Source organism: Roseiconus lacunae (assembly GCF_008312935.1).
Lineage (GTDB): Bacteria > Planctomycetota > Planctomycetia > Pirellulales > Pirellulaceae > Stieleria > Stieleria lacunae.
The window spans coordinates 403,701-461,371 of the sequence record NZ_VSZO01000001.1 but is presented as its reverse complement, the minus strand read 5'-3'; the positions used below and the strand labels follow the sequence as shown (position 1 = coordinate 461,371).

The window sequence follows — 57,671 nt, the reverse complement described above, 5'->3', positions numbered from 1 at the left end:
AATCGAACAGCGGCTCGGTGCCGACGAAGAAACGTTTGTCGCCATGCTAACCAACGGCACCAGTGGCGACGTCAACAACATCGACTTCCGAAATTCTCAACCGAAACGTTACCAGCCTTATGAAAAGATGCGTGAGGTGGCCGGCAAAGTCGCCGATCGGGTTCACGAATCGTACGATGCGGTTGAGTTCAAGGATTCAATCGAAGTCGCGGTCGCCGCATCTGACCTAACGCTCGACGTCCGCCAGCCAAGCGAAGCAATGCTTGCCCACTTCGCGAAGTTCAACGCCGACCCCGACGCGGAAACAACGCATCGCCGCGAAGCCATCTATGCGAAACGCGTCGCCGCGATTGCTGCCGGACCGAAAACGGTGACCGTCCCCCTGCAAGCGATCCGCCTGGGTGATCTGGGGATCGCCGCGATCCCCTTTGAAACGTTCGCCGAAACGGGGCTGGAAATCAAAGAACGTGCGCCGACCAAGCATGCCTTCACGATCGAACTCGCCGGAGGATCCTACGGATACCTTCCGACACCGCGGCAGCATCGCTTCGGCGGTTATGAAACATGGCTCGGCACGAACAACGTGCAGAAGGACGCATCGGTGTTGATCGTTGACGAACTGATGCGGCTTTTCGAATCGATCCAGCCTACATCCGATCGGCCAACCGACGGCTCTTGAGCGACTATAATTCGCCCCCAAACAACTGCGTCACATCGATCGCGATTCCATCGAGAATCACTCATCCAAGTACGAAGCCGGATTCGCCCATGTCTAGTCATGTCCCACGCCGATCAGCACTGAAGACCCTCGGAGCGAGCGGGGCCTTGATGGGACTCGCCGAGAACGCCGCGTCAACGGCGTCGGCAGCGACCGTACCGTCGGAGACTGATGCTCCGGTTGTCAACTGGGCGGACACTCATGACCGTGTTTGGTTGGGCGAGAACTGTTGGGCGAATCCGATGGAGGACTGGGTGATCCGCGATGGGGCGGCCGAATGCCTTTCCACCGGCGGTGATCGCAACGTTCATCTAATCACTCACCAATTGACCGACGCCGGCCAACCATTTCGAACCAGCGTGATCGTTTCACAAGTCGAAGTCGCCGGGGCGGATGATGGTGTCGGATTTCGCTTGGGCGTCAAAAGCGACCTGAACGAGCACCGCAGTAACGTGTTCGCCAAGAACGGGATCAAAGCCGGGCTTCGTGACGGAACGCTGTTTATCAACAAGAAACAAGTCAGTGTCGAAGCAGCCAAAACGCCAAAAAATTTGCGTCTGGTTCTCGAAGGCCAACCGAACGGTGACCAAGTCCGACTGACATTAACAGCTATCGACGAACGCGGTATCGACCTGGGGACCGTTTCGACATCGGTCGCCAAGCAAGGCGTGCTCGGAAACATCGCGATCGCCAACAGCTTCGATCCCAAATTCCGCAACCAAGATGGCGCCCGTTATCGGTTTCGAGACTGGTCGGTCAGCGGGGATGCCTTCACCGTCGATCTTGATCGCTCGTTCGGACCGATCCTGTGGACGATGTACTCGCTTAGCGATTCGCGTTCCGATGACGGATTCGTGCTTAAACTATCCGCGCTGACCGGTCCACTCGGCGACGCCGATAACAAAGACATCGATTTGCAAATCAAGCAAGACGATCAATGGAAAACGATCGGCACCGAAACGCTGGACACAGACGCTTGGACGGCGACGTTTCGAATCGCCAACTGGGACGCCTCACAAACGGCTTCCTACCGCGTTGTCTATCGCCAAACGCATCGGAGTGGTAAGGAGACTGAATCGATCTGGTCGGGGACGATTCGTGAAAATCCCAGTGGTCGACCGCTACGGATGGGGGCACTGACTTGCCAAAACGACTATGCGTTTCCTTATCAACCGGTCGCAGAGAACGTGGTCAAGTTGGATCCGGACTTGCTGTACTTCTCCGGCGATCAACTTTATGAAAGTCACGGTGGCTATGGAATCATCCGTCGACCGGCCGATCGTGCGATTTTGAATTACCTTCGCAAGTACTATCAGTTTGGTTGGTCGTTCCGCCATGCGATGAAGGATCGTCCGACGCTTTGTTTGCCCGATGATCATGATGTCTTCCAAGGCAACATCTGGGGCGAAGGCGGCGCGCCGATGGATGTTGACACCGGTGGCGCGTCATCCAACGGTGGCTACATCGAACCGGCACGCATGGTCAACGTGGTCCATCGCACCAATTGTGCCCATCACCCGGACGCCTATGATCCGGAACCCTGCAAGCAAGACATCAGTGTTTACTATGGCGACATGGTTTATGGCGGCGTTGGCTTTGCGGTGGTCGCCGATCGCCAATGGAAAAGCGGGCCCCAGCGAGTCGATACCGGGTCGGGACGCGCCGATCACCTACGCGATCCCGACATCGATCCACTGAAACTCGACAAGCCAGGCCTGGAACTGTTGGGCGACCGACAGCATGAATTCTTGAAACATTGGTCGGCCGACTGGCGAAAGCACTCGATCAAGGTCCTTCTTAGCCAGACCGTGTTTGCCGGGGTAGCGACGCATCACGGCGGCTACAACGGATACTTGGTCGCGGATCTCGACTGCGGTGGTTGGCCGCAATCACAGCGTGACGAAGCGATTCGATTAGCCGCCCCCGCCAAGCCGCTACACATCAATGGTGACCAGCACCTTACGTCGCTGGTGCAGTATGGGGTCGAAAAGCAGCGGGACGGGTTCTGGTCGTTCTGCACACCGGCAATCGCTGCGGGTTACCCGCGCTGGTGGCGCGCCGACGACGTTGGAATGAAGCACGAAAATCGTCCCGTACACGGGCTGGAGCACACCGGTGAATACCTCGACGGGTTAGGCAACAAGGTCTACGTCTACACGATTGGCAATCCGATCGTCCCGACGGCAAAGAACCGGTACGAGAAAGCGCACCAAAAAGCGAGCGGCTTTGGGTTTGTCGAAATCGATCCGGAGAAGCGGACTTATACCGTTCACTCGTACCGCTTCTTGATCGACGTCAACGACGGCAACCCAGAAAACGAATTCCCAAACTGGCCCGTCACGATCCATCAAGACGAAAACGGCGGCGCGAACCGATTGTCCTAAGCCTTTGTGAGATAGCAAGGTTCAGTCTTGGCGAAATCCATGAGCCGAACGCGCTAGCGTCGGGCCTCTGTTGTAAAAAAATCACGACAAGCGGGGCTCGCGGCAAGCCCCGTCGGCTCACAAGTTGACGCCCATTAGTTACGGCGTTTCGCCAGCATCTGAAATCAGGATTAGCCGACTGGCGTTAGCCACGGTTGTGGCCTGGCAGAACTGCGTTGGCCACAGTCGCATTGCAATCACCGTGACGACCTCCCGGTGGCTGATGGATCGCACCTGAAGCCAAATTGAAACGAAGGGACCGCAGTTCACTTCCTTACTTCGAGAGGATGGTTCCCAACGTCTCTGTCATTTTTGCTTCGACATTCATCTCACCCGTCGACGCCTTGACCAAGACTCGCCGCGTCTGCTTGCCACGTTCGTACGGGGTCGAGATATCGAGTTGGTAATTGCCTTCAGGGACGGCGCGAAGATGAAACCGCCCCTTCGAATCCGTGACCGACTGGCTTTTCGATTGATGCCCAACCCACCACGACGGTTTGATCTGACCTTCGCGTTTGACGCGAACGTTCAGCCCCGAGATCGGATTCCCCTTTGCGTCGACGACTTGCCCTGCGATTTCACCATCGCCGGAAATCAAGTTGATGGGACTTGCTTGCAGGAAGCCGTCTTCGGATTCGGAAACCCTTGCTCCGACGGTCGGGCTGACATCAAGGTCGCTACTAATGAACGACACGGAGGCGCGACTTCCACGAGGCACCACCGCTCGGTAGTCTCCCATCCGATCCGTCTTCACCTTCGTCGCGTGCGTGGTCAGAAAATACGTCGCGATGGCGCCGCCGCGTTGCATCCTCGGTTGTTCAAGTTGACTGACCTGGATCGCTGCGTTTTCTACCGGCGCTCCGTCAAATAGCACGGTGCCTTGCACAATCACACCTGGTTCTAAAACGACCTCCATTTCATCCGCCGAATTCCCTGGCAAACTTAAACGCCCGGTGTAGCCGCGATTGTTTTGGATCAAACGCAACTCGGCGTGTCGCTCGCTGGCAATTTCAGTCGGAACGGGTATCTCAATTCGCCCCTGACCATCGGCGATCACGGGACCGGCCAATACACTTTTCATCGGCCGCGGAAGGTTGGAAGGCCGTTCCCCATAAACGACAAGCGAAGCGCCGTCAGCCGGCGAACCATCCGGCATGCGGATTTGAAAACGCCACTTCGGTCGTGGCGGAATCACAATGTCTCCCAGCGATACCGACTCAGAGACAAACAACTCACGATGCAACGACTTTCGCGCCTCCTCGATTGACACATCATGGAATCCCAATAAACCGGGGATCGCGAAACCGGGTTTGCGTGTCGTAAAGACGATCAGTTGGTCGCCTTCGTGGCAAACGAATTCAAATTTACCCTGTTGATCAGAAACGGCACTGCATCGAAATCTTCGATCAATCGTGCTGACCACAATGCCTTCGATCGGAGCACCCGACTCGTCGATGGTTCGGCCACGGATTATTTGCCCGGACTGCAGCCGAATTGTGATCGGTTGTTCGATCGTTTCCACATCGACCGGATGGATGTAGGTTTCTGGGATCAAGCCAGAATTCTTTTCAGGTTGAATTTCGAGGTGTAAACCGCCACGGCGCGAGCGTTGTCGACGTTCGCGATAGCTCTTACTGATTCGAAATTGAAATCGACCATCGGCATCCGTCTGGCGGTGATAGCGAGGAATCACGACCGAAGGAATCGGTTCCCCTTTGGGATCGACAACTCGTCCGGAAATCAGAAAGCCTCGATCGGCGACGGCTTCGCCGTGGTTCTTGAGTACCACGGCATCACTGATTGGCAGATGCCGAAAACGGTTCGGCCCGACCGGGACGTCTTTACCACAAGCAACCGTGTATGACTCGGGAGCGTAGTCTGGATGGGCAACATACACCGTGACGTGAGTTCCGGTTGGGATTCCTTCGAAATGAATGATGCCATCGTCATCTGATTTCGTTCGCACTCCAAACCTGTTCGCGTTAAAACGAAGCACGTCAAACAGTCGTTCCGGACCCGCACCGTCTGCCAAACCAACTGAAGTGACCAATGCGGAAGCGTTCTTGATGGGCTTTCCGTCGGCAACCAATCGCAACGAAACAGAACTCGTCGGAACAACGGAGATTTCCAGCTCCGATTTCACTGGCTCTGACGGCTTCCAATCGACGGTTTGCCATCCCACTTGCTCATTCGTTGTGATCACGACGACCGATAGCCGCACCACGTTAGGGGGCGATTCTGTGAGTGGGATTGCCGCATTCTCAAAGTGAAAGTGACCATTGGCATCTGTCTTCATCTTGGCGATGACTGCGTTGACGGTTTGTTCGTGCCATGCCCTTCGGCTATCGAGAGAACGCTGCGTCCGAGCCGAATTCTGTTCGCGCAGAATGACCATGGCTTCTTGCACGGGGGCACCCGTAGCATTGACCGCGCGTCCTTTGATACTGATCGGGACCTTGCGTTCTGCGTCACCACGATAAGGAACCGACTGGTGGGCTGATTCAATCAAGTTGTGAGTCGGAGTGTAGATCGCCGAGTCACTTTGATCGGAAGTCTTGGCTCCCTGATCGACAGGCGGTTCCGCGACAGAGAACTTAACCTCGACTGTCGTGATCAATGCAATCACGACCAGACATGCAAGAACACTATAGGAGCGACAGGATCGATGCATCAATGGCTGCGGATTCGGATCGGTGATCAGGCGAAGCCGTCGCTCAAGATTCCCATGACGAGACATTGCGATGGCGCATGTCGGAGGTCGGTGGGCGCGCCCAAGGCGACTGACGATGGTCAGCAGGCACTCGGCATATCGATCCGGTGAAATCCATCGGTTCTGACAACTGAGCCACCGACCGGCCTGCTGGTCGGTCGAGCACTCGCGTGATTCCACTAACTTGCGATACACAATTCTCTGTACCGGGTGAAACCAATAAATCGCTTTGGTCAACTCGGCGATGAATTGGATCAACGGATCAGATCGACGAATATGAAACAGTTCGTGCAACAATGTCGTGACTTGCTCGTCATGTTGCCAATGATCGAAACCGTCGGGTAGCAAGATCGTTGGACGCCCCATTCCAAAGACCAGAGGAACCTCGACATGCCGTGAGACTTTGATGCGTGGCTGCTTGCGGAGCCCAACCGCTTCTGCGAGTTGTTGCGCCAACAACAACGTCGACTTCGACGGTGTGACGCCGCTTCTCGCCGATCGAGACAGTGCAGAATAACTTCCGACCATTCGAATCAAGCTGACCGACAAACCTACCAACAACGCTATCGCTAACGGACACCATCCATTGATTGACGTCGCGAATCGTCGAATGGTGAACCGGGAATCGCTTTGATTGAATCGTTCGTTCGCAGGTTGAGAGATCGGTTGGGGAGGAGGCGTTCGCGAAACGGAGTTACGGACAGGGGCAAGCGTCAATGCTTGATCCACGTCATCGTCGCCGGCGAATGAATTGGTACGCGACGGTAGATCAGCCCCAAGCGTGTCGCTGCTCGCCAGTCGATCGATCGAACTTCTCGGTATCGCTATCTCGGATCGGTATCCGCCGAAATGGATTGGGATGATCGCCAGTGATGCGATGATGACGACCAGCCAAATTCGATGAATCGAAACGGAATCAACCAGAGCAATTCTCTTTGCGAACAGTCTTGCACAAAGCCCTAGGATCATGACCTGGACCGACGCGACGACCGTCACCATAACCAACTGGGTGCACCAATCCATTTCTATCATTCCCGTTCGGAGCGATGTTTCTTGAGCAATCGTTGCAATCGAGTGACTTCTTCGTCAGAGAGTTTGGTTTTCGGATCGGCAAGGTGGGTTGCTAGGGCATCTTCGATCGAGCCGCCAAAAAAGATGTCGAGTACTTTGCGAAACGCACGAAGGGCAGCGTTCTTACGTGGGCCGGCAGGTTTGAAGATAAACCGGCGTCCCTCTTGGCGGTGTTTGACGGCACCTTTGGACTCAAGCCCACGAAGTTGTGTCCTCACGGTCGCATTCGCTGGCTGATCCGGCAACGCATCGATGATCTCATTTGCGGTTGCTTCACCAAGCCGATAGAGAACCTCCATGATCTGACGTTCGCGTCGCGATAGGTCGGACTGCAACTTCTCACCCATTTGTTTTATGCCCACAAGCCGAACCAATTGTTAGATTATTAACAATTGCGGACGGCATCTGCTACTTAAAAATGTTATTTTTGTAACACTTTGGGGGATGCTGTCTTGCGAGTCGTCTTCGTCGACAGGCTTTTCAGGAAGGCGATCGCCTTTGACAGAGAGGGGCCGCGAGCAGAAAGCGGCGACAGGCGATGTCATCAGCCTTGTTTTTGGGCCTTGCTTTTGGGGCTTGTCCACCAGCGAGGACCGCTTTCTGTGAAGCGGTTGCGATGTCTGGCGATCGCTACCGCGGCGCGAGGTCAGCCGCCGGTGAGAACCTGAGCGGCGAAGAGTTGGCCGCCGGTGAAAGCCCGTACAGCGGCGGGAAGAAACAACGGCTCGTGTCGCCGTTGTTCTTCGATCATCGATTCTAACTCTGTAACTGCAGAGTTAAGACGCAAGCCGCAGTTGGTTTAGCGCTGGACGCGGGCGTTACCCTTCCAGATACTCCAGACTTGGTCTTCGTCGGCGGGCTGCCCATAATCGGTCCACATCGTGGCAGCGAGGGCGCCGGTCGCCCAGCCGAACTGGGTGCTTTTTTCGGCATCCCATCCATTAAGGACGCCGTAAAGCAATCCGCCAACAAAACCGTCTCCGCCACCGATGCGATCGTAGACACCGATTTCGCGAGGTTCGACGACAACGAAATCGTCGCCGTGTGAAACGATCGCGCCCCAGCGGTGGAGGTTCGCCGTTTCGACTTCTCGCAACGTGGTCGCGAACAGCGTGGCCCCGGAATATTCTTTTTTCACGCGGCCGATCATTTCTTTGAAACCATCGATCTTGGCGGTGATGTCTTTACCGCCGGCCTCGGGACCTTCGATGTCCAGGCACAGCTGGAAGTCCTCTTCGTTGCCGATCAAGATATCCGACAGGCTCGCGATTTCTTTGAATGCTGCCGACAACTCGTCTTCGCGACCGACCCAGAACGAAGCGCGGTGATTGAGGTCGAAAGAGATACGGGCGTTATGTTTTTTTGCCGCCCGTGCGATTTCCAAGCAGAACTGACTAGTCTCTTCCGATAACGCCGCGATCAGACCGCTCATGTGAACGATTTTGGCGCCTTCGTCGCCAAAGATGCGCTCGAGGTCAAAATCTTTAACGTTCAACTTTCGGCCGACTTCGCCCGCGCGGTCATTTTGGACTCGGGGGCCACGCGATCCCCAGCCGCTATCGGCCATGTTTATTTGGTGCCGTACACCCCAGGGGTTGTCTTGCACGAATTCGGGGCCCTCGTAGTCCATGTGCCGTCGCGCCAAATCGTCTTTGATGAATCGAGCGACGGGGCTGGCTTCGACAAACGCCGTCAGGATCTTGACAGGCAGGCCGAGAAACGACGACACGCTACCGACGTTTGATTCAGCGCTGGTCGCTTGCATCTTAAACGTGTCGCTGCAGTGAAACGGTTGATGTTCGGCCGGCGTTAGGCGGATGCCCATGCTGGTCGGGATGATCAACGAGTACTTGGCGTCGGAGCGTAATTCGATCATTGGAGTTTCGTCTGAATTGACAGAGTTGTAACGGGAATGGGGAGGGAGAGTTCGAGGCGGGGCGGGACGCTAGATCGTGACCGAAGCAAACCCGCCATCGATGGCAATATTTTGTCCGGTGACAAACGAAGACGCGTTGCGACTGGCCAACCACACGGTCGCGCCGGCGAGCTCCTCGGGCTTTCCGAAGCGTCCCATCGGCGTATGTCCGATGATCTGACCGCCTCGTTCGGTGTAACTGCCGTCATCGTTAAACAGCAGCTTGCGGTTTTGTTCGGCGGGGAAGAAACCGGGGCTGATCGCGTTGACTCGAACCCCCGTTGTCGCCCATTCGCGAGACAGCCACATCGTCAAATTAATGACCGCGCTCTTGGCTGCCGAATAGGCGACGACGCGCGACAGCGGAATCATCCCACTCATCGAAGCGATGTTGATGATGCTACCGACGCCGGCATCGATCATGTCTTGGCCGAAGACTTGGCATGGCAATAACGCACCACCGACCAAGTTCAAGTCGAACACATCACGCCAGGCCTCCAAAGGCAACTTACAGAAATCGCCCCCGGGCGGAATCGTCGCATCCGGGCGGTTACCGCCGGCGGCGTTGACCAACACGCTGGTCGGCGCACCGGCCCAGTCGCTGATCGCCTTGCGGGCGTCGTCAAGTGATTCTGATTTCAGTCCGTCAGCGGCGAAGAACTTCGCTTGTCCGCCGGCGTCGATTATTTTCTTGGCCCGGCCCTCGCCACGCTCGGCATTTCGGCCCAGGACGGCAACTTTGGCACCATTTGCGCCCAATGCCTCGGCCATCAGGCCGCCAAGTTCACCCGTGCCACCGATGACGGTGGCGACATCGTCGTTGAGATTAAATAGATCGTTCATGGCGGCTAATCTACTCGTTCGGATGAGTTGCTAACAGTGGCGGACGACAACCCTCCGTCGGAATGCACCGACCATCAACCGCCGATGGAATACATCGGGCGTTGGGGCTGCGAAAAGCCAGCCTCGCCGATCGCATGACTGGCGGCTTTGGCCGCAATCGCATTAGTAAACTGCTCAAGAATTGCCTCGTCGTCGGCGCCGCCGCGAAGCAACTCGCGGAGATGAAATTCCTGTTGCGAAAACAAGCAATTGCGAATCGATCCGTCCGCGGTTAAACGAATCCTGTCACACGCATCACAAAATGGCTTGGAGACCGATTCGATTAAACCGACCGAGACCTCTTGATTGAGCAGGTAGTCAGTCGCCGGCTGGGAATCGCGGTCGCCACATTCGGTGAGCGTTCCAAAGTGGGATTCGATGATCTGGCGAATTTCATCGCCACGCAGCACCCCGCCGTGGGTCCAGTTGCGATCGGCGTCCAGAGGCATGAATTCTATAAAACGGATTTGCACCCCTTTTTCGATCGCGAAATTCACCAAGCGAACGACTTCTTTCTCGGTGACTCCACGGATCGCCGTCGTGTTCAGCTTGATTCGCTCAAAACCGGCCGCGATCGCTGCGTCGATGCCGCGAAGCACGCTATGAAATCCTTTGCGGCGAGTGAGTGTTTCGAACGTTACTTCGTCCAGCGTGTCGATGCTGATGTTCAATCGCGTCAGGCCGGCACTGCGGAGCGGAACCGCCATCGATTCAAGCAGCATCGCGTTAGTCGTCAGCGAAAGGTCCTTCACCGACGGGATTTCGGCCAGCATCTTGACCAGCTTGGGAAGCTCTCGTCGCACCAATGGCTCACCACCGGTCAAACGCACGTCATGAATGCCGTAGCGACAAGAGACAAGCGTGACCACACGGGTGATCTCTTCGAACGTCAGCAACGTCGAACGCGGCACAAACTCTGCCCCTTCGGCAGGCATGCAGTAGGAACAGCGCAGGTTGCATCGATCCGTCACGCTCAGCCTCAAGCTGCGGTGCCGTCGTCCGAATCGATCTACTAACGCAGTTTCGCCAGCCATAGGGGTCTGTCTGATTTCCTTGCTTGTGTGGCAGTTTTGCTTCCCACGAGGAAGGTTTCGGGAAGCGGTGCGCGGTCGTCACTGAGCCAACGGTGCCAATGCTGTTGTCCAAACTAAATCTTAGGGATTGGCGGAGCATTCGACGGGCGTTAACCCCGATTGGCTTCTCCTGGTTCGAGATCTTGGCGGCGCGTGAACCGCACGTCTGGCATCCTACTGGCTGATTCTATCGCGATCGACGGTCGACGCACCTGCTAATGACATGGTGATTGCGTGTGCCGATACGACCCATCCCGTCGGGTTTTCGCCGCTTTTCAGTGTACATAACCGCTGGCCCTCAGTCCCGAAGGGGGGACGACTGTCGATTATTTCGAATCTATGGGCTTTGACGGCGACATTAAGATTTGCAACTTGATGATTCTCTCGCTACCCTCGGAACTTGGTTGATCAACGGCCGGGGACAAGTCCGCCTGAAATGGTGGGTGAGCGGAAGGCACTTTTCTGGATCAGCCCACGCTCTTTCTTTGCATCATTCAGGTGTTGATCATGCGACAGAATCGTGATCGCCAGAACTTTGGCTGTTTCAGTTCGAGCGGCCGCGTTTGGCAGTTGGGCCGGCGGGCACACGCCCAATCAGTGTTCCCCAAAGCAGTATTCACTAACGCCGTGAGCCAGCCGCTGCCATGGATGTCACCCCCGGCTTGGCGGTGCGTGTTTCTCGCGCTCGTAACGCTGATTGTTTTGCCAGCGTCGCTGGCCCGTGCCGGCGAGTTCCCGATCACCAATTCGCGTGATGCAAAACTGACACGAGCAAAGATCCAAGCGGCACAGTTTTTGTCGAAGGCGACTTTCGGGCCAACGGAGGATGACATTGACGCGCTGGCGACACGAATGACGCAAATTGGAACGCGTCCGGCGCTAGACGAATGGATTGATGAACAGTTCGCGATGCCGACGACGTCTCATCAAGACGTGACGTACGACCTGCTGCACATTGACGGGACCGATGACGAGGAAGAAGGAATCGGAATCTCGCTCTATCGGTATCAAGTCTGGTGGCACATCGCACTGACCGCGCCCGACCAATTGAAACAGCGTGTCGGCTGGGCACTCTCGCAGATCTTTGTGATCGGCGATTCCGGTGCCGGTTTCAACAATCAAACCGGGCGTGACATCGGCGAAGGAGAGCGATCACTGCCGGACTGGCTGGGCATGTCGCATTTCTACGACACGCTACTCGATGGCAGTGAATCGACCTACCGAGAACTACTCGAAGATGTCACGTACCATCCCTGCATGGGCGTTTGGCTCAGTTCGATTCGCAATCGTAAGGCGAACTTAAATCAAGGCCGCTACCCGGACGAAAACTATGCTCGTGAGATCATGCAACTTTTTTCCGTGGGGCTGTATGAACTACACCAAGACGGCCGTTTGAAAGTCAACGAAAACGGTGAGCTAATCCCGACCTACGACAACTATCAGATCAAAGAACTGGCCAGGTTGTTCACCGGATTTCGTTACGCCCACAATACCAGTGCGAGCTTTTACACCGGGCGGAACTTAGGCCAGCCGATGACGATCTATCCGCCCGAACACGACACCAATTACAACTATACCGATGAGTCAGCCGCACCGAATACAAAGACGGTTTTTGGGACCGTCCTTCCCCCTTTGCCGACTCCGTTGACCGAGCAAGCGGTACGTGATGAAATCGGTGCGGGCTTAGATGCGGTCGCGAATCACCCGAATGTGGCTCCCTTTATTTGCACTCGGTTAATCCAGCGTTTGGTCAAATCCAATCCTTCGCGAGCTTACCTTCGTCGCGTGACTCGCGTGTTCAATAACAACGGCGACGGCGTTCGCGGTGACATGAAAGCGGTCGTCAAAGCGATTCTGACAGACCCGGAAGTGTTCCGCGGTCAGCGTGTGATGCGGAAGCGAAATCCGTCACGAATCGATGTCGTCACACGAGGCACCGAGTATTCGCGATTGCGTGAACCGTTGCTACGCGTCACCGCTTTGATCCGAGCCATGAGACCTTCGAGCGACTATCCCGGCGGCTATATGATGATCAATCGCTACATCGAAAGTGATCTGGGGCAGATGGCGTATCGGTCACCGACCGTGTTCAACTTTTACCTGCCTGATTATCAACCACCCGGTGACCTGATCGGTTACAACCCCTCTCGCCGGATCCCCAGTGATGCGTTGTATGCACCAGAGTTCCAGATCCTCAATGGCGTGACAGCCAACAAGACCATGAACCGGTTGCGTAGCTTTTGCCTGAACCGTTACTCACAGTATTCAATGCGAAAGGGAACGTGTCGCATTTCATTCAACTTGGATGAAGAGATCGAATTGGCTCGCGATTTGGACAACCTTGACGAAATCCTTCGTCGCTTCGATCTATTGCTATGCAACGGGTCGCTCAGTGAAACGACGAAGACACATATCAAGGATGCCGTGATCGCCGAGACGACAGGACGCGACTACAACAACGTGCAACGCGTCGAATCAATCTTGCATGCTTTGGTCGTGTCGCCCGATTGTGCGATCGAAGAATAAGCCTCGTTTTTCGATCCGGTTTTTAAGGCCCCCATCGCCTCTTCGCTTTTCTGGACTGACAATCATGAATCGAACCCCTCAGGACTTCATGCGCACGTCTCGCCGAAATCTCTTGAAAGCAGCCGGGGGTGCTTGCGGGATGATGACCAACACGTCGCTGTTGGCCACGTTACTGAACTTGCAAGCGACAAAGTCGTTGGTCGCCGCTACCGATACGTCGGGTTATAAAGCGTTGGTCTGTTTGTTCCTCAATGGTGGGAACGACTCCTACAACATGCTGATCCCTAACGAGGGAAACGCGACGACCGGCGAATACGGCGATTACTATTCGATTCGCGGTGGTTTCGATGACGGGGTCAGCAACGAAGGCGGACTAGCGATCGAACAAAGTGCGTTGGTCCCGATCGTCGGCCCCCAATCACGCTCCTTCGGCTTGCATCCGGGGATGGCTGCCGAACAAGGTGTCGATCCGATCGAAACAAATGCCGGCGTTGCGAAGCTTTACAACGACGGGAATCTAGCGTTTGTTTGCAACATCGGCGCGATGTCTCAACCGACGACGCGGGCAGACTATGATGCTCGGGTGAATCTGCCCTTGGGCCTATTCTCTCATGCCGATTTGCAGCGTCACTGGCAAACCAGCTTTCCGCAATCACGCAATCAGGTCAATGGCTGGGGCGGACGACTTGCCGATCTACTGTCGAGCACCAATGGCAACCCATCGGTGTCGATGAATATCTCCGTCAGCGGGATGAATCTGTTCCAAACAGGCGTCGACGTGGTTCCCTATGCGATCGGTACCGGGGGAGCAACCCAGGTTTATGGTTACGTCCCCGGATTGTCGGGAGGTGGGATCCAGGATCGGATGTTTACACGAGCGTTTGATAACTACCTCAACGAAACGTACAGTGATCTTCTCGCTAAGTCTTTTAGCGACGCACAGCGAGATTCGACCGACGCGGCTTTGGCATTCAACAACGCGACGAATTCCGTTTCGATCAATACCGACTTCGCTGACGAGAGTCCTAGCAATCATTTGAAAATGATCGCGCGAGTTATCGGGGCACGGCAGCAACTCGGCCAGGGGCGGCAGATCTTTTTCGTCAATCTCGGTGGCTGGGACAACCACACCAATCTACTTGACGCCCATATGACGAATCTGCCCCGTGTCAGTCGGGCGATCAAATCGTTTTATGATGCCATGGTTGACTTAGAAATCGAGAACGACGTAACCCTGTTTACCGCATCCGATTTCGCTCGCACCCTGTCCACCAACGGTCAAGGAAGTGACCACGCCTGGGGAGGCCATCAGATCGTATGCGGAGGTGCAGTCAACGGTGGTACGTTCTACGGAGACTATCCCGAGCTGACCACGTCGAACAACCTGAACATCGGCCGGGGGCGTTTGATCCCGACGATGTCGGTCGATCAATTGGCCGCAGAAATCGCGATGTGGTTCGGCGTCGGCAACGACCAGGACTTGGAAACGATCTTGCCCAACATTCGCGAATTCTATGCTTCCAGTGAAACTCAAGGGCCGCTGGGGTTATTCAGCTAACGTGAGCGAGAAAATCAACGCCTTTCCCCAACCTGATTGGCACCTCTCTAGTAAACATCACGAACATAGCGTTGCTGCTGGGTCATCGTCTTGACGTACTGTTCAGCGGCAGACTCGTCCATGTTTCCATACTGATGGACGATCTGCTTCAGTGCCCGATCGACATCGGCAGCCATTCGACTCGCATCACCACACACATAAAGGTGTGCACCTTCCTCAAGCCACTGCCAAAGCGTCTGGCCGTGTTCTCGCATCCGATCTTGGACGTACACTTTCTGATCGCCGTCTCGACTGAAGGCCGTGTCCAATCGGGTCAGTAATCCCGTGTCACAGTAGTGGCGTAGTTCGCCTTCGTATAAAAAGTCAGTCGACGCGTGCTGATCGCCGAAGAACAACCAATTCTTTCCTTTCGCCGCGGTTGCTTCGCGCTCTTGCAAGAATGCCATGAAGGGCGCGATCCCCGTCCCCGGGCCGATCATGATCATCGGCGTGTCAGAGTTTTGGGGAACGGTGAAACCTCCATGATTCGGTTGGACGAACACCCGCAACGTTTGCCCCGACTGCAACCGTTCGGACAACATGGTGCTGGCAACACCTTTGCGAAGCCGACCTTCGCGTTCATAGATCACTTTACCGACCGTAAGATGAACTTGGTTACCGACGTGCTTCTGACTGCTCGCGATCGAATACAACCGCGGGTTTAGAGGCGAAAGCGTTTCCAGGAACTCTGTCGCACTGATGGGGACGTCTTTCGCGATCTCGATCACGTCCAATACGTCGAACCCTTCTGGGACTCCTTCATCAAGCATCCTTTCCAAAGTCGCCTTGGTCTGGGAATCATCAATGCGGCCGAGTACCAATTCGAGCAACTCATCGCTCGGGTCTCTCAGGCAGTAGTCGTCGCGGATCGAATCGGCGAGTGTTTTCGAGACACCGTTGGGTGTCGTCACCATCATGCCACCATTGCCGCCGATCGAACGAATGATCTGGTCGACAAGATCTTCGCAATTGGTCGCATAGACTCCGAGTGCGTCACCGACGTCATAGGTCACGCCGGATTCACCGAGATCAATTGCGACATGGCGTGTGTCCTTTGCCGAACCTTCCAAATTCAGTTCTCGCGATTCGATCAGCTTCGCCGCATAGGGATTTTTACGTGAGTAGCCATTGGCGGCCACGCCGTTGCTGCCGTTCGTTGCCGCTGACTTGGCGGGCGCGGCTCCGTTACTTGTACCGTCCGATTCCTTCAAGATTTTCTTGATCATCTTCGACGTTTCTTTGCCGCCGGGACTACACAAGGTCAGATTCGTTTCTTCTCCCGTCGCGATCGCTTCACTGTAACTTTGGCACAGATAACCACACGACCCGCAGTCAAGCTGCGCCATCGCCGCCATCAGGCGACGTTCGACCGGGCGTCCTTCGGCCATTTCCATTCGATCAACAATCGGCAGTGACGCATCATGCCAGGGAAAATCTTCTTCTTCTGGTTCGGCAGCCGGAAGCGTGTCAACCGAAACCCCCGCAGCTTCCATGATTTCTTGAGGATTGCCATTGGGATTGATTCCCATCATGCCTGAAAAGAAACCGTTCAGCCATGCGCGTTGCTCTTCATTGAACGGAGCGGATTCGGGAATAAAGCTTGTCGTCATGGTTCAGTAAAAGACGTCGAGTGACAGTGAGGAATAATCGTGACGTTGGTAGAGTTCGTTAAGCAGTCACGGCAACGAGGGATTTCAGTTCGTCGTCCGTTTTTCGGGTCGCAAACTCGATAAACGATTCACCCTGATCGCGGTTGTCGAGGTAACCCCGAATGATCCCGGCAAGGAGATCGGGAACTTCATCGAAAGCGACCGATTCAAAAAGCAGCCGGGCAATTCCTTGACGTTGCCCCCATCCGCCCCCGACATGAACATGGTATCCATCAACCATGTCATCACCCTTTTCGACCTTGCATCCGAGCAATCCGAGGTCGCCGATGTAATGCTGTGCGCAGCTGTGGTGACAGCCGGTCAGGTGAATGTTAATTGGCGATTCCAAATCGAATTGTGACTGCAAGTGGTCTGCAATCTGCATCGCGTGTGTCTTGGTTTCTGCGGCCGCGAACTTGCATCCGCCACTGCCGGTGCACGCCACCAGCCCCGCTCGAAATCGACTGGCGCGATAGTCGAGCCCCAATTCAAGCAGCCTTTCTTGAACGCGTTCCACATCCGCGTCATCGATGAACGGAATCAGCAAGTTTTGCCAAACCGTAAGACGGATTTCGCCATTCCCGTAATCGTTCGCGATGGCGGCCAATCCGCGAGCCTGGTCGCTGGTGATACGACCGACCGGCAAGACAACACCGACGTATTGCTTTCCAGGTTGAGCTTGTCGGTGGAATCCGATGTGAGCCAGACGGTCTTCGACATTCGATTGTTCAACTAAGCTGTCGTCGAATCGTGGCAACTCCATCCCGAGTTGCTCTTCGACCGCGGCGATAAATTTGTCGAAGCCCCAATCGTCAAGGACATACTTTAAACGGGCTTTCTTTCGATCGGTCCGATCACCATGACGAACAAAGACACGCACGATCGCGCCGGCGACGGACAAACACTGATCCGGTCGCAACAGCACGCCTGTCGGTCGGGCAAAATCTTTGTGACCGGTGATGCCACCGAGCGTCAGTTGAAAGTAAACACCTTCGGGGAACTTCTCGGTGGCCCGATCGGCGTTCACGCGAACGGCATGAAAGCCGATGTCATTGGTGTCGTCGAGTGCACTAATTGTTCCGCCGCCGTCAAACGCGATGTTGAACTTACGAGGCAGTCCGTACATTTCCCGCGAATTGAGGATGTAATGGTGCATCCGTTTTGCGAACGGAATTGTCTCGATCAACTCTTGCGAATCGATGCCACTAAGCGGGCTAGCGGTGCAATTTCGAATGTTGTCGCCACCGGATCCGAGACTTACGACGTCGAGCTCCCTCAATCCATAGAGGATATTCATCGCTTGGTCGGCGGGGATCTCACGATATTGGAGGTTGGCCCTCGTCGTGACGTCCAGGTATCCGCCTGCCGAACGATCCGACAGATCGGCGAGTCCGGCAAGTTGCCAAGCATGTAACAATCCACCCGGTAACCGCATGCGGCACATGAAACTGTCCTGGGCCGGCGCCACATAAAACAAGCCATGAAATTTTTGCAGGAACACATCGGTTCCTTTTGGAAACTCGCCTCGGTCACTGCGAGCTTGCATTTCGTCCCACATGTCAAGCGGATTCTTCTCGAGCTTTGCTTGCTCTTCTTTACACAGTTTTTTTCCTGACTTTGTCGTTTCACGCTGAGCGATCAAGGCGATCTTTTCTGGACCAACCGGAAGCGTATCCTCCGCTTTTCCGCCCACCGTGATCGAGGTGCCGTTGTCGCCGCTGCCTCCGCTGTTGCTCAGGACCGGTAACCGACTGACTGCCCGAGCGACATCGGTGCCAAACGCAAAACCAGAAAGGAATTGCTTTTGTTCATCGGAAAAGCCTTTGTCGTTACTCATCGTTGTCTCTGTCAGTGAAGGTGCGGGTGTGTGGTTGTTGGGATTGATCGATCGTTCATGTCGTAGAAGATCGTTGAACCGATCTGCAATTGCCTCTGCCCGGTAGGAGCAGCCATGGCTGATCGGATACGTCCGACGTGAATCTCAAGTCCATCAGGATGTTTCCCTACTTATCTGGACGGCGCAGTCCTTGTAGCTCGGTTGGTGCGAGTGCGGATCAAAGTGCGCGAGAGTCAGTTCGTTGACGATGCGATAGTGCATCGGGATAAAGACTTGCCCCCGTTGGACTGTCGGCGTGACCATGCTGGTAACGTTGATCGACCCACGTCGAGACCTGACGTTGACGACATCACCGTTGACGACACCGATCGATTGAGCGTCCCGAGGGTGTATCTCGACGTACGGCTGTTGCGGATACAGCTTGCGAAGAACTTTGCTGTTTTCTGTGCGAGTTTGCGTATGCCACTGGCTGACGGTGCCTCGTCCGGTCAGCAACAGAAACGGATAGTTTTCGTCCGGCGGTTCGGGCATCGGGAAAACCTGATCGACGATCAGTTTCGCTTTGCCGCTTTCGTGAAAGAAGATGCCGTCGGAAAACAAGCGACGCTGTTGACGTGGGGGCGATTGTTCTTCCGCCTCGGCCTTGGTATACGGCCACTGAATTCCTCCACAGGCGTCGAGCTGGGCGTATCCGTCGATACCGGTGATGTCATTCGGGCGATGCTCGCTCAGTCGTTGAAGGATCCGAAAGACCGCCTCCGGTTCTGTCCATTCGGAAAATAGATCGCCGACTCCCCAGTAGGCAGCGATGGCTCGAAAGATTTGAAAATCTGCGAGAGCCTCACCGGGGGCCTTACGAACCTTTTTAACCAAGCCGTAGCGGCGCTCGCTATTGATGAACGTTCCTACCTTTTCGCCCCAACCGGCGGCGGGTAAGACGAGGTCTGCGTGCTTGGCCGTTTCTGTCTGGTCGTACATGTCCTGGACAACAAGAAACTCCAGCTGGTCAAGCAATTCTCGAAAGTCACCACGATGGATCCAAGAATGTGCGGGATTGGTCGCGATCACCCACAGCCCTTTGATTTTTCCTTGACGGATGCCTTCGACGATTTCGTCATAGGCCCAGCTGCCTTGATTGGGAATTCGGTCGACGTCGATCCCAAGGTTGTTGGCAACTCGGTCCCTATCTTGGTCAGATTCGAATCGATAGTGCCCCAGTAGATTCGTCGTGTTACTCCAAAGTCGCGATCCCATCGCATTGCATTGGCCGGTGATGCTGTTCGCTCCGGTCCCGGGACGTCCGAAGTTACCAGTGATCAAAGCGATGTTGATGATCGCTTGTGCGACTCGTGTACCTTCGTAACTTTGATTGACCCCCATGGTCCACCAAAGTGACGCGGCATTGGCTCGTCCGATCGATTCCGCGGCCCGGCGAATATCGAGCACCGAGATGCCACAACGATCGGAAACGACTTCAGGTGTGAATTCGGAAACGTGAGCGGCAAGTTCTTCGAAGCCTTCGGTGTTCGCGTTGACGAAGTCGTAGTCGATCAAATTCGCCGCGATCAAATGATTGGTGATCGCATAAAGCAATGCCAAGTCACTTTTGGGGCGAAGCTGTAGGTGCTGAGATGATGCCATCGCCGTTTCGGTTCGCCTTGGATCGACGACGATGATCTCGGGTGACTTTTGATTGCGGAGCACCCGTTCCCACATGATCGGATGACCGATACATGGGTTGGCGCCGATGAATACCAAGCAATCGCTCTGTTCGAAATCTTCGTAGGTATACGGTGGCGAATCGAAGCCCAGCGATTGTTTGTACGCTGTGACCGCAGTGGCCATGCACTGCCGCGTATTGCCATCACCGTGCAAAATCCCCATGCCGAATTTTGCGAGTGCGCCGAGGAATGCCATTTCCTCACACACAATTTGTCCGGTGCTCAGGAAGGCCACCGATTCGTTTCCATACTTGGCCTGGATTTCCTTGAAACGCTTGGTAAACGTCGTCAGGGCGGTATCCCATGTGACTTGCTGCATACGTCCGTCGGGTTCGCGTAGCAGCGGGTGCGTGGCACGATTTTCAGAATTCAGCACCTCCAAGGCCTCCCAGCCCTTGGGGCATGCCATCCCTAAATTCACCGGATAGTCGGTTTCGGGAGTCAAGCCGATCGCTTCGCCTTCGCGAACGTGCAAACGCAATCCACAACCCGTCGCACAATAACCACATGTCGCGGTGGTCGTCGAATCGGCCTGCATAGCGTCAGGCGTCATCCCCAGTCCGTGACGCCCGGGATGAAGCAGCAACTCACGAGTCATTCGGCCGTCGCGTGCTTGCAAGACTTGTGGAAGCTCGAACCCACGTCGCGGCGAATCTGGTGGTGCGGTGGTCAGTGACTTGGGTGCCCGGGCCGTGGTTTCTGACGCCGTGGCCGAAACACCTTCGTTGGGTGCAGGTGCGATGCTCATGATTGAGTTCCTTTTCGGATAGCTGACGTACAGTTCCTGCTCACAGGGTTCCGGGTCCTGCTCACAGGGTTCCGGGCATGCGGTCGTAAACAACGCTCTTGAAGTAAAGCAAGCGTTCGAGATTTTCGCCGGCGATCAGTAGACTTCCCGCCATTGCGAGTAGCACACTTCCCAGCACATGGCTTCCGAGCAAGACAATCGTTCCAAAGCCGGCCAGCACCATCGCCGCCAAAAAACTTCCGACGCGAGCCTTGGCTAGCCCGGCAAGGTGCTTTTGAATCAGTCGGACACTGCGTTGATCGTAGTGATCGTGATCGTTTCCACCGCGCAAATAGACACGACTTTCCAGGCTAAGCTTCCAGCATGACAGCGCGATCGCGACGAGCGTTAACGTGATCGCTGTCTTATGGAAACCCGATGCGGCAAACACCACCGCAGTCAACTGAGGACCAGTGGCCAGCATCGTTCCAAAGAATCGAGGTAGCGTCCGCTGCTTGCGCCAAAGACGTCGCTGCGTCGCGATATAGATCATCGCACTGCAGTACAAGCCGGCGACTCCCATCGGAATCGCTGCCAATAAGACGGCGCGGCCGAGCCAATCCGGGATGTAGTCCCGGGGAATCCAAGCTTGAATCAGCGCCGGGATGTAGCTCCAAATTACCGGCAATCCGACCAGGCCGATTCCAAACGCTAGCGTCCCCATGAACTTTCCTAGCACAACGGCTTCTCGGCTCAGCCAACTCGTTCTCAGTCCCAAAAAGACTCGCCACATCCGCAACGGTTGCCCGAGGTGCATCGGGGCGATTCCCAAACCGACATTTGCGATCGCAAACGCCAGAAGTGCCGTTGCCAGTGTGACCGCGGTCGGGACCACCGTCCCTGTGATCGCCAACATGCCTGCCACAATTGCTTCGGTCAGTAACATGCCAACGGCAATCTGAGTCATCACCAGCATCACCGCTAGTGGCCAGTGGCTTTCGGCAACTTCGTCAAAGTTTTTGTCTTGAGGAACCGCATTGGTGCAATCGAGTGTGCGGGCGGAGACGAAGCGTGTCGTCGGTTGGGTGATCGCCGATGGCGGCGCCGATGGCACAACCGCTTCTGACCGATCCTCCGGCGTCTCGGTCGAGACAATCGAAATGCGGATCGCTTCGTTGGGGCACGATTGAACACAAGCCGGTGCTTCACCCACCGACAAACGCTGGTGGCACATGTCACACTTACGAACGATCCCCAAACGATCACTGTAACGAGGCACCTCGTAGGGACACATCATCGTGCAATATTTGCACCCGATGCACTGATCATCGAGATGTCGGACAATGCCGGTGACCGGGTCTTTGTCATACGCTTTGACCGGACAACCGTTCAAGCAGCCAGGGTCTTCGCAGTGGTGGCAAGCGGTCGTGACATGTTGAATCGCGGCCGGAAGATTTTCTGATTCGTCCCCGATCATCAGCGTTCCGACACGACGCCAAGATTCGTCCTCTTCCAACCCGTTCAGTGTATGACAAGCAACAACACAAGCCTTGCATCCACTGCACGCATCCAGGTTGACCTCGAAGGCGAATTGCTCTCCCGTAGACGGTGCCGCCAATGGGATCAGGTTTCGATAGTATTTTTCCTGAGCGGGTTCGTAATCCGAATGCTGTGTGTGCCAGTCGCTGAATGCTTCGACCGCAGTCAACTGCTGTTGTTCTTCCAGCAGTCGGCCGAGGAAATCGGGTTGTCGATTGACGACGGGTAAGGCGGTTGCCATCGCGATTAGTATCTCTGTCTGATCGACTTTCTAGGAAACCTTCCGAAGACCACAAGCCAAACGTGTTAGGAGAGTCGACGTCGTCGAATCCGGCCAAATACACCGCTTGAGACAGCGTTGTCGGCTAGCACACCGCATGGCATGGATCTTGGGAAAGGTTCTAAATGGACTCTGTTTAAAGGTTTGTTTCTAAAGCAACATGACGAGGACATTGGTCACGCGGTCGCCTTCGAAAAACGGCATCGCGAATGCCTTGTCACAACCTGGATCGGACGCATTTCGTCCGCGGCAAATCAACGAGGCGTCATCGGTCACCAGGGCAGTCCCCGATTCGATGACGCGTCCCGCCAAAGTTTCTGACATCGGGAGTTTCGTTTCGGGATGAAGCCGCCGTGAATCGTCGATCGCTTGATAAGCCGACGACTCCAGAAACACTTCGTCTCCGGCAACACGCCACACTTCAAATCCCTTCGCCAAAGGCGCGGCACTGGAACTGATCAATAAAACCGAAGCCAAGAATTCATCGCCGATCACGGGAATCCCAACGGCCACTTCCAAAGCCTCGGCCGAAGCCCCGGCGGCACGCAAAAATCCGGAATGTGATGGCAAGTGATCGTGAATGACGAAGCTCGCGTTGCGCCAAACTTGCCCGGGGAGCCCCGAACCTTTTTCAAAGCGAACGAATGAACTGACGTTTTGAAACCGTTCGAGTGCGCCAAAGTATCCTTTCGTCATGCTCAATTCATCGAAAACTCCGATCGGTTGCCAGACCTCCATGACGCCGCAGTCTTGGTCACGGCCTGATCCGATGAAACAGACGATGGTTTTGATCTCGCCATTGCAGTAGATCGGAACCGAAAGAACGACATGGTCGTCCTCTTCGGTCGACGAAATGATGGCCGGTAGCCCGGTCTCCCGAGTTTCGCAGATGGCGTGTTCGAATGCGGTTGACTGTTCAAACGCGCCCGGTTTAGGAAGCAGATGCAGATCACCATCGACGTGATCGATGACCACGATATCGATTAGGAAACTGGTGGGTGATTCGGTTGATGTCGTACTCATGCGATTGCCGCTTCCGCTTCGGCTCGCTTTTTCGCTTCCAGCTTCTCGGCGTCCGCTTTGAGTTTTTTATGATCTTGTTCTTCCAAGAACTCGATCATGTCACCACGCAAGTCATAGTAGTCGGGGTGGTCCAACACCTCAGCCCGAATGCGGGGACGTTGGAATGGCATTTCAAACACACGCCCAACTCGGGCCCGAGGTCCGTTGGTCATCATCACGACGCGATCGCTCATGAATAACGCCTCATCGACGTCGTGCGTGATCATCAATGTGGTGACTTTATCGCGGACAAGAATTTCCAAGAGGATCTCCTGAAGCTCCATACGGGTTAACGAATCGAGCATGCCGAACGGTTCATCGAGCAGCAACATGTTCGGTTTGAGTGCGAACGCCCGAGCGATCCCGACACGTTGTTGCATCCCCTGGCTCAGCGAACTGGCGCGGGTGTGAAGACTGTTGCCGAGTCCGACCAATGTTAGGTAATAAGCGGCGATGTCGTGACGCTGTGATTTGGTTCCGTGGGGATAAACTTGATTGACCCCAAGCAACACATTTTCCAACGCGGTCATCCAAGGCATCAAACAGGGTGATTGGAAAACAACACCGCGATCTGGTCCGGGACCATCAATCTCGTGATTGGCGACCACGACGCCTCCGGTCGTGATCGGATTCAGTCCCGCGACCATGGTTAGCACGGTACTTTTCCCACAGCCACTATGGCCGAGCAGACAGACGTACTCGCCCTTCGCCATGTTCAAGTTGAAGTCTTCGACGATGATCGCCGGACCGTTGGGCGTGTCGTAGGTTTTGCCCAGACGGTACATTTCGACGTATCCAGCCATTGATGCCGCCAGTAAGTGTGTGATGTTTAGACCGGTGAGTTCAAAATCGCCTTCCGTGGCAAAGCCAAACTCCGTGGCTTGAGATCGGGGAGTTCGATCGGAGACGTCTGTGACGCCGACGCCTGGTCCTCCCGGGATTTTTGACGTACCGCGACGAGATAGTTGGTGATCGCGTTGCGAAGTCCTTTGAACGTCTCGTTGTGATTCAATTCGGTTTTGACGCGAGGCCGATCGAGTTCGACTGTAAACGCAGGTCCCAAGGAAGCGTTCGGACCTGGATTCAGGGGGACGATCCGATCGGCCAGCAAGATTGCTTCGTCAACATCGTTCGTGATCAGCAGACAGGTTTGCCGCTCCTCTTCCCAGATCTTCAGAATTTCGTCTTGCATCGTCGCCCGGGTTAATGCGTCGAGTGCCGAGAGTGGCTCATCGAGCAACAACACTTTCGGTTTCATTGCCAGCGTTCGCGCTAACGAGACTCGTTGCCGCATCCCGCCGGAAAGCTCATGTGGCCGACGATGAACCGCATGCGATAGCCCCACCATTTCAATGAACTTGTCGGTGTGTTCACGTCGCTGTGCTTTACTCCAGTGCCGAAAAACGCGATCAACCGAGAGGGAGATGTTTCCCCGAACCGTTAACCAAGGCAGCAACGAGTAATTCTGAAAGACAATTCCACGCTCTTGACTTGGTTCGGTGATGACCTGATTCTCCATCACGATCTCACCGCTGTCGGGTGTTTCCAATCCCGCCAGTAACTTTGTCAGCGTGGTTTTGCCACTACCGGAAAATCCGACAACCGCGAGGAATTCACCGGGCCGGAGATTCAAGTTGATATTCGTTAAGACTTCGTTTCTTGTGACGCCACTGCCATAGCCTTTGCAAACGTTTCGCATCGCGATCAGCGGCTCGGGAGCCACCGGACGCGCGGCAGATTTGGGACGCGGTCGATCGAGAACGACGGTACTCATCGTGTGACTCGCTTGGGGTTAGGCGGCTTGCGGGTTGCCGAAACTGACAAGGTTCCGAAGGAAAATCATCACCCGATCGAGCAACAATCCGATCACGCCGATGATGATCACACTGAAAGCGATCCGGGCGTACGTTTGGCTACTGCCGTTTTGAAATTCATCCCAAACGAACTTTCCCAGTCCTGGGTTCTGTGCCAGCATGTCGGCGGCGATTAAGACCATCCAACCAACGCCAAGGCTAATACGAAGACCGGCGAACATTAGCGGCAGACTCGCCGGCAAGATGATCTTGAACAGCTGCTGACTCCATGACAATTTCAATACGCGAGCGACATTCATGTAGTCCTTATCGACGCTCGCAACCCCTAGTGTCGTGTTCACCAAAGTTGGCCAAAGCGAACACAGCGAAACCGTGACGGCAGAGATCAAAAATGCCTTCTCGAAAAACGTCTCGCCGGGTTTCGTCCCCGAGTATGCCCAGACGATGATCAGGAACGCCAACGGTAGCCAGGCAAGCGGGCTGACAGGTTTGAAAACTTGGATGAAGGGTGTCAGTGCCGCGTTGCACCAAGGGTTCATCCCACACAGAACACCGATCGGAACGGCGATCAAGGTGGCGATCACAAACCCAACAAAGACGGTTTTCAAACTCGTGAAGATCTGATCGACAAACGTAGGCGCGCTTGACGGACGATAGTTCGCCGCTTGGACTGCTTTTTTCTTGAGGACCAACGCATTGGCGAGCAGTTTCTCCTGACGCTCTCCGTCAGCCGATTCCGCTTGGGCGGTCAGATAGTTTGCTTTCGCGATCAATTGAATCGCTTCGGTGATCTTCTCCTGTTTCTGTTCTTTGTCGGCGGCTCGTTGCGCTTGGTGCATCGCAAACAACTCTGTCCCCGCAGACCACGTTTCCGATGGGCTGGGGAGTTTCATGCTGTCGGTGACCACCGTCTTGGCTGCCGCGTTCCACAGGAAGAGGAACGTCGCGATGGCGGCAATTGGAAGCAAGATAAATTTACTAATGCTCTTGAACTGTTCTTTGACGTCTTCGCCGGCAGCCAATCGAATGAAAGGCTCAACGATGGGCAGCCCCGCGACGTTACAAAACTTAAGCGCGTTTCCTCGCCAATTCATAATGATTTGTTATTCGGTAGAGATTCGGGAAGCAAATGGATTCGCCTTAACACGATCGACCCACAGTTCGCCCAGTCGGCCGAAAGAACTCGTCGGTGGGTGATGGTAGGGTCCATGCGTGATCGGGATCCACGGCCGGGCCGGACGTTAGGCACCGGACCCAACGTCCGGCCCGTTCTGGCCGCTTCCCGATCACACGGGCGGTGAGGCGGCCACCGCCGAGTGAACGTTTTTCAAGATCATTCCAACCGTCGCAAACGATCACGGATCTTTGCGACCGGTTCAGATGATCGCTATTGTTTTGCAAGTGGCTCGGGATCTTTATTGCCGATCTCAAAGCTATTGAGATACTCGATCGGCTTCTTCGCGTCGTAGGACTTTCCGTCGATGAAGTCCGTCGTCGGCTCACGGTAGCCGTCGTAGTCAGGACCCGGGAAATCGTTCGGCGAAGCTTTGCCCTCGGAAATCAACATGTCGGCTGCCTTGCGATAGATAGCCGGTTGATAGATGTCCTTTGCCTTTTCGGCATACCAACTCGCCGGCTTTTCTTCGGTAATCTGCCCCCACCGTCGCATCTGAGTCAGAAACCAAACGCAGTCGCTGTAGTGCGGGTAGCTAGCGTAATATTTGAAGAACACATTGAAGTCCGGCATCGGACGAACATCTGATTCTTGGAAGACAAACGTGCCCGTCATACTGTTGTCAATCACGTCTTCGTCCGCACCGACGTAGTCCTTGTTGGACAACAACTTTGCGGCTTCTTGGCGGTTGACCAAATTGCCATCGGCGTCGGTTTCGTCAAGCCACTTACCAGCACGGATCAGTGCTTTCACGACCGCGACATGAGTGTTGGGATACTCATCATTCCACTGCTTAGTGACACCGAATACCTTCTCTGGGTTGTTCTTCCAAATGTCGTAATTTGTGGTGACCGGAACACCAATGCCTTTGACGACCGCTTGTTGATTCCAAGGCTCGCCAACGCAGTAACCTAGAATCGTGCCGGCTTCGAGCGTCCCCGGCATTTGCGGCGGAGGAGTGACCGAGAGCAGCACATCGGCATCAATGGTCCCTTGAATGTTCTCTTCGGAATACATTCCGGGATGAATCCCCGCTGCAGCTAGCCAGTAGCGGATCTCATAGTTGTGGGTGCTGACGGGGAACACCATCCCCATATTGAAGTCCTTGCCTTCCTGCTTGTAGGAATCGACGATTGGCTTAAGCGAATCGGCTGAGATCGGATGCTGCGGAGTCGGTGATTTTAGCTTCGGGTCGTTTTCCTGCATCTGCGACCAGATTTCGTTGCTGACCGTGATGCCGTTGCCGTTGTAATCCAAACTGTAGGCTGTGATGATGTGCGCCTGAGTCCCGAAACCGATCGTCGCACCGATCGGTTGCCCGGCCAGCATGTGAGCACCGTCGAGTTGACCATCGATCACGCGGTCGAGCAAAACTTTCCAGTTTGACTGCGCTTCGATTTCGACGTTCAACCCTTCATCAGAGAAATACCCTTTCTCTTTCGCGATCACCAATGGCGCACAGTCGGTGAGTTTGATGAAACCAAACTTGAGGTTTGGCTTTTCGACGTCAAGGATTTCGACGACTTCGGCATCAGCGCCAGAAGCGTCTACCCCTTCAAGGCGTGCGACGTCAACCTTTGCCGCTGCCTTTTCAAGATCCTCCAGCGTGATCTCAGAACTGGAACACCCAATGGCAAACGCCACCAGACCAACACAACATAAATTCGCAATCAGATAACGTCGCAACGGACAAGCTCCGGGAGGTGGAACGGGATAAGGCCCGGGGAACTGAAACCCTGCGACCCGATTGCGATCACGCAGATCAATTCCAATCGCGCGAAACCGAATCGTTCGGTCGAGGTCCTTCACTCCTCCGATGGTGTGCCTACCCCGCACAGGCTGTGCCAACTGCAAAACAGCGACGCGTATTGCGTGTTTGCGAACACCGATTCCACCGTTAGACGCCCGTAGAGAGGATCAAGGGGCCGTTAAAGGGCGTGGCGAAAAAGAGGTGTTCGTTGACGATGCTTCATCGATAGGCATCGACACTCGCCGCATGCCCAGCAAAAGTGCAGGGGGAACCGAACCCCTGAATTTCGTGGCCGAGCCGAATAGCGTGCCGCGATCAGGTAAATTCGCTTCGTCAGCGTCCTGCTTTTCGGAGCCCAAAATCTTCACCGACGGATGCCATCAGGAGACGTTTTCGTTCGTCTCTCAAACCATTCGGCTCACGCTCCGTCGAGTCCAAAGGTTTGCGTTCGGCTGATCAGTCGACGTGCGATTGCACCGCAACCCTGGCCAGCGCCAACAGTCGCGTCCTGATCTACGAGGTTGACGAACAACCAATCGAGCATCAAAAGGTTTAGCGGACACGGCCAATGATAAAGTTTGACGACTGGAGGGATTGTCAAAGCTGAGAGAGAAACGACACACCCTGAGATTGGGCGAGTCGATAAAGCTGATTAGAGGTGCCGGTAGCGCCGGGATCGGCATCCGAAGGCTCGGTAAGTTTGTCTTCAATGCTTCATCAATTGAAGTGATCGAGGGCAGCCTACAGTTCGCAAGAACCGAGCGATCAATCTATTTCTCATTCGCAAGAAGCGATCCATCCCATTCCATTAGGAAGGAGTCCTAAGAGATGCTTTCCACTCTCAGAGCACGTCGGCGCGCACTCACGCTCGCTATCGCCGCAGGTTTTCTCACTTCTTCGGCGTTCGCCGAAGAGCACTTCTCATTCGACGGCGCCACGACGCTCGAACCCACCGTCGTAACCAACATCGACGGCGCCCCACTGGGCGGCATTCAGCTTGTCGCCGATGACACCGAGGCGACGGTCGGAGAAACCCCGGTACCGGTTGCCGATCCGGTTGCGATGCCAGAGCCAGTCCAGGTCGATCAACCAGTCCAGATCGATCAGTCTGAACCTTGGTCGAGTGCCTCGCCAGCGGCATCGAGCTGTAATTGCTGTTCGACCCCATGCTGCACCAAGGCAAAGAAAGATGCAGCGATGGCCGGCATGAAAGGAGCCTACAAAGGCGTCTTTTACGCGAATGACTTCAGCTATCTGAATGATCCCTGCTATGACGGGCCTTCGTTTTTCGGCGATTCATTAAAAGGGATGTGGGGCGGCAAGCTGGACGTCGGCGGGGAAGCTCGCGCCCGCTTTCATCACGAAAATAATCATCGTGGGTTGGGCCTGACCGGAAACGATGACAACTTTTTCCTGACCCGCTACCGCATGTTTGCCAACATGCGGGTTAACGAGTACTTTCGCATTTACGGCGAATACTTGTATGCCGATTCTGGCGGAGAAACATTCAACAATCGCCCGATCGAAGAAAACCGCGGCGAGATTCAAAACCTGTTTCTCGACACACGGCTTACCGACGACTTGTCGGTACGGATCGGACGTCAGGAGTTGTTGTTTGGTGATCAGCGGTTAATTTCACCGTTGGACTGGGCCAACACTCGCCGGACTTTTCAAGGGGTCCGTGGCACCTACCAAGGATGCGATTGGACGGTCGATGGTTTCTTCGTTAACCCAGTCAATCGAAACTTTGCCAACGAAAGCAAAATCGATGATGCGAACGAAGATGTCGATTTCTACGGCGTCTACTTGTCGAACCCGTCGACGCCCTATGGCTCGGTTGACTATTACTACCTTGGGCTCAACAACCAAGTGCTGGATTTCGACTACCACACCATTGGTAGCCGCTGGTCGGGCACGGTCGGCAAAGGCTGGCTTTATTCCTACGAAGGCGGCACCCAGTTCGGATCGAACAGCCCGGGTTTCGGTGATCACAGTGCGAACTTCTTTACCGGTGGATTGGGGCGTCAACTCAATCTGTGCACTTCGTGTGGTCCGTGGAAACCAACCGTGTGGGCTTGGTATGACTGGGCATCCGGTGACGACGATGTTCCCGCGGCGCGGGGCGATGACGGCTTTGACCATCTATTCCCGTTGGCACACAAATACCTCGGCCTGATGGACTTGTTTGGCCGACGGAACATCCACGATTTGAACTTCCAATTCATCACGCCAATTCTCGGCGATAAAGTGAAGTTGTTGCTGTGGTACCACAACTTTTGGTTGGACGAGTTGACCACCCCCTACAACGTCACGATGGCTCCATTTAACGCAAACAATGCGGCCGGCGATCGCGAATTGGGACAAGAAATCGATGTCGTGGTCACAGCGACAATCAACCCTCGCATGAACGTCCAGGTGGGGTACTCGCACTTCAATACCGGCGATTACTACCGAACGACAGCCGGCGTACCAACCGCCGATGATGCAGACTTCTTCTGGACCCAGTGGCAATGGCGGTTCTAAAGAGATCGCTATTGAAAGCCATGTGATCCGCTAGACTAACTTCGATCAACGGCGGCCTGCCGAGATGCAGGTCGCCGTTTTTTTATTCGGTCGATTTAATGTCTACTCATCATCGGCATACCAACACACGGCCTCGCGGTCCCGCAAATCATGGACTTGGGTCCGGCAGATTACCCTCGTGATGCAAAGGCGTTGTCGCGGGCGTCGGCGTCAGCGATGATGGTGCACATTCTGCAACGTTCCACGAGAGAGCAAGATTCATCGTGACCGACCATCTGTCCAACGATCCGTACCAGACGCCGCAGCCCACCCCGGAGAACGAATCCGAAAGCTCTGGCGATCACGGTTGGCAAACGACGCCGTACCCGATCGCTACGATGCCCCCCGGGATCCCTTACATCGTTGGAAACGAGGCGGCCGAGCGATTCAGCTTCTATGGTATGAAGGCAATCCTGACGGTCTTCATGACACAGTACTTGCTCGGAAGCAACGGCGAGCTGTCGACGATGAACGACAACGATGCCAAATTTTGGATGCATACGTTTGTGATGGCAGCCTACTTCACACCAATCCTTGGTGCGGTGTTGGCAGACTGGCTGTTGGGCAAGTATCGTACGATCCTTTATCTCTCGGTGCTGTACTGTATTGGACACCTCGCGCTGGCTCTCGATGAATCTCGGGTCGGATTGGCAATCGGGCTGGGGCTGATCGCGTTTGGAACCGGGGCGATTAAGCCTTGTGTGTCTGCGCACGTCGGAGACCAATTCGGCAAGAAGAACTCTCACCTTCTCGGTCAAGTCTTCGGTTGGTTCTACATCGCGATCAACTTGGGGGCATTCTTGTCGACGTTGCTGACCCCCTTGCTGCTCGAACACTATGGATCACAAGTCGCGTTCGGTGTGCCCGGAGTCCTAATGGCGATCGCGACGCTATTGTTCTGGATGGGCCGACATCGCTTCGTTCATATCCCAGCTCGCGGGCCCCAAGTGTTCAAAGATGCGTTCACCGGCGAAGGGCTTGCGTCACTGAAACGGCTTGCACCGCTGTACCTACTCGTCGCTGTGTTCTGGAGCCTGTTCGACCAGACCGCGAGTGCCTGGGTCTTGCAAGCGGAAAATATGGACCGCAACGTCTTCGGGGTCGAGTTACTCAGCAGTCAAATTCAAGCGGCGAACCCGTTCTTGATTTTGGTCTTGGTTCCGTTGTTCACGTACGTCGTTTATCCGGCGATCGACAAGTTCTTTCCCTTGACGCCGCTTCGGAAAATCGGCATCGGCATGTTCATCACCGTCAGCTCGTTTACCGTCAGCGCCTTCATCGAACAAGCGATTACAGCCGGAGGGACTCCGAATATCTCCTGGCAGGTCTTGGCGTATGTGCTATTAACTTCTGCCGAAGTCATGGTCTCGATCACCTGCTTGGAATTCAGCTATACGCAATCGCCCAACAGCATGAAAAGTATCGTGATGAGCGTTTACCTGCTGTCGGTCTCCTTCGGCAATGCGATCACCGCGTTCGTCAACGCGGTGATCAGCAACGAAGACGGTACAAGTAAACTCGAAGGCGCATCGTACTACTGGTTCTTCACCGGACTGATGCTTGTCGCCGCGATTGTTTTTGTCGCTGTCGCCATGCGTTATCGAGGCAAGGAGTATATCCAGGAATTCGATACCGAGGCCGAAGCGGAAGCCGAGGGCCCCGGATTTAGCGGTTGACGCAATGTTTCATCTGCTGACGGGCCGAACCCGATGACCTGTCTCGACAGAAACCTCATCCGCGAAGCGACGGTCAGTGCCACGGGGGCCATCCCGTGGCCTTGGGGGAAGCATTGCAATCGATCCGCCGGACGTCAGCGATTCGAGACTCGGGAACAAAACATCAACTTATAACCGACGCCGTAACTCAGCCAAATCGAACAGGTCGAGGTCTCCATCATCGTCGGCGTCAAACGCCTCATCGAATGATTGTGTGGCGAGCAAACCTCCGAGATGGCGGAGGTCGAATTGATCAACATCTTGGTCACCGTCTCGGTCACCAAAGAGTCGGAAGAAGCGATCCGAGGCGACTTCGCCAAACCGATAGTCGCCACCGGGGCGTTCATTGTTATCTCCGTCAAGTGCGATGCCTCCGCTCGTTACCATTGATGCATCGATTCGAAGTCGATAGCGCCCATCGATCAGCGAGCCGGTCGCATCGGAAAGGTTTCCGGAGAAGGTCAGCGTGATTTCGGTATGATCGATCACATCTCTCGCCGACATGGCAAGGCCGACCGACGCTTCTTGAAGATCTTCGATGCCATCACGAAGTATCTGGATCGCCCCCGGTTGAACCGAAACAATGCGGTCAAACACGACCGTCAAACTGCGAACAACCGAGCGGCTTCCTTCAATCACACGCTGCCCAGCGACACGTGTTTCGACAACCCGCGGCGGATCGATCTGAAGGCCCGGTGCAAACCCGGGTGACCCAACATCAAGTGGACTCAGCGGACTCCCGGAAGGATGTCGAGCCTGGTCGACACCGAGATTAGAAATCAACCAGTGATCACCGATGCTGTTGTCCAGACGAACGTCGCTGAGGTAAATACTTGAGGCGTTGTTGTCCATCGGCCAAGAACTGCCGTCGTCATCATAAGGCACAATGTCCTGGACAGCTCCGGTGGCGTCAAGCAATTCCAGGCTTTCATTTGTTGCCGTCGGAGAGTTCGAAAGGCTTCCCCACGTCAGGCCAATGACCATGGCCTCTGGCGGAATCGACCAGCGATCACGAAAGTCTGCCGAATCGACTGCGTCGTTGTGCAAGATGGCAACTTGACCAGGCGGCAAGGGCGAGACATCAGGAATCGGTGACCAATCAGTCGGGTCTTCGTCATCAAGTTGCCATCCAGACAAATCAACGGCGCCCGGACCAAGGTTGGCAATCTCAATCCATTCACCGTCAGGTTCATCGCCGGCGGGGTTGTACATCACCTCGCTGATCACAACCGACGCCGCATCATTGTCGTCAATGCGAACCGACAAAGAGACCTCGTCGACCGATTGGTACGTCAGGTCTGAGCTGACGGCGGAGTGAGTGATCCGACTAACCGCGGTTCCGCCACTTTCTGAATTCTCGAGTGCACCAATAGAAACGGTCTGCGGCACCAATGCATCACCCGGCGTGAACGTCAGTACGACTTGTCCACTTCCGTTGACCTGCGTCTGACCGTCGGTCGCGATCGTAACCTGAACGTCAGCATCGGGCACGGTTCGCAACGACACTTCGTAGGTCACCGAATCACCTCCCTCGGTCAATCGAAGATCGCTACCGCCCGTGTTGACATAGATCCCCGGAACGACGACATCAATTTCATAGTCAACGACGACGGGAAGATGATCGCTGGCGGCGGCCAATGCACCCAGAACGCCAGGTGAAGCTCCCGACCCCGTGGTGATATCCGAATTGAACGTATGGGTTCCGTCGTTGCCAAAAGCCCGGTACGACCCATCGATGTACTGTAGGCCTTCGTCATCAAACACGGCTGCACTGGCAAGCTGAAAATCGTAACGATCGTCCATCCCTCCGGCACCATTGATCGCCGGGTTTTGCGTATGGATGTCGATGTACCGCGGGTCGTTCTTCCATTGACCAGGTGTATCGATGGGGTCGAACAATTGGCCGGTCCCTGACCGCAAGAAGTTTTGATACGCTCCCTCACTGCTGCCCGAGATATTGAAATCTCCCATTACGATGACATCTTGATGGTCACCCAGTGAATCGATGTCCAACCGAATCGCGTTGGCCTCGGCCGTTCTGCGACTCGCGTTGCCACCACTCGAACCGGCTTTCAGGTGAGTCGTATAAAGGTAGAAATCGCTTTGTCCGTCGCTGCCGATCGGACGAAATTGGCCACGCATAATTCGGTGGGCAAAAGCCTGCATTCCCGGCGTTTGGGCAACAACAGAAGTGGACACGAGATCAAAAATTCCTGTGTCGTAAACAAACCCCGTTGCGTCGTCACCAGAATCTAACGTCGTTACCGCCCGTCCAAAATCCTTTTGTGGGTAGAGCGATTCGAGCAAGGTTTCGATACGGGCGATCGAATTGCCACCAAGCTCTGCATTGTCAGTTTCTTGAAGCGCGATGATCGAAGGCGGCATCGAGTTGCCAACGACAACTTCGTCGCCGATCGCTTCGAAAACGGTCGAAAAGTACGCATCTTCGGTTGGGCTATTAGGAGCGTTGGCGGTGTTCCAGGAAACAATGCGAACGGCCGACAAGCACAGTCGCTGCTCCAAAGGCTCACCGCGCAACCGCCGCAGCGTTCTTGAACACGCAACCCGAGAAGCGACGCAAACGGTCATGAGTAGACCCGAAAACTTGGACAAGGTGCAATGGGAACTGCAATAGGTTCGCCCAAGCGTGCCCGGATTGATACCCCTTTCCCTGGGGTGGTTGCGACCGTGCCGGCAAATGTCATTCGCGTTCGGCGAGACGAACAGTAACGCCGGCTGACAGTAACGTTAGCTCATGCCTGTAGGCTAAACTTCCCGGCCGAGAATTCGGTTCAGCGAGTCAGACGTTTGATAGATCAATGCTTCAGGATAATGGGGATACGGATGAAAGTACTCGAAGGTGACAAAACCGTCGTAGTCAACGCGTTCTAGTTCATCCATTAGCGCGGGCCAGTTGGTCGTTCCATCCAACAACGGTCGAAAAGTCTCGAGCGAATAATCGGTTCCCTTCTTCGTAAACTCCTTGAAGTGAACGTTTTTTGTTCGCCCCGCAAGGATAGGAACCCAGTGTTCGGCGTGTTGGAACATCGAAATGTTGCCGGTATCGAAGTGGACTTGAACATGCTCACTTCCAAAACTATCAACAAAGCGATTCATTTCCATTGGCGTCATCAAGAACCCGTTGAAAAAGATATTCTCCATGTTCAAGGAGACTTTCTTTTTTTCGGCCCCCGAAACCAATTGTCCGATCGCTTCGCGGGCGAGTTTTTCGCAGACATCGTTAGGGACCGGGTCGTGGTCATCTCGCCACGGGATATGAACTGCGCCTGGGACGACGAGTACATTTTCAACGCCCATCGTGGCCGCGGCATCTGCGATTAATCCGGCTAGCTCGATGCCACGCTCGCGTTTTGATTGGTCCAGACTCGATAGCGGATAAGGCCAAAACAAAAATGAACAAAGGCCGCTAATCTCGATCCCTATTTTGTCTGCCAATCGACGTATCCCAAGCAACGACTCCTTTGATGCTTTCGGTGACAAGTCGTTTTCTAGATCGTAATTCAATTCGATTCCGTCAAAGCCAGCATCTTTAGCAAGCCGCATGCACTCTTCGAGTGACATACGGTCTGGGTAAGGAAACGCCCAGAGATTGATGGACTTCTTAGCCGCGTAACGTTTCGTCGCGGCTTTCCGGTCGTCAGAATGTAGCGACGGCGTACCAGATTGCTGGAAATGGTCTTCCTGTGCACCGGTCGACACCTGCCCATGTAATGATGCTTGCCCGGTCAACGTCGCCGCGGTAGTCCCGGCAAGCCCGGCAAGGATGGCGTCGCGTCGACTAATGCTTTGATTTTGCCCTAACGGTACACAGTAATTTTTGGGTTTCTTAGACACCATGGATTCCTTGTCGTGTTTGACCTGTTGTGATCGGCTATTTTAATCCGTTGGCGGCGAACAACGACGCCGAGATCAACCAAGGCTTCGTTACGTCCGTGTTGATAGCGAACTCCTACCCGAGTGAGAATTTTACCATGCATGTGTCGCACTTGTTTCGAAAAACGCTCTGTGCCCTCAGTCTGGCGCTCGCTTCCTCGGTGGCATGCTATGGCGCACCGACAGGGCTGACCGTCGGTCCCGTCGATTTGCAGTCGATCGGACCGATGACATTCACCGAGACCGGGATTTTATTGGTCGGTGACCCAAAGACGGCAACGGTCCACGCGATCAACCTTGAAGACAGTGAAGGCCAACCCGGATCACCCAAGATTGAAGACTTTGTCGGAGCGATCAAGTCAGCACTCGCGATCGATGGCGACGTCGAAGTCGGCGAACTTGCGGTGAATCCTGAAACCGGTAACACGTTTGTTTCGGTCAACGCGGGCGGTGCGATCCATCTCCTGCGGATCGATGGTGCTGATCAAATCAGCCGCGTTGGCTTGGAGAAGATCAGCCATGCCAGCAAGGTGCTTCCCAATGCTCCAGAAGATCGAGTCGAAACGAGGGGACGCCGCAAACGAAACAATCGCGACTCGTCCATCACCGACCTCGCTTACTTCGAAGGCAAAGTCATGGTGTCTGGATTGTCCGCCGGTGACGCACCTTCGCGAGTCATCGAGTTTCCTTTCCCGTTTGCAGAAAACACCATCGCGACCACCGTCGAGATCTTCCACGCCGCCCACGGTCGCGTCGAAGACGGTTCGCCGATTCAAACGTTTTTACCGATGATGGTCGATGGCGAACCCAGCTTGTTAGCCGGCTATACGTGTACTCCGTTAGTTCGGTTCTCGGTCAATGACCTCGGCGAATCCCAGAAGGTGCGTGGCACAACCGTCGCCGAACTCGGCAATCGTAACCAACCGTTGGATATGATCGTCTATGAAAAGGACGGCAGCACGTCGATCTTACTCAGCAACAGCGCTCGTGGCGTAATGAAGATCAGCACCGACGGACTCGAAAGTCGAGCAAGCTTGACCGAACGAGTTTCCGGCGGAGGCACCGCGGGACAACCGTTCGAAACGATCGATTCACTTAGCGGCGTCAAACAAATGGACAAATTGAACGATCAGCATGCCGTTGCCTTGATTGACGACAAAGGTCGACTTGCCCTACAGACGATCGAGCTTCCTTGATTTTTTTCGATCCAAGACGCTCCCGTCGACGTACCCCGATAAGGAGATTGCGATCCATCGCGATCTAACTTTTCGGCTGAGACGGGAGCGTGGCGATGAATAACCCAAGCGAAACAGGATCGTTCTCTAACTCGAGCGATCCTTCCCAGGGCTCGAGTTCCACCGCCGAGCCGACGCATGTCGATTCAGCATCTCTTGATCTAGCACCTCCAAGCGACGGCGATGGCAACGAACCGCGTCGCCGGATGACCCTGCTCGTCGCGTTCGTCATTGCCGCCTGGACCGCGAGTGCCGATTGGCTGATCTATCGAACTCACGGCTTTTCTGGTCCGGCTGTTTTCTTCATGCTCGCGCCGCTGTTCATCCTGGCGACACATTGGAAAACGAGCGATGACAGTGGGGGCAGTGCAAACAACGTCAAGCGTTCCAGCGTGCTGCTGTGCTTCTTGATGTTGCTCATTGGTTTTGCTTGCCTGCGACTTGCCACGGTGGGCACCGGATGGGTGATAGGCAGTGCGGTGTTGCTGACCATGGCGTTCGGGTTGGCTCTCTCAGGGGCTCCTCCTTGGGCCGCCGAATCGATGGCGATGATGTTTTGGGCGCCGCTGGACGGGATTCGCTGGCTGTTGCGGCACCGTTTGCCGTCGGTGCGTCGGTCTGCAGCGTCCGAATCCGTTCCTGGCGCGTCGATTGCTTGGCTTATCCCCCTGGTTGCCACCGTAGCGTTTGCGACACTCTTTGTGCTGGCAAACCCAGATCTGTTGACGCGGGTTACCACCGCGTGGAGCTGGGCAAGTGACTGGACCTGGAAGTGGCTCGAACGAATCGACACGTGGGAAGCTCCTTTCTGTGCGCTCGCTCTACTGATGGGGGTCGGGTTGTTCTTTCCGCTCTGGGGAAAAAGCAGAATTGGTGGTATTGATCGAGAGACCGGCATAGCCGGTTCGTCTGACACGGCGCTCCTGTCGGTCGCCTATCGAAATATGCTGCTGTGTTTGAACCTGCTGTTCGCGGTGTACTTGGTGTTTGAATTCCAGACACTTTACAAACGCGAGTTCCCCGAAGGCTTTTACTATGCCGGTTATGCTCACGAAGGCGCCGCCTGGTTGACCGTCGCATTGTTGTTGGCCACGGTAACTTTATCGGTGGTCTTCCGGGGAACGATGTTCCAGGACCGCCGGATCATGAGTTTGAAAAAGCTCGCTTGGATTTGGTCGGCAATGAATCTGTTGTTAGCCGTCAGTGTTTATAACCGGCTGATGATCTATGTCGGATACAATGGCCTAACGTGGATGCGAATCGTAGGTTTCTTTGGCACCACCATCGTCGTCGCCGGATTCATATTGGTCTTGATCAAGATAGCCTACCAGAAAGGCTTTTGGTGGTTGCTTCGGTCTCAGTCGACCGCGTTTGTCCTCGGCATAATGTTACTGACAATTTTCCCGTCGGACTGGGTCACGCACCGCTACAACACCGCGCGAGTCCTGTCTGGATATCTGCATCCATCGGTGATGGTCGCAGTGAAAGAAAAGGATGAGTTTGGCTACCTTGCGATCATCCCATTGGTCGATGCCGAAGATCCGGTCATTCGCGAAGGCGTGCGAGCCATCTTGGCCGAACGCCAATTGCAAATCGAACAAGAGTTTGCCGAAGTCACCTGGCATTGGACGATGTTCCAGTGGTCGACTGATCGGCTATACAAGCGACTGGCCTCGCTTGAATCACAACTGTTGCCGTACCTCGACAATCATTGGAAGCGTGAGCACGCGATCACAACCTTTGAAGACTACGCGATGAAGTGGTATTAGGTGTGGTAAGCGGCAGAGCGTGTCCTTTGAATCAGCCATTCGGGCAAGTTCCCTGTTGGCCGCATCGAGCGACAGAACGCAGCGGGCAATACTCAAATTGAGGTACCATGTCTCGGGAGCATTCATCGTTAGGATTACCGCGACAGCCAGTCGTCTGAAACGCAACGAATCGACAAGGGGGAAACAAACGGGCCTTGCACCTGCCAATTCGGCAGGGTATTGTGCAATCAACGGAGAAGATTCCGAGCAGACGATTTACGATGTCATTCTGAGGGCATCGTTATCAATCGAATCCTATCCGGGCGATTGGCTCAGTTGGTTAGAGCGCTGCTTTCACACGGCAGAGGTCACTGGTTCGAATCCAGTATCGCCCACTTCTAGTACACGAGTTTGGACTCGTTTTTTACCGGCCGGAACGACTGGTGGTCGTTTCCCGCAACACGCGGCGCGGCCCGTTTTCAACTTCGTTTGTAGTAACCCGTACTACAAACGGTTTTTGAAGAGGGCCTTTCCATGCCACGCAAACCCAGCCCGATGCCGGGCTACAAGTTCCACACCTCCGGCCAAGCCCGCGTCTTTTTGAACCGCAAGGCGTACTACCTCGGCGAGTACGACTCACCGGAGTCATACGCCCGGTACCACAACCTGCTGGCGATCTACAACGCCAACGGGCAGAAGATGCCGGATGACGTTCCGACGCACCAAATCGACCTGCCGCTGACGATCGCGTGTCTCACTGCCGAGTTTCGCGAAAACCTCAAGAGTCGCTACGCGAACAACAAGCACGAGCGCAGGCGATTCTCCAATCTCTGCACACTGCTTGAAGACGAATACAGCGACCTCCCGCTCGATGCGTTCGGACCGATCAAGCTGGCGGACGTTCGTGACCTGTTCGTTGCTTCAGGCAACTGCCGCAACTACGTCAATCAGCAAACTCGCAACATCGTCCGGATCTTCAAATTCGGTGTGTCGCGCGAGCTTGTGACGGCAGAACAACTGAAAGCGTTGGAATCCCTGGAGTCGCTTCGGCGAGGGCAGACCACCGCGAAGGAGTCGGTACCGCGAAGCCCAGTGAACCTTGACGACGTCCGATCGACTGCCGCCCACCTCAGCCTAACGCTGAAGGCAATGGTACGCGTACAAGACAGCAACAGTTATGCTGTCGGCAGAGGTCTTGTCCGCGCAACGGTGTGAACATGAACATCGCCCCAGCGCGCTGACTCGTTTGGGCTTCAAGCGTCGCTCCTTTCCCATTTCGGCAACTGAATCGGACGCTCGATTTGAACGCTCGCGGGCACGGGGCGCTGCAGTCGTGTGGAGCATACGCGAAGAGGACTACATCCCACGGAACAAACTGTGCCGATTATGTGGGTCGTGCACGAAGAACACATTGGATCGGTTACTCCGCACCAGGGCAGCCTTTGGATCTGACGCAATCCTACCGATGTCGTCAATGTTGGCTCGTTCCTCTCGATCAGCGCCACGTTCATGACCGCGCTGCTCGACTTGCCGAGAACTTATCGTTGCCGAAAGCTCACCGTTGCCGAAGGCTCATTGCGGACTGCCATCCTTTTCGAGAGGCTGTTTGTCTTGTCCAATCGCCATTTCCTGCTCAGCGTCCTGGTTCTCGCCTTTGCGCTATCCGCCAACGCGATCGATCCGATCGAGACGTCACCGGCGACGTTGGAACAACTTCAAACCCAGCTGACCCAGCAAGCCGGGGAAATCGAAAAACTTCGCCAACGGCTTGATGACGAGGGGAGTTGTTTGGTGGTCCGCCCAGACAGGGCCGACCGATCTTGCACGCCAGGCATGATCGAGCGAGTGCCACTGGTTACCGAATTACCGGTGGAAGCAGACTGCGATTCGATCGACGCTTCGAGCAAATTCAAAACGCTCGATGTTTACGCCGACTACGACCGCGGTTTTGTCATGCGACCGTTTGATAAAACGAAGTCTCCTTACGAGGTAAAGTTGAATGGATGGATCCAGTTTCGCCACCACGCATTCTCGCGACACACGGAGACATGGACGGACAACGCTGGGATCACCCGCCCCGTTCTCAATCGCAATGTGTTTGACATTGAACGCGCCCGGTTAACGTTTCGTGGGTTCGCCGTCGACCCAAGGCTCACCTACTTTCTTCAGCTCGACGGTGACACCGACGGTTTCCACACGGTCGACTTTTTCGACTATTGGTGGGCCTGGCAGCTAACGGATCGTTTTCAGATCCAAATGGGAAAACGAAAAGTCACGGCAAGCCGGCAATGGCTCCTGGGCGCCAGGAGAACCCGATTTATCGACCGTCCAATGGCCAACGACTTTTTTCGACCGGATCGAACCGTCGGCATCTTCGGCGTCGGCAAGTTTGCCCAGCACGGGCACTATGAATTGATGGTTGGCAACGGTTACCGCACCGCGAATCTCCCCGAAGCAGTTTCTGATAACCAGTTCACATTTGCGGCGACCAGTTTCTTCGATCCGTTAGGGGACTTTGGCGGACAGATCGTCGATTTCGATTGCAGTTCCAATGCGCTTTTGCGGATCGGTCATTCGATGGTGTATTCGCCTCAAGCGAGTAACGAATCGGGCATTCCACTTGATGAAAGCGACTTCCTTCGCCTCACGGACGGAACCCGTTTGACTCAGACGGGCGCCCTGGCTCCGGGCGTCACCGTTTCTGAGTTTGACCTCTGGCTTTATGGAATCGACCTAGCATGGAAGCATCGTGGCTGGAGCGCGACCTCGGAAGTATTTATCCGCTGGATCGAGAGCCTCCATTCGGATGGCGCATTGCCAGTCGACGGGACGATTCAAAACGGATGTTACGTCGAAGGAGGGAAGTTCTTGGTTGCTCAGACGCTTGATGTCAACTTGCGTTTCTCCTATGTGGAAGGTGACTTTGGCAACGGATCGGAGTGTGCCGCCGGTTTCAACTGGTACCCCCTGTCCAAGCCCACGGTCAAGTTCTCATTCGACTTCACGCAACTCGACGGCAGCCCACTTCAAAATCGCACTAGCGATATCCTGGTCGGTGATGACGGCACCTTGTTCAGGACACAGTTTCAGGCTGAGTTCTAACACTCGTCCGCGAACATTTGTCTCGGTGTCCGCTGCCCTCAAGTCAAGGTCATCACCGGGATGACTTCTAAGGCCATGTTCTCGACCAATAAGATGAACCTGGCGAGCAAAATCGCTATGCAAACTTTTTTTCTGGAAGCCCTCCGGCTTCACAGGTCTCCCCTGGAGCGTATCCCCTTGACGCTATGGACAAGCTAATCCCCTTTTCACGATATATTAGGACGAGGACCCATTGCTGTAACTGACTGAAACAGAGTCCACTGTTCACGGACCAAAACAGCCCAACTGAAGAAGATGCTCGGATTCGTGTTTGCCTCCACCAATCACGATGATTTGACATTCGGTTCATCCGCATCTGTCACCGTGCGGACTTCCGAAGCAATTGCAGCCATAAATTTTTAGCGACATCACGATCCCAATTAGAAATTGTCATGCATGCGCAAGATCCATATACCGATTCCGACGGCAAGCCGAAGCTTCGTCCGTCCGTGACGGGTTTCATCGATGTGCTGGGCTTTTCCCAACTCTCAAAGACGTTGAGTGCGCCAGAAGAATCGCAGGCAATCTTAAACCGGGTCGCCTCTGCGATTCAGAAATCGCGAGCAATGGTGCGAGAATCATTCGCCCATCACTCGATGGCCGGCCCAAATTGTTGGGCACTCAAGTTCTTCAGTGACAATCTAGTTTTTGGGTTTCCCACAGACGGGGCTAGCGTCACAAAATACGATGCCACACAGATTGCGGTACATTGCGTGCAACACTACCAATTGCACATGGCCCTACATGGATTTTTTGTGAGAGGGGCTTTGTCGTTAGGCCCCATTTGCATCTCCGACGAAATCATTTTCGGACCCGCTCTGATTGAATCTTACGAACTGGAATCAAAGGCTTCAATCGTACCGCGAGTTATCCTGGCAGAACCGTTGCCCAAACTGTCGGCTGCGGTGGCAGAGGAGGGTTTACATGGTGCGGACAGTTCGATTTGCCGCGACATAGATGGCCAGTGGTTCGTGAACTATCTGCACGCTGCGGTAGGAAAAACCGGAGTTGATTGGCAACTTATCGAGCGACATAAGGTCAGTATCTTAGGATCGCTAAGCAAGTTGAATCAGCACCACATTCTTCCCAAGTTTGGCTGGAGCTGCCGGTATCACAACGTGTTTTGCCATTGGCACCGAAACGATCCGGGTTTCTCCGACCACTACCGGATCGAGCGAGTTGATGAGCACTCGAGCATCGAGCTATTGAGAGAAACGACAGAGCGGCTGAGTTGACGACACAAATCGATGGTTAGTAGTTTCTCGCAACGCCACCCAGACTTTGCGAAGCCTCCGGAGCGAAGTGCGGAGGAACTGGATTCATCATATTTTGATCAAGACATCAAAGACTCTATCGTTGCAATCGTGCCTTACCCCATCCACAATCTTGGCTTGTCACTATGTGTGAGCCCAAGCTTGCATTCAGGCTTCAGTCATTCAGATCAGAAATCCAGTCTACGCCGATGTCTACTCAGCCAGCACGTTTCATTCTCCATCCTACGGATTTTTCGGCCGGTTCCCAACTCGCTTTTGCCCATGCACTTCGACTGGCTTTGACCAACCAATCGAATCTTTCGTTGCTGCATGTAGGGGAAGACACTTACGAGGACTGGGATCGGTTTCCCGCCATTCGATCGACGCTCGAGCGTTGGAAACTGATCGAGCCGGGGACTGCAAGGAGAGAGATCCGAGAAAAGATTGGGGTTGGCATCGAAAAGGTGATCGCCGAAAGCGAGGACGTCGTGACGTCGATCGTCAACTACCTAGACCATCGTCCGATTGACCTCCTCGTTCTTTCGACACATGGACGCGATGGCCTATCCGCTTGGATCCACCCTTCGACTGCTGAAAAAATCGCCCACCAAGCCCACATGCCGACACTGTTTGTACCAAACAATAGCCATGGCTGTGTCTCCTTGGAGACGGGGGAAGTAACGATGAAGCGAGTTTTAGTTCCCGTCGATCATCAGCCGCGATCTGACGAAGCAATTGAACGCGCTGTACGGGCGCTGGAGGCCTACGGGACGGAAGACGCAAAGCTCACCCTTCTACATGTCGGATCGAACGAAATGCCTAGTGTTAACATTCCCGACGTCCCGTGGCATGTCGAACAAGTTGTCATTCCTTCTGGCGATCCGGCCACAGAAATTGAGGCGTTCTCAGCCGAGTACAAAAGCAACGTGATCGTGATGGTGACCGAAGGCGTTCACGGGTTCCTCGATATTCTTCGTGGCACGACTACCGACAAGGTGCTTCGCCACGCGCCCTGCCCTGTGCTCGCCATCCCTTCATAGTGGGAAAGCCATGGAAAGGGTTATTATTCACCAGCCGTCACGCCCCGCTGGCCTATCGCCTTTCGTTGGCTGCGCGGCTGCATTGGTTTGGTTTGCGATTTTGAGCGTTGCTCCCGACCCGCGTCCCCTCGGTGCACCCGATGTCGCGGTTAACGCCGTCAGCAAGATAACCAGCCTCGCAGACGCATCGGCACGAGCCGCCACGGCCCTTCTACTTCGTGCCTGCGGCTTGGGATTACTTGGTTTTCTTGTGGCTATGGGGTGCAGTCGACTCCCGCGATGGCAGTCCATAATCGTCACGTTCGTGGGGGCACCGATCTTGGCCATCGCGGCAATGTGGGCTAACTATGGATACTTTCCTATTTCCCTGCAGATTCAGTTCGCGATCGCCTTTACGATCATCGGTGCCGCCACAGAACTTGCCTTGCGAGCCAATCGAACGGCGAAGCTTATGCTAGTCTTGGGGCTCGCAGGCTTTTTCATGTGGGCCATTCCACGGGGCGTATCAACCGACTTGGAACGTAGTGCCCGAATCGCGGGAGTGCAACTCTTAAGCAATGCCGAGGACATACCAGCCGGCGACCCGGGCTTTGCCGAATGTGTCGCGATCGCCTTTCAGTTTGCTGAAGAAAATAGCCCGGCCGCCGATCCTGTGCACACCAACCAGGCCGCGATCCTAGCACTCGGCGTTATCCTCGGTGACGAGTATGTCGCAACCTTGGCGCGGAGCGCCTTCGACGGCTCACATCATAAGGCGATTGGCCGACTGCGCCGGAAAGTTAAACTGCATGGCAGGGGGGATTTGCCGCGACATTACTGGGTGAGCGCGGCACTGTCTGTGCTCTCAGATGGTAATCGCTCGACCGCCGTAGGGGCGATCAAGGAATTAATGGACTCCAACCCCGGGGGCTCAGGATTTTCTTTCGCCGACCTGACGGCGGATCGTGCCGGAGTGCTGCTGGCTCAGCGTGCAACCCAAAATGCGGCATCTGCGTTGGCATTCCAGGCGGAAGTCCGTGACGGTTTGAAGGCGGGAGATTATTGCCCACCGGTCGCGGGCCTACCAGAAGGAATCTCCCGTGAACAATTCCAATCAGTTTACGGTGGGCTTGGCGGAGAGCGGACCAACCAAATTCTTGATGAGATCAAGCAACGGCTTCAGCAGTGCCGCGCGCTGGGAGGCCATTCTGAAGAGTTGATTGAAGTCCAGCCTTTATAATCGCCGATTGCCAATCACCTGCATCATGCCGCGAATATTCGCATGGATAAGGATCAATCATGAACGAAATCATCGTCGAAGGATCGGACATCATCATCCTAGCGATTTTGGTCCTGGTCGTCGGAAACGCGATTACCCAAAAGGTTGAACTGCTGCGCAGGTTCAGTATTCCGATTGCCGTAACCGGTGGGCTTCTCTGCAGCGTCATCGTGGCTGTGATCACAGCCTACGGCGGAGTGGGGATTGTTTTCGACATGTCGATTCGCGACACGCTACTGATGGTGTTCTTCACGACGATCGGTACGTCGGCAAAGCTTTCTCGCTTGTCCGCCGGCGGTAAATCGCTGGCCCTACTCGTAGTTTGCGCGGCTGTGTTTCTCGCCCTTCAAGATACGACGGGTGTGCTCATTGCCAAAGCGATCGGTGTTCACCCGGGCTATGGACTTTTTGCGGGAAGTGTCTCTTTGGCGGGCGGCCACGGAACCGCGATTGCCTGGGGCAACGACGCTGAAGCAGCGGGTTTGCCAAACGCCGCGCTGACCGGTATCGCATTTGCCACGTTTGGACTGATTGCCGGTGGGATTGTGGGTGGCCCAGCGGCAGAACTCTTGATCAAGAAGCACAAGCTTACTCCAACTGAAGCACAAGGAAACCAGATCACGGTAACTGACAAGCCCGAAGATGAACCTGAATACTCGCTGCGACGTGCGTTGGGCATCATGCTGGTAATCGCGGCTTGCCTCTCCTGCGGTGAAGTCGTCAACCGTTGGCTATTTTCCAATGACATAAAACTGCCCGGTTTCTTAACCGCCATGCTAATTGGCATTTTGATCACCAACCTCGCCGATCAGATGCGGCGCCCCTTATGCGTCAGTGACTACGACAAGGTAGGTGAAATCGCACTGCAGCTATTTCTGGCAATGAGCCTGATGAGCATGGACCTATCTTCCCTCTCAGGCGCCTTCAGTACAATCTTTCTGGTGCTCTGCATCCAGATCCTAGTGATCACTCTGTTTGCGGTCTTCGTCATTTTCCGAGTCATGGGAAGCGACTACGACGCGGCGGTGATCGTCGGTGGATTCTGCGGACTGGGAATGGGCGCGACTCCGGTTGCGATCGCAAACATGAACGCCGTCACCGCCAAACACGGGCCTTCGTTCAAATCATTTCTCGTCATTCCACTCACCGGGGCATTCTTCATCGATCTAATCAACGCGATGGTAATCAAGTTCTTCATCGGGCTTCCGATGTTACAAGAGGCCCCGCTACCGGGAACCTGAAGCAGACTGCTCGGAATCGATAGGCGTTCGCCGGCCCAAGTGATCAGCCTCCCATTGCCTAACACTCCGGCGGGCTTGGTCAAAGATCCGTTCGTAGTTTCCTTTCAGCAGCATTTGCTTCGCTTCCGGAGTGAGCTTCGCAAACAAAGGCTCGTAAAGACGGTACACCTTCATATAGTCTTGCTGTGTTTCCGGGGCGACGCTATCGGTGCCAAACAAAAATCGCTCCGGAAACCGGTTGATCAGGTCGGCGGTTTTCTGGACCGCCTCTGGCGATCCCACCAAGTACTTGGCGGCCTCATCCCAAGAGATGTCGAAGTGAAGATTCTTGGATTCCGAATCATTCAATCCGCGTTCCACCATGTCCAACTGATTTTCCACGGGCCGCACGACGCGTCCGAGTCCAAGATGGGCCCAGATAATAACAGTGTCGTGATGCTGACGGGCCAACCCTCTCAGCTTTTCAACGATGTAAGGATCTTGATCTGGCTTTGGAAACGGCATGTTGACATCACAATGCAGGACCACGGGAAGCCCAGCTTCTGCGGCAAATTCAAGAATACGATCGAGGGCTTTATTCTCAACCGTAGCCACTTCGCCGGCCACTTTTGAAGAGACAAATTCCTTGTGGATTGAGAACTCTCCGATCCCGGAGAATACGCCGGGGAAAGTCGCAAGCACCCTACGAATGTGGTCCGCTGCGTACATGTCCGTGGGGTTGAAACCCGTAATCATCGGATCAAAACGTTTCCGCTGCTCCGGTGTCAGCCGCAGGAAGGCGTGGGCAATCATCGCATCGGTAAAGGAATAGTAATAGAGCGGCGCATCGGTCTGCGTATAGTAGGTCGGGGCAAAGTCCCCTGTGCTTTCGTACATCCACTGCTGTTGCAACGGAATCCCACAAAGCATGCTGCGTCCTACTTTGTCGTCCATGATCTCCAGGAATTCCCGAATATCGGTCCCTTCTTGGACGTAATTTGTCAGGTGAAAGTGGGAGTCATGAAAGAGAAACTCCTGTTGTTTATTGCCTGACGGTTGAGCCCTGGCGGTATGCGGATCGATCAGCCCATAAATGGCGAGCAAAAAACAACAGCTTGTGCAAAGTGGCTTCAACATTCGGGGCTCTCAATGCGATGATTCGCGACTTAAAAATCTGTTCTGATGAGGATTCAATCACGTTAAGAAATTGCGAAAGTACCATTACCCACCGCATCGCTGTCACGGGGTCTTCGCAATTAGCTACCGGGTAGTGCTCATGGGCAGTGCTCGCCGACTGTGGCTTCTCGATGAAATCCTCTACTCTTTCCTAAGCTGATTCGGGTCGAATTACAATTCTTGCTAGTATACGGCGAAAATGGTTCGGCGGATCTGATTGCCCCGGCCGAGTTAACCAGTGTGCAGGACGAGCTTTACGAAGCTCCTGGCACCTACTGCTTCAACTACGATGATCGTGTGTACTGCGAGGAGTGGCTTTAATGGGCGAACCAACTTCCGACCTGAAATCTTCTCCTGATTTATCCCTGCTCGACACGCTAGATGATGTGGTGTCCCAGCCGTTAGGTAGCTTTCGAAGGCTTTGCGAAGACCTGCCGGCGGGTGCGTTCGCCTTGTATCATCATCGGATCGCGTATGTTAATTCAGCCATGGCGCAACTGCTCGGGCAAGAGGCAGACTCGCTTGTTGGCGCACGACTTTTGGACTTTGTTCAGCCCCACGACGTCCGCTCCGTCGAGGAATACGTCAACGGGTGTCATTGCGGCGAGGAACGGTCCGCCACTTTTGAATTCCGAATCAAAGATACTGCCGAGAGAAGTGAGCCGGTAAAAGTCCACCTCACCCGCTTGGACTGCACTAGCAGAGCATTGATCGGCATGACAATCTTCGAAGCTGCGGAGCAAGCTAGCGATACTCAACGATTGCAGGAACAACTTGAATTCGAGCGAATGCTTGCGAATCTCTCAGCGGGTTTCGTCAATTTGCCATGTGATCAATTGGACAACCGTATCGACGAGGGACTTCGGACGATTGTTCAGTTCCTGGGGAACGACCGAAGCACTTTTGTCGAATTCGTCGACGACGAGAACGAAGTATCGATCACGCATTCGTACGCGGTGCCAGGCTGTCAACCGTTTCCGCTCGGGCCGTTCGCCGTTGCGCGATTGCCGTGGTTTATCAATGAGTTCCGACGAGGGAAGAGTGTCTTCATCCGATCGGTTCTCGATGACCTTCCCCCCGACGCCGATGGCGAACGTCAATACTGCCTGAAACACGGGATAAAATCCAACGTGACGGTCTCGCTGAAAGCAGGGGGCATTGTCATGGGAGGACTCACGTTTGCGTTTATAAAGAAGCCCTGTGAATGGTCGAGCGAGGTCATTTCTCGGCTGCAATTAATTGGTGAAGTATTCGCCAACGCATTGTTGCGGCGGAGGACTGATCAATTTTTGCGTGAAGCGATGAAAGAGAATGAGCAGCTTCGACAGCGACTTGAGCAGGACAATCATTATCTCCGCGAACAGATCACCCTAAAGCACCACCATCAGCGAATCATCGGCCGCAGCAGCGGAATCATGCGCGTGCTGACGGACGCAGGGCGTGTGGCCAAGACCGACGCACCCGTCCTATTGACCGGTGAGACAGGGACCGGCAAAGAGCTGATCGCCCAGACGATACACGAGCAGAGCAACCGCTACGGCCGCCCGATGATTATCGTCAACTGCGCCTCGCTGCCAGCCACGTTGATTGAAAGCGAACTGTTCGGCCGGGTGGCTGGCGCTTACACGGGAGCTGCATCAGCCCAGCCTGGACGCTTCGAATTAGCCGACGGTTCCACGTTGTTTTTGGATGAAATAGGCGAATTGCCATTGGAGCTGCAGGCCAAGCTATTGCGAGTGCTGCAGGACGGTCGCTTTGAACGACTGGGAAGCCTACAGACGGTGACAGTTGACGTACGGATCGTCGCAGCTACCAATCGCAACCTGGAACAAGCTAATCACGATGGCAGGTTTCGTGCCGATCTCTATCACCGGCTAAATGTATTCCCCATTCGCATTCCGCCTTTACGTGAACGACGCGATGATATCCCGCTTCTGACGTGGGCGTATGTCGAATCGATCGGACGCCGGATGGGAAAGGTGATCAAGCATATCCCGCGAAGCACGATGCAACGATTGGAGCAATACGATTGGCCCGGGAATGTGCGTGAGTTAAGCAATACCATCGAACGCGCTATGATCTTAACCGATGATGATACATTGATCGTGGAACTGCCTTCTGGCCCCCAAAGCACTAGATTGGCGGGCAAGTCGTTAAAGCAAGCCGAACGAGATCATATCCTGGGTGTACTCGAGAAAACCGGATGGCGTATCCGTGGTAGCGGTGGCGCAGCAGAAGTGCTTGAACTGAAGCCAACGACGCTCGAAGCCCGAATGGCAAAACTCGAGATCAAACGGCCTGGCCGGTCGACTGATTCTTCACGTGAGTAGGTGCCAGTTCCATCGAGCACCGACAAGTCCAGCGAGCACCGACAGGGCTGACTGACCACGCCCGGATCCAAAATTTTGGAGTAACTCCAATAGTTGGAGTTGATTTAGCCGTGGCTAACAAATTAGCCCATGCTGAAACTCATGCAGTGGCAATGACTTACGTCCTTTTCTGAATTTTGCATGTTCCGCGGCATGCGCGTTGCCTTGCAAGCCGCGTATCGACCCGACGCGTTCACAGCGGTGGTGAAATGAGGCGTGTACATGATCCAAGCATTACTGCGAGTTGTGCCCCCGGCCGACAAACGAGATGAGTTCCTGACGGTACTCCAAAGCTTGTCAGGTCCGACAGAGGTCACTTACGGCTGTCACGCATGCCGAATCCTTCGAGACGCCGCCAACGCAAATGCGATTACGTATTTAGTGCAGTGGGACCGGCTCGAACAATTGGAAGAACACTTTCGATCGAATCGATTTCGGCACATCTTGCCGTACATCGACATGTCGACGGAAGTGCCACAATTGAATGTGAGTCGTCTGGACGCAGTTGGTGGGATGGAAGTGATGTTAGAGGCGATCAACACTCGAGCGACATGACCGAGCAGCTGATCTGCACACATAATTCTTTTGGCGACAAGCAAATGAAACTATTGACGATCGTTTTTTCATTGGCTCTCTGCTGCACAGCCTTTGGGCAGGATTCACCATCCAGCCAAGATGCCGAAGAAGCCGCAATTGGTAAGGCGGTGAAAGCTTACGTTGACGCCTACAACCGTGGGGACGCAAAATCACTGGCAGCCTTGTGGTCGCCCGAAGCAGTCTATACGAACCCCGGCACCCAGGAGCAAGTGGTCGGCCGCGAGGCAATCGAACAGCAGTTTGCATCGATCTTCCAAGAGAACCAAGACACCGCGTTGGCCGTGTCGTCCAAGTGGATTCAATTCATGTCGCCGACGGTGGCGTTGGAAAGTGGAGTGGCGACGGTGACGCCACCAGGCCAAGAGCCTGAGGAGACGGAGTATTCGGCAGTCTATGTCAAACGCGACGGGAATTGGCTATTGGATCGGGTTTCAGAAAAGCTGACCCCGACGACGGGGCCCAATTACGAGCGGCTTAAAGAATTGGGTTGGATCATCGGAACGTGGGTCGATGAAGATGATCATGCGAGGATTGAAACACGCTACCGGTGGACAGCTAACCGCAACTTCATCTGCCAGATGTATTCGTTGACGATTGGAGATCAAATCGAACACTCGGGAATGCAGTTGATCGGGTGGGACCCAACACGCAGAAAGATCAAGTCGTGGGTGTTTGACTCTGCCGGAGGAGTCGGTGAAGCCATTTGGAGCAAACGCGACGGAGCTTGGTACATCTACAACTCAGGAACCCTGCCAAGCGGAAGCAAGACCAGCGCGACCAACGTGATTACCTATGTCGACGACAATCGATTCACCTGGCAATCCATGAGCCGCATCGCTGACGGGGAGCTTTTACCCAACGTTGACGAAGTGGTAGTGGTCCGGCAGCAATCAGCAGCGCAACCCAAGTGATCGATCCACACGTCTCGCTTTCTTGAACACAGTTCATGCTTGCCGCAACTATTTATTACCGACGCAAGGAACTTAAACTAATGAATCGCTTGATACTGCTAGCGACCGTCGTGGCTCTGTGTCTTTGGGTTCCCACCGAAGTTTCCGCCCGTGGCGGTCGTGGTGGCGGAATGCGCGGTGGAGGTATGAGCCGTGGCGGAGGCTACTCGCGGCCATCCGTCGGACGCACCCCATCGATGAGTCGGCCGACCATGCCGACATCACGTCCCAGTACAGGAACACGGCCCAGTACAGGAACACGACCCAGTGCGGGAACACGGCCCAGTGCGGGAACACGGCCCAGTGCGGGAACACGGCCCAGTGCGGGAACACGGCCCAGTGCGGGAACGCGACCGAGCGTGGGAACACTGCCAAGCCGGGGCGGCCGTCCCAGTTCCAGCGACTTGAAAAATTTCCTCGATTTGCCGACCTCCGGCGGGACGCGGCCCGCCAATCGTCCGAGTAATCGACCATCCAACATTGCCGGAGGAGTTGCCGGTGGCATTGCCGGAGGTGCCGCAGCTGATTTCTTGCGCGATTCAGGTGCCCGGCCGAGCAATCTACCGGCCAACCGCCCCGGCATTGCGAATCGACCTTCGATTGACCGGTCACTCGCAGGAAACCGTCCGGATCGAATCGAAAATCGAAACGAACGCTATGAGATGCGTTCGAACCGGCGCGACGAAATTCGTGACCAAATCAATGACACGCCCATCCGAGACTTTTGGTCGGACCATCCATTGTGGGGCGCCTGGGCCATCACACGTCCATTCCGTTGGGCAGCCTGGGGAGGTGTGACGGGCTGGGTGGGATATGGTTGGTCCGAGCCGATCTACTATGACTATGGCGAAACCGTTTACTACCAAGATGGCGCTGTGTATCAGGGCGAACAAGCCATTGCGACCGAGGAAGAGTACGCGGCGCAGGCTGCGGAGATCGCTTCGAGCGCCCCAGAGATCCCAGCCGAGCAGTGCGAGTGGATGCCGCTGGGAGTTTTTGCATTGACGCCGGATGGCCAAGAATCTGGTCCCGAGCCAACTCTGTTTCTTCAGCTGGTGATCAGCAAAGAAGGCATCATCTCCGGTTCACTTAACGACACTGCCACCAACAGCACACAGACCATTGAAGGGATGGTCGACAAGGAATCGCAGCGGTCGGCGTGGAACGTTGTTGGGAAGCCCCGCCCCATTATGGAAACGGGAATTGCCAATCTGACCAAGGATACCGCGCCTGCTCTGGTCCATTTTGCCGACGGGACAACTCAGCAGTGGTTGTTGGTACGAATGGATGATCCACAAACTCAACAGCCATAGGCGTGCAACAATCATCGACGTTCAGCAACATTTGACAGGGAACGTGTTGGGATGAAATCTATTCCACAGCATATTCAAACGACGATCTCGGGTATGGCGATCATAATCGCGATTGCCGGATGTGGCGGCTCTCAACGGGAAGCCTCGCCGATTCGGCCGGTGCGCACCGTCCAGGTCGGAGACTTAACCGCGATCAGCGGGCGTGAGTTTCCCGGACGTGCCGTAGCCAAGGACGATGTAGAACTGTCTTTTCAGGTTTCCGGTCCCCTCGTCGCGCTGCCCGTAGATGTGGGGACAGTGGTAAAAAAAGGTGACGTCATCGCGGCGATCGATCCTCGTGATTTTGAGACCGCGCTGGCAAGTAACCAAGCTAATCTGGAACGTGCCAAAGCGAATCTGGCGGCAATGCAAAGTGGTGCTCGGCCGGAAGAGATCGAACAACTAGAAGCAGCCCTCGCACAGGCGGAAGCAAGCAAGGAGCAAGCAATTGCCGAACACGAACGCAATGAGCGTCTGATTAAGAATCAAGCGGTTTCCAAGACCGATTTTGATATTTCATTAGCAAGGACCAAACGCACCAAGGCCGAGGTCGAAAGTGCACAAGAGGCATTGAACATCGGGATGGCCGGGGCACGCCCAGAAGATATTCAAGCCAAGCGTGCTGAGATCCGCTCGCTGGAAGCTGCGGTCGCCGCCTCCGAAAATCAACTGGACGACGCGACACTTAGGGCGCCTTTCGACGGTGAGATATCAATCTGTTACGTCGATAACTTTCAGAGGGTCCAGGCCAAACAACCGATTGTCCGTCTATTTGATGTTTCAGAAATCGAAGTCACCGTTCAAGTCCCGGAGACACTGATTGGACTTGTGCCACAGGTAAAAAAAGTTCTTTGCCGCTTCGATGCCATTCCCGATCGCGAGTTTGTTGGCAAAGTGACAAAGGTTGGTAGGGAGGCCTCACAGACGACACGGACGTACCCCGTCACGATCGAGGTTCCTCAATCGGAAGACAACAAGATTTTGCCCGGGATGGCGGCAATGGTCAGGAATCATGCGACGGACGAAGACGCGGAGGGAGGCGACACAAAGGTTGCCAAGTCTTTCATCGTCCCCGCCAGATCCGTTTTTACTGCAGACGATTCACAGACCTATGTCTGGATCGTCGGCGATGGCAAGGTATCCCGTCGCGCCGTGAAGACGGGAGAGTTAACGCCGGTGGGAATTCAAATACTTCAAGGACTAGAAGCCGGAGAACAGGTTGTCACGGCAGGCGTGAATTCGCTGCGTGAAGGCCAGGAGGTGAAACTGTTGTGATTCATGCAATGAGAGTTAAATTCGCGGAGAGCGTTCTCTCCGGCATTGTTGCTAATAATGATCCGGTGTGCCGTCGATGAACCTGGCAGCAATTTCGATTGAAAAGAAGGCGATTACGCTATTCGTTATCGGGCTTGTTCTCGTTGGTGGAGTCTTTTCCTATTTTCAACTGGGACAACTAGAAGACCCCGAGTTCTCGGTCAAGACGGCGGTTATCACGACCGCGTATCCGGGTGCCAGTGCCGAACAGGTGGAACTTGAAGTCACCGATCGACTGGAAACCAAGCTACAGGAGATGACGGAACTAAAGAATGTCTATTCCAATTCGCGGCCGGGACTTTCCATCATCAAGGTGGACATCAAGAGCAACTACTGGTCCGAACGTCTGCCGCAAGTATGGGACGTGTTGCGAAAGAAGGTTGCCGACGTGGAGCCTACTTTGCCGCCAGGCGCCGGAAAGCCTAAAGTCGGAGACGATTTTGGTTATGTGTTTGGCTTTTTGCTGGCCGTGAGCAGCGATGGCTTTAGCTATGCCGAGCTAGAGCGCTACGTCAAAAACATGCGAAAAGAATTGAGCGTCGTCAAAGGCGTCGCACGCGTTGATTTTTGGGGCGTACAGGAAAAACGGATCTTTCTGGATGTCACTTCGTCGCAACTGGCGGAATTGAATCTTACGCCTGCTCAATTTATCGAAACACTCCGGTCTCAGAACATGGTCGTCGATGCCGGACGGGTTGACTACCAGACGCAACGCTTACGGGTATCGCCGAGTGGCGAATTTCGCACACCAGAAGAAATTGGCGACCTGGCAATCGCCAGCGTGATCGATGGACAGGATGAGATCATTCGCATTCGAGATTTCGCCACCGTAAATGTCGGCTACGCCACTCCTCCCAGTCACCTTCTCCGACACAACGGGCAGCAGGCAATCGCGTTGGCGATCGCGCCGGCAGCCGGCGAAAACGTGGTCGAGGTCGGCGGGAGAATCGATTCGCATCTCAATCAGCTGCTGGCCGATTTGCCGGTTGGGATCAACGTTGAACGTATTTCCTGGCAGTCCGATCAGGTCAGCGAGTCGATCCGCGCATTCATGATCAGTTTGCTCGAGGCTGTCGCCATCGTCTTGGCGCTGCTAGCCCTGACGATGGGAATTCGCCCCGGCATCATCATCGGAATCAGTGGTCTGGTGTTCCCGATATTGGGAAGTTTCATTGTGATGGCCATCATGGGAATCGACTTGCACCGAATTTCGCTGGGGGCCTTGATTATCGCGATGGGAATGATGGTCGACAACGCGATCGTTGTGACCGATGGCATCATGGTTCGAATTGCCCGAGGCATGGATCGCACCAAAGCGGCGATCGAGGCTGCCAATGGTCCGGCAATTCCATTGCTGGGCGCAACAGTCGTCGCATGCATGGCCTTCTATCCTATCTTCGCCTCGAGCTATGACACGGGCGAGTACGCCGGTAGCTTGTTCACGGTGGTCGCGATTTCCCTGCTATTGAGTTGGATCTTTTGCCAGACCGTCGCACCCTTGCTATGCATCGCGATGCTGCCGAGGCCTGCCGGGGATCAATCCGCGAGGGCCCCGTATCAAGGCAGAGTTTACGTTCTCTTTCGCAAGCTTCTGTCGTTAACGATTCGGTATCGCTTGACTTTTTTGGCAAGCATGGTGGGGCTGCTTGCTCTTTCGGCGGTCGCGTTTCAGTGGGTTCCCAAACTTTACTTTCCTGACTCCAGTCGGCTGCAAGTCATGATCGACTATTGGGCTCCCGAGGGAACGCGTATCCAGCAAACCAGTGGAAACCTGCAAAAAATTGAAGCGTACCTTCAGGAACATGAGGCGACTCGATCGGTCAGCGTTTTCGTCGGGAAAGGCCCGCCGCGTTTTTACCTGCCGGTAAGCGCGGAAGACCCTTACAGTTCCTATGGACAAATCATCGTCAATGCGAATTCGCTCGATGGCGTCAATGAATTGGTGAGAGACACCGACGTCTGGGTCAAAGAGAATGTCCCAGAAGCGATGGTGCGAGTTCGCAAATACGCCGTCGGGGCATTTGACGACTGGAAGATTGAAGCTCGGTTTAGTGGACCGGCAAACGCAGATCCCGACGTCCTACGGCAACTCGCTAAACAGGGAGCTGAGATCCTTCACGATTCGCCTTTTGCCAAGGAGGTGCGGACCAATTGGCGCGAACGCGTTCAGGCACTGGAGCCCCAATATAGCCAAGAACGCGCACGCTGGGCTGGCATTTCACGCGACGATCTGGCACGGGTGATGAAGCGAGCTTCTGACGGCATCCGTGTTGGTCAATTTCGTCAGGACGACGATCTGATTCCCATTGTGGCACGCAATGTTGAATCGGAACGACAGCGTGCGGCCACATCGCTTGACGAATTGCAAGTGACCCCCAA

The 57,671-nt window shown here is 54.8% G+C and carries 38 protein-coding genes and 1 tRNA gene (2 of these 39 cut by a window edge); 22 read left to right on the top strand and 17 right to left on the bottom strand.

Going from position 1 to position 57,671, the window contains the following annotated elements:
- Positions 1–679, top strand: the 3' portion of a protein-coding gene (locus tag FYC48_RS01610) for a hypothetical protein (protein WP_235034018.1). 830 nt of this gene lie to the left of the window's left edge; the window shows 679 of its 1,509 coding nt (coding positions 831–1,509); its start codon lies off the left edge, out of view; its stop codon occupies positions 677–679.
- Positions 680–768: 89 nt separating this feature from the next.
- Complete coding sequence (locus FYC48_RS01605) at positions 769–3,102, top strand: alkaline phosphatase D family protein (protein WP_149494950.1); 2,334 nt, start codon at positions 769–771, stop codon at positions 3,100–3,102.
- Positions 3,103–3,415: 313 nt separating this feature from the next.
- On the opposite strand, the gene FYC48_RS01600 is transcribed toward FYC48_RS01605, so the two are convergent.
- Together FYC48_RS01600 and FYC48_RS01595 are read right to left on the bottom strand one after the other, a co-directional pair.
- A complete protein-coding gene (locus tag FYC48_RS01600) occupies positions 3,416–6,874 on the bottom strand; it encodes a M56 family metallopeptidase (protein ID WP_160149271.1) in 3,459 nt (1,152 codons plus the stop codon).
- A gap of 5 nt (positions 6,875–6,879) precedes the next feature.
- Positions 6,880–7,269, bottom strand: a complete 390-nt coding sequence (locus FYC48_RS01595) for a BlaI/MecI/CopY family transcriptional regulator (RefSeq protein WP_149494948.1) — start codon at positions 7,267–7,269, stop codon at positions 6,880–6,882.
- A gap of 269 nt (positions 7,270–7,538) precedes the next feature.
- On the opposite strand from FYC48_RS01595, the gene FYC48_RS27560 reads away from it, so the two are divergent.
- The gene (locus FYC48_RS27560; protein WP_160149270.1) at positions 7,539–7,682 is read left to right on the top strand and encodes a hypothetical protein; all 144 of its coding nucleotides are present in this window, start codon (positions 7,539–7,541) and stop codon (positions 7,680–7,682) included.
- A gap of 39 nt (positions 7,683–7,721) precedes the next feature.
- Here the strand turns inward: FYC48_RS27560 and FYC48_RS01590 are convergent, their stop codons facing one another.
- The 3 genes from FYC48_RS01590 to moaA all read right to left on the bottom strand — a co-directional run bounded on the left by FYC48_RS01590 (position 7,722) and on the right by moaA (position 10,753).
- On the bottom strand, positions 7,722–8,798 hold the full coding sequence (locus tag FYC48_RS01590; RefSeq protein WP_149494947.1) for a sugar kinase: 1,077 nt from the start codon (positions 8,796–8,798) through the stop codon (positions 7,722–7,724).
- A 69-nt stretch (positions 8,799–8,867) separates the two neighbouring features.
- The gene (locus FYC48_RS01585; protein WP_149494946.1) at positions 8,868–9,680 is read right to left on the bottom strand and encodes an SDR family oxidoreductase; all 813 of its coding nucleotides are present in this window, start codon (positions 9,678–9,680) and stop codon (positions 8,868–8,870) included.
- Positions 9,681–9,754: 74 nt separating this feature from the next.
- Positions 9,755–10,753 carry a GTP 3',8-cyclase MoaA gene (moaA, locus tag FYC48_RS01580; RefSeq protein WP_149494945.1) on the bottom strand — a complete coding sequence of 333 codons (999 nt, stop codon included), beginning with the start codon at positions 10,751–10,753 and terminating at the stop codon, positions 9,755–9,757.
- Between the two features lie 666 nt (positions 10,754–11,419).
- On the opposite strand from moaA, the gene FYC48_RS01575 reads away from it, so the two are divergent.
- Positions 11,420–13,318, top strand: a complete 1,899-nt coding sequence (locus FYC48_RS01575) for a DUF1800 family protein (RefSeq protein WP_160149269.1) — start codon at positions 11,420–11,422, stop codon at positions 13,316–13,318.
- Positions 13,319–13,382: 64 nt separating this feature from the next.
- Positions 13,383–14,876 carry a DUF1501 domain-containing protein gene (locus FYC48_RS01570; protein ID WP_160149268.1) on the top strand — a complete coding sequence of 498 codons (1,494 nt, stop codon included), beginning with the start codon at positions 13,383–13,385 and terminating at the stop codon, positions 14,874–14,876.
- Positions 14,877–14,923: 47 nt separating this feature from the next.
- Here the strand turns inward: FYC48_RS01570 and FYC48_RS01565 are convergent, their stop codons facing one another.
- From FYC48_RS01565 to FYC48_RS01525, 9 genes are all read right to left on the bottom strand, one after another.
- On the bottom strand, positions 14,924–16,525 hold the full coding sequence (locus FYC48_RS01565; protein ID WP_149494942.1) for a sulfite reductase subunit alpha: 1,602 nt from the start codon (positions 16,523–16,525) through the stop codon (positions 14,924–14,926).
- A 58-nt stretch (positions 16,526–16,583) separates the two neighbouring features.
- Positions 16,584–18,401, bottom strand: coding sequence for a NirA family protein (locus tag FYC48_RS01560; protein WP_149494941.1), 1,818 nt, complete (start codon positions 18,399–18,401; stop codon positions 16,584–16,586).
- Positions 18,402–18,554: 153 nt separating this feature from the next.
- Complete coding sequence (locus FYC48_RS01555; protein ID WP_235034107.1) at positions 18,555–20,720, bottom strand: molybdopterin oxidoreductase family protein; 2,166 nt, start codon at positions 20,718–20,720, stop codon at positions 18,555–18,557.
- 211 nt (positions 20,721–20,931) lie between these two features.
- Positions 20,932–22,629 carry a DmsC/YnfH family molybdoenzyme membrane anchor subunit gene (locus tag FYC48_RS01550; protein ID WP_149494940.1) on the bottom strand — a complete coding sequence of 566 codons (1,698 nt, stop codon included), beginning with the start codon at positions 22,627–22,629 and terminating at the stop codon, positions 20,932–20,934.
- Between the two features lie 189 nt (positions 22,630–22,818).
- The gene (locus FYC48_RS01545; protein WP_149494939.1) at positions 22,819–23,691 is read right to left on the bottom strand and encodes a GAF domain-containing protein; all 873 of its coding nucleotides are present in this window, start codon (positions 23,689–23,691) and stop codon (positions 22,819–22,821) included.
- Complete coding sequence (locus FYC48_RS01540) at positions 23,688–24,533, bottom strand: ABC transporter ATP-binding protein (protein ID WP_149494938.1); 846 nt, start codon at positions 24,531–24,533, stop codon at positions 23,688–23,690. Before FYC48_RS01540 ends, FYC48_RS01545 begins: the two co-directional genes overlap by 4 nt.
- Positions 24,534–24,559: 26 nt before the next feature.
- Positions 24,560–25,504 (bottom strand): ABC transporter ATP-binding protein, encoded by a 945-nt coding sequence (locus FYC48_RS01535; RefSeq protein WP_149494937.1) that lies wholly within the window; start codon positions 25,502–25,504, stop codon positions 24,560–24,562.
- Between the two features lie 18 nt (positions 25,505–25,522).
- Positions 25,523–26,638: an ABC transporter permease gene (locus FYC48_RS01530; RefSeq protein ID WP_149494936.1), complete on the bottom strand. Its 1,116-nt coding sequence runs from the start codon at positions 26,636–26,638 to the stop codon at positions 25,523–25,525.
- 293 nt (positions 26,639–26,931) lie between these two features.
- Positions 26,932–28,404, bottom strand: a complete 1,473-nt coding sequence (locus tag FYC48_RS01525) for a CmpA/NrtA family ABC transporter substrate-binding protein (protein ID WP_235034106.1) — start codon at positions 28,402–28,404, stop codon at positions 26,932–26,934.
- Positions 28,405–29,296: 892 nt separating this feature from the next.
- Here FYC48_RS01525 and FYC48_RS01520 point away from each other — a divergent pair.
- Both FYC48_RS01520 and FYC48_RS01515 read left to right on the top strand, forming a co-directional pair.
- Positions 29,297–30,991: an alginate export family protein gene (locus FYC48_RS01520; RefSeq protein WP_200836511.1), complete on the top strand. Its 1,695-nt coding sequence runs from the start codon at positions 29,297–29,299 to the stop codon at positions 30,989–30,991.
- A gap of 263 nt (positions 30,992–31,254) precedes the next feature.
- Positions 31,255–32,706 carry a POT family MFS transporter gene (locus FYC48_RS01515; RefSeq protein ID WP_230773711.1) on the top strand — a complete coding sequence of 484 codons (1,452 nt, stop codon included), beginning with the start codon at positions 31,255–31,257 and terminating at the stop codon, positions 32,704–32,706.
- Positions 32,707–32,874: 168 nt separating this feature from the next.
- Here FYC48_RS01515 and FYC48_RS01510 read toward each other — a convergent pair whose 3' ends face one another.
- Both FYC48_RS01510 and FYC48_RS01505 read right to left on the bottom strand, forming a co-directional pair.
- Entirely contained in the window at positions 32,875–35,334 is a 2,460-nt protein-coding gene (locus tag FYC48_RS01510) for a lamin tail domain-containing protein (protein ID WP_149494934.1), read from the bottom strand.
- A 177-nt stretch (positions 35,335–35,511) separates the two neighbouring features.
- Complete coding sequence (locus tag FYC48_RS01505) at positions 35,512–36,600, bottom strand: sugar phosphate isomerase/epimerase family protein (protein ID WP_235034016.1); 1,089 nt, start codon at positions 36,598–36,600, stop codon at positions 35,512–35,514.
- A 137-nt stretch (positions 36,601–36,737) separates the two neighbouring features.
- Here FYC48_RS01505 and FYC48_RS01500 point away from each other — a divergent pair, with 137 nt between their 5' ends.
- From FYC48_RS01500 to gltS, 8 genes are all read left to right on the top strand, one after another.
- Positions 36,738–37,835 (top strand): hypothetical protein, encoded by a 1,098-nt coding sequence (locus tag FYC48_RS01500; protein WP_149494932.1) that lies wholly within the window; start codon positions 36,738–36,740, stop codon positions 37,833–37,835.
- Between the two features lie 95 nt (positions 37,836–37,930).
- Positions 37,931–39,643: a DUF4153 domain-containing protein gene (locus tag FYC48_RS01495; protein WP_149494931.1), complete on the top strand. Its 1,713-nt coding sequence runs from the start codon at positions 37,931–37,933 to the stop codon at positions 39,641–39,643.
- 300 nt (positions 39,644–39,943) lie between these two features.
- Positions 39,944–40,017 (top strand) — tRNA-Val (locus FYC48_RS01490).
- Between the two features lie 139 nt (positions 40,018–40,156).
- Complete coding sequence (locus FYC48_RS01485; RefSeq protein ID WP_149494930.1) at positions 40,157–40,837, top strand: hypothetical protein; 681 nt, start codon at positions 40,157–40,159, stop codon at positions 40,835–40,837.
- A 294-nt stretch (positions 40,838–41,131) separates the two neighbouring features.
- Complete coding sequence (locus FYC48_RS01480) at positions 41,132–42,724, top strand: OprO/OprP family phosphate-selective porin (protein WP_235034015.1); 1,593 nt, start codon at positions 41,132–41,134, stop codon at positions 42,722–42,724.
- Between the two features lie 1,501 nt (positions 42,725–44,225).
- Entirely contained in the window at positions 44,226–45,056 is an 831-nt protein-coding gene (locus FYC48_RS01475; RefSeq protein WP_160149267.1) for a universal stress protein, read from the top strand.
- A 10-nt stretch (positions 45,057–45,066) separates the two neighbouring features.
- Complete coding sequence (locus FYC48_RS01470; RefSeq protein WP_149494928.1) at positions 45,067–46,275, top strand: hypothetical protein; 1,209 nt, start codon at positions 45,067–45,069, stop codon at positions 46,273–46,275.
- Positions 46,276–46,334: 59 nt separating this feature from the next.
- Positions 46,335–47,555: a sodium/glutamate symporter gene (gltS, locus tag FYC48_RS01465; protein ID WP_149494927.1), complete on the top strand. Its 1,221-nt coding sequence runs from the start codon at positions 46,335–46,337 to the stop codon at positions 47,553–47,555.
- Here the strand turns inward: gltS and FYC48_RS01460 are convergent.
- The gene (locus tag FYC48_RS01460) at positions 47,541–48,671 is read right to left on the bottom strand and encodes an amidohydrolase family protein (RefSeq protein ID WP_149494926.1); all 1,131 of its coding nucleotides are present in this window, start codon (positions 48,669–48,671) and stop codon (positions 47,541–47,543) included. The genes gltS and FYC48_RS01460 overlap by 15 nt on opposite strands.
- 219 nt (positions 48,672–48,890) lie before the next feature.
- On the opposite strand from FYC48_RS01460, the gene FYC48_RS27555 reads away from it, so the two are divergent.
- The 7 genes from FYC48_RS27555 to FYC48_RS01425 all read left to right on the top strand — a co-directional run.
- Positions 48,891–49,031, top strand: coding sequence for a hypothetical protein (locus tag FYC48_RS27555; protein WP_160149266.1), 141 nt, complete (start codon positions 48,891–48,893; stop codon positions 49,029–49,031).
- Complete coding sequence (locus FYC48_RS01455) at positions 49,031–51,040, top strand: sigma 54-interacting transcriptional regulator (protein WP_149494925.1); 2,010 nt, start codon at positions 49,031–49,033, stop codon at positions 51,038–51,040. Before FYC48_RS27555 ends, FYC48_RS01455 begins: the two co-directional genes overlap by 1 nt.
- A gap of 261 nt (positions 51,041–51,301) precedes the next feature.
- Entirely contained in the window at positions 51,302–51,634 is a 333-nt protein-coding gene (locus FYC48_RS01450; protein WP_149494924.1) for a putative quinol monooxygenase, read from the top strand.
- 44 nt (positions 51,635–51,678) lie between these two features.
- Positions 51,679–52,587, top strand: a complete 909-nt coding sequence (locus FYC48_RS01445) for a YybH family protein (RefSeq protein WP_149494923.1) — start codon at positions 51,679–51,681, stop codon at positions 52,585–52,587.
- An 80-nt stretch (positions 52,588–52,667) separates the two neighbouring features.
- Positions 52,668–53,939, top strand: coding sequence for a hypothetical protein (locus FYC48_RS27550; RefSeq protein ID WP_160149265.1), 1,272 nt, complete (start codon positions 52,668–52,670; stop codon positions 53,937–53,939).
- 51 nt (positions 53,940–53,990) lie between these two features.
- Positions 53,991–55,253, top strand: a complete 1,263-nt coding sequence (locus FYC48_RS01430; RefSeq protein ID WP_149494920.1) for an efflux RND transporter periplasmic adaptor subunit — start codon at positions 53,991–53,993, stop codon at positions 55,251–55,253.
- Between the two features lie 76 nt (positions 55,254–55,329).
- Positions 55,330–57,671, top strand: partial view of an efflux RND transporter permease subunit gene (locus tag FYC48_RS01425; RefSeq protein WP_149494919.1) — the 5' portion only. Its footprint extends 718 nt past the window's final position; 2,342 of the gene's 3,060 nt are visible here — the first part of the coding sequence; it begins with the start codon at positions 55,330–55,332; the stop codon falls past the right edge of the window.

Bases quoted from the DNA above. Each gene is read 5' to 3' on its own strand.
- FYC48_RS01605 (WP_149494950.1), top strand. From the start codon at position 769: ATGTCTAGTCATGTCCCACGCCGATCAGCACTGAAGACCCTCGGAGCG.
- FYC48_RS01600 (WP_160149271.1), bottom strand. From the start codon at position 6,874: ATGGATTGGTGCACCCAGTTGGTTATGGTGACGGTCGTCGCGTCGGTC.
- FYC48_RS01595 (WP_149494948.1), bottom strand. From the start codon at position 7,269: ATGGGTGAGAAGTTGCAGTCCGACCTATCGCGACGCGAACGTCAGATC.
- FYC48_RS27560 (WP_160149270.1), top strand. From the start codon at position 7,539: ATGTCTGGCGATCGCTACCGCGGCGCGAGGTCAGCCGCCGGTGAGAAC.
- FYC48_RS01590 (WP_149494947.1), bottom strand. From the start codon at position 8,798: ATGATCGAATTACGCTCCGACGCCAAGTACTCGTTGATCATCCCGACC.
- FYC48_RS01585 (WP_149494946.1), bottom strand. From the start codon at position 9,680: ATGAACGATCTATTTAATCTCAACGACGATGTCGCCACCGTCATCGGT.
- moaA (WP_149494945.1), bottom strand. From the start codon at position 10,753: ATGGCTGGCGAAACTGCGTTAGTAGATCGATTCGGACGACGGCACCGC.
- FYC48_RS01570 (WP_160149268.1), top strand. From the start codon at position 13,383: ATGAATCGAACCCCTCAGGACTTCATGCGCACGTCTCGCCGAAATCTC.
- FYC48_RS01565 (WP_149494942.1), bottom strand. From the start codon at position 16,525: ATGACGACAAGCTTTATTCCCGAATCCGCTCCGTTCAATGAAGAGCAA.
- FYC48_RS01560 (WP_149494941.1), bottom strand. From the start codon at position 18,401: ATGAGTAACGACAAAGGCTTTTCCGATGAACAAAAGCAATTCCTTTCT.
- FYC48_RS01555 (WP_235034107.1), bottom strand. From the start codon at position 20,720: ATGACTCGTGAGTTGCTGCTTCATCCCGGGCGTCACGGACTGGGGATG.
- FYC48_RS01550 (WP_149494940.1), bottom strand. From the start codon at position 22,629: ATGGCAACCGCCTTACCCGTCGTCAATCGACAACCCGATTTCCTCGGC.
- FYC48_RS01545 (WP_149494939.1), bottom strand. From the start codon at position 23,691: ATGAGTACGACATCAACCGAATCACCCACCAGTTTCCTAATCGATATC.
- FYC48_RS01540 (WP_149494938.1), bottom strand. From the start codon at position 24,533: ATGGCTGGATACGTCGAAATGTACCGTCTGGGCAAAACCTACGACACG.
- FYC48_RS01535 (WP_149494937.1), bottom strand. From the start codon at position 25,504: ATGAGTACCGTCGTTCTCGATCGACCGCGTCCCAAATCTGCCGCGCGT.
- FYC48_RS01530 (WP_149494936.1), bottom strand. From the start codon at position 26,638: ATGAATTGGCGAGGAAACGCGCTTAAGTTTTGTAACGTCGCGGGGCTG.
- FYC48_RS01520 (WP_200836511.1), top strand. From the start codon at position 29,297: ATGCTTTCCACTCTCAGAGCACGTCGGCGCGCACTCACGCTCGCTATC.
- FYC48_RS01510 (WP_149494934.1), bottom strand. From the start codon at position 35,334: ATGACCGTTTGCGTCGCTTCTCGGGTTGCGTGTTCAAGAACGCTGCGG.
- FYC48_RS01500 (WP_149494932.1), top strand. From the start codon at position 36,738: ATGCATGTGTCGCACTTGTTTCGAAAAACGCTCTGTGCCCTCAGTCTG.
- FYC48_RS01495 (WP_149494931.1), top strand. From the start codon at position 37,931: ATGAATAACCCAAGCGAAACAGGATCGTTCTCTAACTCGAGCGATCCT.
- FYC48_RS01485 (WP_149494930.1), top strand. From the start codon at position 40,157: ATGCCACGCAAACCCAGCCCGATGCCGGGCTACAAGTTCCACACCTCC.
- FYC48_RS01480 (WP_235034015.1), top strand. From the start codon at position 41,132: ATGACCGCGCTGCTCGACTTGCCGAGAACTTATCGTTGCCGAAAGCTC.
- FYC48_RS01475 (WP_160149267.1), top strand. From the start codon at position 44,226: ATGTCTACTCAGCCAGCACGTTTCATTCTCCATCCTACGGATTTTTCG.
- FYC48_RS01470 (WP_149494928.1), top strand. From the start codon at position 45,067: ATGGAAAGGGTTATTATTCACCAGCCGTCACGCCCCGCTGGCCTATCG.
- gltS (WP_149494927.1), top strand. From the start codon at position 46,335: ATGAACGAAATCATCGTCGAAGGATCGGACATCATCATCCTAGCGATT.
- FYC48_RS01460 (WP_149494926.1), bottom strand. From the start codon at position 48,671: ATGTTGAAGCCACTTTGCACAAGCTGTTGTTTTTTGCTCGCCATTTAT.
- FYC48_RS01455 (WP_149494925.1), top strand. From the start codon at position 49,031: ATGGGCGAACCAACTTCCGACCTGAAATCTTCTCCTGATTTATCCCTG.
- FYC48_RS01450 (WP_149494924.1), top strand. From the start codon at position 51,302: ATGATCCAAGCATTACTGCGAGTTGTGCCCCCGGCCGACAAACGAGAT.
- FYC48_RS01445 (WP_149494923.1), top strand. From the start codon at position 51,679: ATGAAACTATTGACGATCGTTTTTTCATTGGCTCTCTGCTGCACAGCC.
- FYC48_RS27550 (WP_160149265.1), top strand. From the start codon at position 52,668: ATGAATCGCTTGATACTGCTAGCGACCGTCGTGGCTCTGTGTCTTTGG.
- FYC48_RS01430 (WP_149494920.1), top strand. From the start codon at position 53,991: ATGAAATCTATTCCACAGCATATTCAAACGACGATCTCGGGTATGGCG.